The following is a 57,671-nucleotide window of genomic DNA, read 5'->3' as shown; positions in this document are numbered from 1 at the left end:
CGCCCTTCGCCACCCGGCAGCTCGCCGATCTCGGAGCCCGGGTCGTCAAGGTCGAGAGGATCGACGGCGGGGACTTCGCCCGTGGCTACGACACCGCCGCCGGGGGCCTGGCCTCGCACTTCGTGTGGTGCAACCGGGGCAAGGAGTCCGTCGCCCTCGACCTGAAGGACCCGCGCGGGCTCGACGTCGTGCGGCGGCTCGTCGCGGACGCGGACGTGTTCGTACAGAACCTCGCCCAGGGGGCGGCGGCCCGGCTGGGCCTGGACGCGGTGACTCTGTGCGCCGAGCATCCGCGGCTGATCGCCGTGGACATCTCGGGGTACGGGGCATCCGGGCCGTACGCCGATAAACGCGCGTACGACATGCTCGTGCAGTGCGAGGCGGGCCTCGTGTCGGTGACGGGGACGCCCGAGCAGCCGGTGAAGGCGGGCATCCCGGCCGCGGACATCGCGGCGGCCATGTACGCGTTCTCGGGCGTCCTCGCGGCGCTCGTGCGGCGCGGCACGACCGGACGCGGGGGCCCGGTGGAGGTGTCGATGCTGGACGCGCTCGCGGAGTGGATGGGGCATCCACTGCACCACGCGATGCACGGCGGGACACCACCGGTACGTACGGGCCTCGCCCATGCCGTCATCGTTCCCTACGACGTCTATTCGACGGCGGACGGCGGACGCGTGCTGTTGTCGGTGCAGAACGACCGGGAGTGGCGGCGGCTCGCCCAACAGGTTCTGGGGCACCCCGAGTTGGCGGACGATCCGGAGTTCGCGACGAACCCGGCCCGGGTGGCGAACCGGGAGCGCGTGGACCCGCTGGTGGCGAAGGCACTGGGCGTACTGGACGCCGACGAGGCGGTGGCCCGCCTGGAGGCCGCGGGCATCGCCTGCGCGCGTCTGCGGGACGTGCGGGAGGTGGCGGAGCATCCTCAGTTGGCGGCCAGGGACCGATGGCGCGAAGTGGGGTCACCGGTGGGACCGCTGCGCGCGCTGCTGCCCCCGATCACGCTGCCGGGCGGGGAGGAGGCGCGGATGGGGTCCGTCCCGCGGCTCGGCGAGCACACAGGGGTGGTGTTGCGGGCGCTGGGCATGGCGGACGCGGACGTCGCCGAGCTGCGGCGGGACGGAGTGGTGCGCTGAGCCCTGCGGCTCAGTGAAGGTGGTGACCCGCGCTCCGGCCGTGGTGGCCACCGGGCGCCGCTGCCCGCCGTGGGGATGACGGAATCGGAAGGGCAGCGCCGCGCCGGCTCACCGGAGCGCGGGTCGGGAAAGGCCGGTGCCGACAGCCGCTCAGCGGTCGCCGAACAGCGAACGGCGCAGCCGCCTGAGCGGCGCGAAGAGCGAGACCCGCCGCACGCGCGCACCCCTGGAGCCACTGTCGTGCGCGGTGTCACGCGCCGTGAGCTCACGCATCAGTGACGTCGCCTCGGCCGTCTCGCGCTGCGGTATGGCAGGGCCACCCAGCACCGCGAGATGGCGGTCGAGGCGCGAACTGGTCGCGCTGCTCCCGCACGTGATCGCAGGGACACGTGCCCTGCTGCGCACCGTTATCTGTTCCATGTCACTCCCCACCCGTACAAGTCCACCCGGCCCGGGCAGACTAACCCTATCGCCCCCTCATGGCGCTCGTGTATCTCGGACGCAGGATTCACCTTCCCCGTAAGGGGGTTGACGATTACTCTCCGAATCCAACCGTTTCCAGGGCGAGTTGAACAATCGGCTGGGTAGTGGGCTGCACTGACCCTCCGTGAGGTTCGACGGTCACTGCGAGTGACGTCGCGTTCGTATTCAGTCCGTCGGCGACGAGAGGCGTGTCGCCGTCGAAGAGGCCGAGGGAACGCGGTTTCTCGTTGGGGCGCATGAGCCACAGCTGATGGACGCGCCCGTCCGAGGGAGTGCCGAGTCCGCTCACGGTCACGACGGCGCGCCGCTCCGACGCGGAGGCCACGACTCCGATTCCGCGGCCTCGTGCGTCCCGGTCACTGGTCGCCCGCGCGTCGGGCGCCGCGAGAACGTGGGCGATCTCACGTGCCTGGGCGCGCTCCTGGTCCAGCTGGTCCCGCGCTTGCGTCGCCTGCACCGCGAACAGGGAGGCGACGACGAGGGCCGCGGCGGCCGTGGCGGTGGCGAGCGGGGCGAACAGCGGGCGGAGACGGGGGGTCCGCGCACGCGTGGGCTGATGGGCCGGCCGCGCACGGGGCAGGTCCCTGGCAGCCGGTTCCTGAGGGGTCGTCCGTACGGCGGTCAGCACCCGCTCCCGCAGCGCGGCCGGCGGGAGCGCCGCCGTGGACCAGGCGAGCCGCACCGCGTCCTCGGTCAGCGCCCGCACCTCTTCGGCGCAGCGCTCACAGCCCTTCAGATGGCGTTCGAACCGGCGCCGCTCGTCGCTCTCCAGGGCGTCGAGGGCGTAGGGGGCGGCGAGGGAGTGCAGATCGCGGCCCAGCAGTCGGTCGAGGACGCTCATGCGGCACCTCCCTCTCTTCCGTGGCGGTCATGGCCTGGCAGGCAGTCGGGGACCTTCATGCGACTCCTCCCAGGCATTCACGCAGGCGGGTGAGCCCGTCGCGCATACGGGTCTTGACGGTGCCGAGGGGCAGGGAGAGCCGCTCGGCGACTTCACGGTAGGTGTAGCCGTCGTAGTAGGCGAGGGTGACGGACTGTCGTTGCAGGGCGGTGAGCCGGTCGAGGCAGCGGCGGACCCACTCGCGTTCGAGCCCGGCCTCGACCTCCTCGGCGACCTGGTCGAAAGCGGGGCGGTGGTTGCGCTGCCCCTCGCGCTGCTCGCGCTCGGTGGCCGCGCGGGCGCTGCGCACCCGGTCGACGGCACGACGGTGCGCAAGGGTGAGGATCCAGGACAGGGCACTGCCGCGTCCGGGGTCGAACCGCGCCGCGGAGCGCCAGAGTTCGAGCAGCACCTCCTGCGACACCTCCTCCGACTGTGCGGGGTCCCGCACCACGCGGCGCACCAGTCCGAACACCGGCCCGGACACCAGTCCGTACAGCTCCTCGAACGCCTTCTGGTCGCCTCCGGCCACCAGCACCAGTAGTTCGTCAGCCTCCACCCGTCCCCCTCTCCGGCCCTGCACGGCCCGTCCTTTCCCCTACGTCTTCGCAGCGAACCCGTCTACGGATGGGTTACGGATCAGCGACCCGAAAACGCGAGTCCGCCGCCGACCAGTTCACGGGCCGCCGGCGGACGGTTCGCAGGCGATCGCCGAACAGGTTCGCAGGCCGTCGCCGAAGAAACGGCCCCGTCGATGAAACAAGTGGAGACAACCGCCGTAAACACGTTTGGGATTCGACCAATCCACCCCGGCGACCGCTCCGAATGGCGTGCGTCAGGCAAGTTGGACATGAGGACGGACGGCATGACACCTATCTCCAGGAGCGGCGTGGGACGCAGGACGCTCGCGACCCTCGTATGTGGTGCGCTGGCCGCCGGGGGGCTCGCAGCCGCCGGCGTGACCGCGCTGGTACCGGGGGCGGCCTCCGCCTCCAGCCACCGGGAGGCCCCGCTGATCTCGGGCACTCCCCAGTACGACAACACGGACGTGTACGCGTTCGTCAGCCCGGACAAGCCCGACACGACGACGATCGTGGCGAACTGGATTCCCTTCGAGGAGCCCGCCGGCGGCCCGAACTTCTACACGTTCGCCGACGACGCCCAGTACGACATCCACATCGACAACGACGGTGACGCGCAGGGCGAGTTGGTCTACCGCTACACCTTCAAGACGCACCGCAAGAACGGCGACACCTTCCTCTACAACACGGGCGCGGTCACCAGCCTCGACGACCCCGACCTGAACATCACGCAGACGTACGACATCGATCTGCTGCGCCTGCACAACCAGAAGCTGGTGTCGCACACCAAGGTCGCGGACGACGTTCCGGTCGCCCCGTCGAACGTCGGCAAGGCGTCGATGCCGGACTACGGCAAGCTGCGCGACCAGGCGGTGTACAAGCTCGCGGGCGGCTCGAAGACGTTCGCCGGCCAGGCGGACGACCCGTTCTTCCTCGACCTGCGCGTCTTCGACCTGCTGTACGGCGGGAACCTGACCGAGGTCGGGCGGGACACCCTCAAGGGCTACAACGTCAACTCCATAGCCCTGCAGGTCCCGAACGACATGATCCGCGAGTCGGCCGGCCAGCCGGTCGTCGGCATCTGGTCCACCACGCAGCGCAGGGACGCCCGCGGCAACTACACGCAGGTCTCCCGGCTCGGCATGCCGCTGGTCAACGAGGTCGTCAACCCGCAGAAGGACAAGGACAAGTTCAACGCGTCCGCGCCCTGGAACGACGGCCAGTTCCTGAAGAACGTGACCAACCCGGAGCTGCCGAAGCTCATCGAGGGCATCTACAAGATCAAGGCCCCGGCCGAGCCCCGCAACGACCTGGTCGACGTCTTCCTGAAGGGCGTGAAGGGCCTCAACCAGCCGCCCCACGTGCGTCCGGCGGAGGAGCTGCGCCTGAACACCTCGATCAAGCCTGCCATGCACCCCAAGCGGCTCGGTGTGCTCGACGGCGACAACGCGGGCTTCCCGAACGGACGCCGCCTCACCGACGACGTGATCGACGCTTCGCTCCAGGTCGTCGAAGGTGAACTGGTCGGTTCCAAGAACGACCTGGGCGACGCGGTCGACAAGAACGACAAGAAGTTCGAGAAGTACTTCCCGTACGTGGCCAAGCCGACCTCGGGTTCGCGCGGCGCGCTCGCCAAGGGCACGACCAGCGGTACCGACGTGCGCAGCCAGCTCGGCGACGCGCTGCAGCCCGCCGGGACGACCTCCGGCGGCGGGACCGACACCGTGCTGATCGCGGGCTCCGCCGCGGCGGGTGCCGCCGGCATCCTGCTCCTCGGCACCGGTCTCCTGTGGTGGCGCCGACGGATGTACAACCGGGCCTACTGACCCGGCTCACCGACTGGCGCGGCCCGCACGCAGTACATCCCCCACGGTGCGGGCCGCGCCGTCCCCACCCCCCACAACGACCGTTCCGCCAAGGACTTTGAGGAGAGGGCATGTCCCCGCGTACGAACGACAACGCGACGCCGGACGCCGAGAAGGCCACGCCCGACGAGAGCACCGTGGGGGCCACGCCCGCCGATGACACCGCGAGCGCCGTGTCCGTCGAGAACGGCGCGGAGACCGTGCCCGGCGAGAACGGCGCGGAGACCGTGGAGGTGCCCGACGAGCGGGTGGCCGCCGTGCGTCGGCTGTCGGATTCGCAGCGTCGCTGGCGGGCGGCTCAACTGGGCTTCTGCGCGGCCGCGTTGGCCGTCGCCATGACGGCCGGCGCCGTGGTGCTCGGGGCCCTGAAGGACGGCGGCACGACACCCGCCGTCGCGACCGTGTCCAACGGCGTGTCACCGCAGTTGCTCGCGAGCGGCGACCTCGACGCGAGCATCACCTCCCTCCAGGCCCATCTCCGCACGCAGCCCAAGGACTTCGGCGGCTGGTCGACGCTCGGCCTCGCCTATGTCGAGCAGGCCCGCACCAAGGGCGACCCCTCGCGCTATCCGCAGGCACAGGAGGCTCTCGACCGCTCCCTGAAGCTGCGCCCCGACTACGACCCCGCGCTCGCCGGACGGGCCGCCCTCGCCGCCGCCCGGCACGACTTCACCGGCGCCCTGAAGTACGCGGACCTCGCGCTGAAGCAGAACCCCTACAGCGAGCGCGCCCTCTCCTCCCGTATCGACGCGCTCGTCGAACTCGGCCGCTACGACGAGGCATCGAAAGCGGCGGACCTCGCCGACTCCCGGCGGCCGGGCGTCCCCGTCTTCACCCGCTACGCCTACGTCCACGAGCTGCGCGGCGACGTAAAGACCGCCCGCCGCGTCCTGCGCCAGGCGCTCGCCACGGCGACCAGCCGCGGCGATGTCTCGTACGTGGCGACCGCGCTCGGCCAACTGGCCTGGAGCCAGGGCGAGTACGACTCCGCCCTCACCTACTACGCACGCGCGCTCGCCGCCGACGACAGCTATCTCCCCGCCCTCGAAGGCCGGGCCCGCGCCCAGGCCGCGCAGGGAGACCGCGCGGCGGCGATCAAGGGGATGGAGCAGGTCGTCCAGCGCTACCCGCTTCCACAACCCCTCGTCGAACTGGGCGAGTTGTACGAAGCCCGCGGCAAGGCGGGCGACGCGCAGAAGGCCCGCGACCAGTACACGCTGGTGAACGCCTGGGTCGCTCTCGCCCGCGCCAACGGCGTCGACGCCGACCTCGACACCGCGCTGGCCGCGGCCGACCACGGCGACGACAAGGCCGCGCTGAAGGCGGCCCGCGCCGAATGGGCCCGCCGGCACACCGTGCACACCGCGGACGCGCTCGCCTGGGCCCTGCACGTGTCGGGCCACGACAAGGAGGCCCTGCCGTACGCCCGCAGGGCCACGGCGACGGGCTACCGCAACGCGTCCTTCCTCTACCACCGCGGCGTCATCGAGCAGGCCACCGGCCACACCGAGAAGGCCCGCACCACGCTGGCGGCGGCCCTGGACCTGAACCCCGGATTCTCACCGCTGGGTGCCCGCGAAGCCCGTACCGCACTGAAGGCCGCGCAGTGAGGGCGCCTCGGTTCCTCGCCGCCTGCGGAACGATCCTGACCGCGGCGTGCACGCTCGTCCTGGTCCCCTCCGGGCAGGCGAGCGCGCATCCGCTCGGCAACTTCACCGTCAACCGGTACGACGGACTCGTCGCCGCCCCCGGGCAGTTGCGCGTCGATCACGTCGAGGACCTGGCGGAGATTCCCGCCACCCAGGCCAAGCCGGACATCGACAAGCTCGGCATGGCCGACTGGGCCCGGCAGCGGTGCGAGAGCGCGGCCCACGGCAGCGAGGTCACCGTCGGCGGGCACACGGTGGCGCTCACCGTCGGCGCGAGCCACGCGCGCGTGCGGCCCGGGCAGGCGGGGCTCAGCACCCTGCGCGTCGAGTGCCGGCTGACCGCGCCCCTCCCCAAGAACGACACGGTCACCGTGGGCTTCCGCAGCGCGGGCGCCGACCGGGGCCCCGGCTGGCGCGAGATCATCGCCCGCGGCGACCGGATGACACTCGCCTCCTCGGACGTTCCGGCCAAGTCGGTGTCGGCCGAGCTGACCCGGTACCCCAAGGCGCTGCTCTCCTCGCCGGCCGACACCGCCACCGCTTCCCTGCGGATCCGCCCCGGCGGCCCCGCCCTCGTCGAGGAACGGCGCGACGCGCCCGCCGCCTCCGTACTGCCGCGCGGCGCCGACCGCTGGACCGAGGCCCTGAACAACCTGGTGGCCCGTCACGACCTCACCTTCGGCTTCGCCGCGCTGGCCCTGGTCATCGCCGTCGGGCTGGGTGCGATGCACGCGCTCGCGCCGGGCCACGGCAAGACCCTGATGGCCGCCACGGCTGCGGCGCGCGGGGGCCGGGCCCGGATGAAGGACGTACTGCCCCTGGCGGCCTCGGTGACGGTCACCCACACCCTCGGGGTCGTCGCACTCGGTCTGCTGGTCACGGCGGGCTCGGCGGTGGCCCCCTCCGTCATCGCCTGGCTGGGCGTGTCGAGCGGTGTCCTGGTGACCCTGGCGGGCATCACGCTCCTGCGACGGGCCTGGCGCAACCGGCACCCCGGGCACGGACACGACCACGCACATGACCACGCACATGACCAAGGGCGCGACCACGGGCACACGCACGAGCACGGACATCCGCACGACACGGGCCACCCGCACCACCATGCCCACGAGCCCGCTCACGACCAACCCCACGAGCACGGGCGGGGCCGGGTCCCGGCCCATGACCACGACGGTCACCACCACGGGCCGGGCCACACCCACGATCACGCGCACACGCCCGCCGACCCGCACACACACGATCACGGCCACGATCACGACCATGACCACAGCCATGACGACGAACTCGCCGAAGCACCGCACCGGCACGCCGACCACCCCGCACGCCCCCTGGTACTCGCCCACGCAACCGCGTCCGTGACGGCGAGCGCTCCCACCGCGACCGCACCCCAACTCCACGATCACGCCCACGCCCACCCGCACCCGCACGACCACGACCACGACCACCGTTCGGGCAGCACCCCCCACTCCCCCACCCTCGAACACTCCCACGGCGGCTTCACCCACACCCACGAGATCGCCCCCACGCTCCGCGGGACGATCCTGCTCGGCTTCGCCGGTGGGCTGGTCCCCAGTCCGTCGGCGGTCGTCGTGCTCGTGGGCGCCTCGGCCCTCGGACAGGCCTGGTTCGGCCTTCTTCTCGTTCTCGCGTACGGCGTCGGGCTCGCCCTGACGCTGACGGCGGCCGGGTTCGCCGTCGTCAAGCTCGGCGGCGGGATGACCCGGGCTCTGGCCCGGCGCCCGCGGTGGGCCGAGGGGCGCCTCGTGCTCCTGGTCCGCAGGATCGCGCCCCTGGGATCGGCGTTGATCGTCGTAGCCCTTGGGGCTGGATTGGTGCTCAAGGGGGCGGCATCCGTACTCGGCTGAGCTACTTTTGTGGAGAAAACGCGCGGATGCGAATGGGGGACGCACGTGTCCGAAGATCCGGGCAGTGAACGTGTGATCGCGGGGCGCTACCGGCTGCTCTCGCCCTTGGGCGAAGGCGGCATGGGAACGGTGTGGCGCGCCCGCGACGAAGTGCTGCAGCGCGAGGTCGCCGTGAAGGAGGTCCGCGCCCCGGCCGGGCTTCAGTCGTCCGAGATCGAGCGGATGTACGCGCGCCTGGAGCGGGAGGCGTGGGCGGCCGCCCGTATCTCCAACCGCAATGTGGTGACGGTGTACGACGTGGCCATGGAGGACGGCCGGCCCTGGATCGTGATGGAGCTGATCCGTGGCATCGCGCTCTCCGATCTGCTGGACGCCGAGGGGCCGTTGACGCCGCAGCGGGCCGCCCACATCGGCGCGGAGGTGCTCGCCGCGCTGCGGGCCGCGCACGAGGCGGGGGTGCTGCACCGGGACGTGAAACCGGGCAACGTCCTGATGTCGAACGACGGACGGGTCGTCCTGACGGACTTCGGCATCGCGACCGTCGAGGGCAGTTCCGCCCTGACCATGACGGGCGAGGTCATCGGATCGCCCGAATTCCTGGCCCCGGAGCGGGCGTTGGGCCGTACACCCGGTCCCGAGTCGGACCTGTGGTCGCTCGGGGTGCTGCTGTACGCGGCGGTCGAGGGCAACTCGCCCTTCCGGCAGAACACTCCGCTGAGCACGTTGCGGGCCATCGTCGACGAACCCCTGCCGGTACCCCGTCGCGCGGGTCCACTCGGCCCCGTCATCGAGGGGCTGCTGGCCAAGGACCCGGCCGAGCGGACGAGCGCCGAATCGGCCGAGCACCAGCTGCGCGTGGTCGCGGCGGGTGGCACGGCCCCCACGCGGCCCGTGGGCGCCGTGCCGGCGGGCTCCGACGCGCCGACGATCGGGGCGTTCAACCAGCCGTCACCCCCTTCGCCGACACCGCCGCAGGGGTTCGGCCCGCCTCCAACGACCGTGCCCTCGGCCGCGGCCACGACGGAGCCCGACCGCAATCGCCGCGCGGCCGTCGCCCTGATCGCGGGCCTGGTCGCGCTGGCGCTCGCGCTCGGCGGACTGACGTACGCCCTGCTGAACCGTGACAACGGAGGCGGCGCGAACAGCGGACAGGGGACCACCAGCAGCGGGGGTACGGGCGACACCACCGACGGCGGTGGGAACTCGGGCGGCAAGAAGAGCGACAGCGGCAGTGCCACCGCCGGTGCGACCGGCGGCAAAAGTCCCTCCAGCAGCGCTCCCGGGGGCGGAGGTTCGACGACCGCTGCGCCCGCGCAGTCGGTACACGTGACGGTCTCGGGTCACCACACGGATTACAACGGCGCCTGTCCGCCGCCCGGCACGGAGGCACCGTCGTTCACGGCGACCTTCACGGTGGGCCGCGTACCGGTGGATGTCGAGTACCGCTGGGTGACGAAGACCGGTGAGGTGACCGATCCGAGCTGGAAGACGCTCTCGTTCCCCGCGAACGGCGGCAGAACGCAGCAGAAGACGGTGGTGGCGACGACGTACGACGCGAGCGGGACGTTCGCCAACGAGATCGGCGTGGAGGTGCGCAGCCCGGTCCGGGTGACCTCCGACTCCGTCCCGTTCACGATCACCTGTGCGACGGAGACCCCGACGGACGGGGCCTCCGCATCAGCATCCCCTTGACGGGGCTGACGATGTCCCTCAGCAGGGCGGGCGTTCTCCCTCGATGGGACAGGTGCTTTCTCGAAGGGTTCCGGAGCGGGTGTCCGGGGGTCAGACGGCTCCGGTGAAGGCGGGCAGATAGCCGCCCGAGTGGCCGGCCGCGGTCGGGTGGTACGACTCGCCGATGTTCAGCCAGTTCAGGCTGTGCAGCCAGGCGTCACCGGAGCAGATCTCGTGGCCGGTGAAGGTGCCCCTGACGTCGGCGAAGGTGAAGCCGTGGGCTGCGGCCCGCTGGGCGATCGCGCTGTCGAGGTAGTCGGCCGCGCCGTTGATCGCGGACCGTTCGGTCTCCGAGAGTCCGGTCAGGCAGCTGCCGTTGAGCTTGTAGAAACGGGGGTAGCCGAGGACGACCACATGGGCGGCCGGAGCCTTCGCGCTGATCGCCGAGTAGACGGAGTTGAGCTTGCCGGGGAGCGTGGAGTCGACGTACGCCTTCGCCGTGGCGATGCGCGAGAGGCAGGTGCTCTCCGACTGCAGGACACAGGTCGTCATGACGTCGGAGAAGCCTGCGTCGTTGCCGCCGATGCTGATCGAGACGAGGCCCGTGGAGGAGCTGAGCGGGCCGAGCTGATTCGCCGTGACATCACCCGTACGAGCGCCCGAGCAAGCGGTGAAGTCGAACGACGAGGGTGAATGGGCGGCGCTCCACAGATAGGGGTACGCCTTCGTGCTGCGCTTGCAGTCGCCGCTGGAGCTGATGTAGCTCCCGGCGCCGACACCGGAGGAATAGGAGTCACCCAGGGCCACATAGCCGGTGGCCGCCGCGGTTTGCGCCTGCGCTGTCGCCGCCCCGGTGAGGGCGAGGCCGACGGCGAGGAGGAGTGAGGTCACGTATGCCGTAATTCGGGAACGTCTCATGGAACCTCCCTTTAGCAGGATCTCTGCCACAACTTTGGTAGCAGCTACGCGTGTTGACTGGAAGTGTCCATGCCAAGACTTTTGGGCATCCGTCACCGACTCCGCCCCTGTTCACCGCATATTTCGCTACATGTCCATGACAGTTGGATGACAGCGGATGACGGACCGTCAACTCCTCAGGGAGGGCTGCCTCACGCCACGAGGCGGCAACCAATCCCGCGAACACCCTCCGCGTCTTGACGCCCGCGGGCCGCTGCGCCACATTGAAGTCCGACATCCGGCACTTCGGGGGGCGAAGTCGCCCATGCAGGCCATACGCACGACCACATCTTCATCAGATTCCGCAAAGCGGTCGCGGCAGGGTCCGGGGAGGGACCTCCTGCCCCTGCTCGCGGGCGCCGCGACCGTGGTCGCGGGCGTGGGCGCGTTCCTGGCGCTCGCCGACGCGGACTCACCTCTGCGCGGCCCGTTCACCCTGTTCTTCCTGCTCGCGGCGCCGTCGGTCGCCATCGCGGCCGCGCTGCGCGGGCTGGAGCCGCTCGGCCGCGTCCTCGCGGCCGTCGCCGGCGCGGTCACCCTGAACATGCTGGTGGCACAGGGCATGCTCGCCGTGCACCGGTGGTCGGTCCCCGGCGGGATCGTGGCCGTGAGCGCGCTCAGTTCACTGATTCTCCTGCTGGTGTCGGCGCGGCGACGGCGCGGCCGCACGGCGGGCGGACGAACGCCCTGACGGGCGGGGCCATGAGGCCGGGGGGCCGGGGGCCGACGACACAAGAACTCCCCCGAGGGCACTGCACATCCGCGGTGCCCGAGGGGCGGGTGGTGACACCGGGCCGGAGTTGTTCGAGCCGGCCTGCGGGACCCTCAAGCGGATGGGGTAAATCCGTTCGAGGTGCTGCGTAACGGTCAAACCAACAAAAACGTGAGGCCACGTTCCAGGTCTTGCCATACAGACTCATTCGTCAATACCGTCGTACATCTCACCCGCATCGGTCCATCATCAGCGGCTCCAGGGGAGGGCTCAAGGACCGCGATGGTTCCCGGCGCGGGGCGCGGTTGGGGGGTGCCGTACTCGGTGACCAGACCTGTGCCGAGTCGTGCCGCGCGACCGGTTCCTCTTTTCGGAGCCGGCCAGCTTTGCCAGCTCACTCGGCATGCACGGAGATCCATTTCGGCATGACGTCAGTGAGAACCCCCCTTTCGAACCGGACAAAGAACCGGACCGCCCAGGGGCGGGCGGTCCACCGGACGAGAGGGACCAGACCCATGAGCTCAGTCCTGCGCCCAGCCATCACGGGCGATGATTCCTTAATGGCCGCCAAATACCGGCCGATCTCATCTCACCTGGCCATCGCGCCACCGGTGAGTGTCGTGATTCCCGCCATGAATGAGGCGGAGAATCTCCCCTACGTCTTCAAGACCCTTCCCTCGTGGATCCACGAAGTGGTCCTGGTCGACGGCAACTCCACCGACGACACCGTCGAAGTGGCCCGTGAGCTGTGGCCGGACGTCAAGGTCGTCGAGCAGCGCGGGAAGGGCAAGGGCGACGCCCTGATCACCGGGTTCGAGGCGTGCACCGGCGACATCATCGTGATGGTCGACGCGGACGGCTCGGCCGACGGCCACGAGATCGTGTCGTATGTGTCCGCACTGGTGTCCGGGGCGGACTTCGCCAAGGGTTCACGGTTCGCGAACGGCGGCGGCACGTCCGACATGACGCCGATCCGCAAGCTCGGCAACCGCGTGCTCTGCGCGACCGTCAACGCCAAGTTCGGCGCCCGCTACACCGATCTCTGCTACGGATACAACGCGTTCTGGCGGCACTGCCTCGACAAGATCGAACTCGACTGCACCGGCTTCGAGGTCGAGACCCTGATGAACATCCGGGTGGTCAAGGCGGGGCTCAAGGTGCAGGAGATACCCAGCCACGAGTACCTCCGCATCCACGGCGCGAGCAATCTGCGCGCCGTGCGGGACGGGTTGCGGGTACTCAAGGTGATCCTCAGGGAACGCTCCAACCGGCGCGCACTGCGCCGCAGGCCGCACGCCGCCCAGCTCGACTCCGGCCAGGGAGAGGTGTCTTGAGCACGCAGGACATCTCCGTGGTGATCTGCGTCTACACCGAGGACCGCTGGGAGGACATCCTCGCGGCGGTCTCCTCGGTGCGGGCGCAGTCCCTGCGCGCCTTGGAGACACTGCTGGTCGTGGACCACAACGCCGTTCTCCTGGAGCGGCTGAGCAGGGAATACAAGGAGACCGACGGAGTGCGGGTGCTCGCCAACGCGGGCCCCCGCGGTCTGTCCGCCGGCCGCAACACCGGGATCGCCGCCTCGCACGGGGAGGTCATCGCGTTCCTCGACGACGACGCCGTCGCCGAACACGACTGGCTGAAGCACTTCGCCGAGGGTTACACCGATCCGCGGGTGATGGCCGTCGGCGGCCGCACGATGCCGATCTGGGCGTCGGGCCGCCGACCGGCGTGGTTCCCCGAGGAGTTCGACTGGGTCGTGGGCTGCACGTACAAGGGACTGCGGCCGGGCCGCGTACGGGTCCGTAACGTCCTCGGCGGCAACGCGTCCTTCCGTCGAACGGCGTTCGACGCGGCGGGCGGCTTCGCCACCGGCATCGGCCGCGACGGCGACAGGCTCCCGCTGGGCTGCGAGGAGACGGAGCTGTGCATCCGCCTCACCCGTGCCCGGCCGGACGCCGTCCTGCTGATCGACGACCGCGCGGTCATCCACCACCGGGTGCCCGAGGCCCGCGAGCACTTCGGCTACTTCCGGACCCGCGCCTACGCCGAAGGCCTCTCCAAAGCCCTGGTCGCCCGAAGTGTCGGTGCCGACAAGGGACTTGAGTCGGAGCGCCGCTACACGACCCGGGTGCTGCCGGCCGGTGTGCTGCGCGGGCTGCGGGACGCCGCCCTGGCCCGTCCGGGCGGTGCGAGCCGTGCGGGCGCGATCGTCGCCGGGGTACTCACCGCGGCCGGGGGGTACGTACTCGGGAGCCTCCGGGCCCGCAGGAGCGGTGCCGCGTTCTCCGTGGTCTCCGTCTCGGCGATCGAGGGGGTTCCGGACGACGAGGGGGCGGCGGCATGAACGAACCGGTACCGATTCTGATGTACCACTCGATCGCACGGTCGCCCAACGACGCGACCCGGGCGCTGTCCGTCTCCCCCGAGGCGTTCGCCGAGCAGATGGCGCTGCTCGACGACCGCGGCTTCACGCCCGTCGACACCGCGCGGCTGGCATCGAGTTGGCGCTCGGGCGGCCCGCTGCCCGAGCGCCCCGTCCTGATCACCTTCGACGACGGCTACGCGGGCGTTCATCTGCACGGACTGCCCACACTCGCCAAATACGGCTTCGCGTCCACCCTGTTCGTCTCGACGGGCTGGATCAGGGGCGCGTACGACACCGGGGGCGGCCTCGACGCCATGCTCGACTGGGACCAGGTGCGCAGACTCTCGGGCGAACAGACCGAGATCGGCGGGCACAGTCACACCCATCCGCAGCTCGACCAGCTCGCGGACGACGCTCTCTGGTTCGAGCTGCTGCGCTGCAAGGAGATCATCGCCGACGAACTGGGGGCGCGCCCGGTCTCGTTCGCCTACCCGTACGGCTACTCCAGCCCACGGGTGCGCCGTACGGTGCGGGAGGCGGGGTTCGCCCAGTCGCTCGCCGTCGGCAACGGTCTGGCCCGCCGACGCCAGGGCCCCTACGCCCTGCGGCGCGTCACCGTGCGCCGCACGACCGGTATCGAGGAGTTCGAGCGGCTGGTCGAGGGCCGCGCGATCGCCCGCACCTTCGCCCGGGACCGCGCCCTCACCAAGGGGTACGCCATGGTCCGAAGAGCACGACAGGTCCGCCGGAAGGCCATCCGTTCCCGTGTCTGACACGACGACCACAACCAAGGCTTCCACGCCCACGACCGAGGCGCCCGGGCAGCGGCCGGGCCGCCGCCTCCGTCTGCCCGGCAGGGGTTCCAAGGGGGACGGCGGGGGCAGCCCGCTGTTCCGCAACGCCTACGCGCTGATGCTGAACACCGGGATCTCCGCGGTGCTCGGGCTCGGGTACTGGCTGATCGCCGCCCGCTACTACACCGACGCGGCGGTCGGCCAGGGCTCCGCCGCGATCGCCGCGATGAAGCTCCTCGCCGGCGTCACGGCGGTGACGCTGACGGGCGCGCTCGCCCGCTTCATCCCGGTCGCGGGGCGGGCCACCGGACGGCTCATCTTCCGTACCTACGCGGGCAGTTCGGTGGTCGTGGCGCTGGCCGCCGGGATCTTCCTGCTCACCCTGAACCTGTGGGGACCCTCGTACCGCTTCCTGCACGGCCCGCTCCACGGGCTCGGCTTCGTCGTCGCGGTCATCGCCTGGTCGCTGCTGACGCTGCAGGACGGCGTGCTCACCGGGCTGCGCAGCGCGCTGTGGGTGCCGGTGGGCAACACCGTGTTCTCCGCTGTGAAGCTGGTGCTGCTGATCAGCCTCGCCGCCGCGCTCCCCACCTCGGGCGTCTTCGCCTCCTGGGTCGCCGCGATCGCCCTGTCGGTGGTACCGCTCGGACTGCTGGTGTTCCGGCGGCTGGTCCCCCGGCATGTGAAGGCGACGAAGGACCACGCGGAGACGCCGTCGCTCAAGGAGATCGGCCGCTTCCTCGCCGGCGACTACACCGGCTCCCTGTTCTCGCTCGCCGTCGTCTATCTCGTCCCGGTGATCGTGGCCTCACAGGTCGGCTCCGCCGACAACGCGTACTTCTACATCACCACCACCATCGGCGGCACGGTCAACCTGCTCGCCATCAACATGGGCGCCTCGCTGACCGTCGAGGGATCGCATGAACCGGCACGGCTGGCCGCCAACACCCGGGCCGCCCTCAAGCGCATGGCCCGGATCATGCTGCCGGTGTGCGGACTGCTGTTCCTCGGCGCCCCGTTCATCCTGCACATCTTCGGCGACGGCTACGCGCACGCGGCCACACCGCTGCTGCGCTGGTTCGCCGTCGGCGCGCTGCTGCGGGTCGTCATGGAGACGTACTTCGCCGTCCTGCGCGCCCAGAGCCGCACCTCCGGACTCGCCTATCTCCAGGGCCTGTTGTGCCTGCTCGTGCTCGGCCTGACGGTGATCCTGCTGCCCCGTATGGGCCTGACCGGCGCGGGCGTCGCCGAGATCTCCAGCCTCGCGGTGATCGTGGCGATCGCCGCGCCCAAGCTGTTCAAGATCGTACGCACCGCCCCGCCCGCCGAGCGGCCCGAGGACGCGGCGCCGGACGGGGACCTCGCCGACCTGGGGCCGCGCGACGCCGCCGCCGCGGGGCCGCGCGAGCCGAAGCGCGGTCCCGCCTGGGCCCTCGACTCCGACACCCTCGCCCTCGGCCTGCACATCGACTTCGACCACCAGGAACGCAGGCCGGACGTACGTCCGGGGCCGGGCACTCCGCCGAGCGGGACACCAGCGGTGCGGCGTCCGGCCTGGGCGGCGCGGCGCCCGACGTCCGTGGGACTGCCGGTCGAGGCCCGCGAGCCGGGCTCGGAGGCCTCGCTGGGACCGTCGGAGACACCCGAGGTGGACGCCCCGTTCGAGGCGCGGACCCCCGAGAACACTCCGTCCGGGGCACGGAGCACGGCAGCCGGCCGCCCGCCCGCCGAGGCCGGGCCCGCCGCCGACGCCCGACCGGCCACCGACGACCGGCGGCCGCCGAGCGACCCGCCGCTGTCCCTGCGCGAGCGCGTCCTGCACCCGTCGAAACCCGGCGTAGTCCTCGGCTGCCTCCTCATCTCGGCGCTGCTCCTCTACTGGGTGCCCGCGCTGAGCCTCGACGACAGCTCCCTGGCCCGCATGGGCGGCCTCGGCCTGATCTCCGTACTCCCGCTGCCCACCCTCGTCGGCGCGGCCCTGCTGGTCACGGTCTTCGCCTCACTGCTCTGGATGAACAGCGAGCACCGGGGCCTGCTGCTGATCACCCTGCTCGCCACGGTCGTGTCCCTGCACGCGCTGCCGGCCGTCATCGAGACCGAGCCACGGTTCGCGACGGCCTGGCAGCACCTCGGGTTCCTGGACTACATCGACCGCACGGGGTCCGCCGTACCGGACCTGGACGCCCGCTGGAGCTGGCCCGGCTTCTTCGCCGCGGCCGCGTTCGTCGCGAAGGCCTGCGGGGTCACCGACCTCTCCGAGGTCATCCGCTGGTGGCCGCTCACCATCCAACTCCTCTATCTGGCACCGATGTTCCTGCTCGTCCGCTCGATGCGGGCGAGCTGGCGAGCCAAGTGGACGGGCATCTGGTTCTTCACCCTCTGCGGCTGGGTCGGCCAGGACTACTTCTCCCCGCAGGGCTTCACCTACCTGCTGTACCTGATGTTCGTGGCGATCCTGCTCGTGTGGTTCCGGGCGCCGCGCGTGCTGTGGGCGGCACGGCGGCCGGGCGAGGCCGAGGTCGAGCCGACGGACCGCCGGCAGCGGGCCGTGCTCCTCGTGATCCTGATCGGGCTGTTCGCGGCCACCGTCCCGGCGCACCAGCTCACCCCGTTCGTGATGCTGGGCGTCCTCGCGGTCCTCGTCCTCATCGGCCGCTCCGAACTGCGCGGTCTGCCCATCCTGTTCGCCGTCCTGGTCGCCGTCTGGGTCGGCTTCATGGCCGAGCCGTACTGGTCGGGCCACTTCGACGACCTGTTCGGCGGGGTCGGCGGCGTCGGCAGCAATGTGTCGACGTCGGTCTCCGGCCGTATCCAGGGCGGCAGTTCCACCCACAAGCTCGTGCTGTACACCCGGGTGCTGCTGGCCGGCGGTCTGATGGCCTTCGCCTGCTGGGGCTGGTGGCGGCGGCGCGAGCACAAGTACCGCGAGAGGTCACTGCTCGTCCTGACCTTCGTCCCGTTCCTCGGCTTCGGCATGCAGTCGTACGGCGGCGAAATGGCCCTGCGGGTCTTCATGTTCGCCGTCCCGGGCGCGGCCCTGCTCGCCGGACTCGCCCTCTTCCCGCGCACCGGAGTCACCGCGAAGGAACGCGACAAGGACCGGGTGAGCCTCGCCCCTATCGCCGCCCTGATGGCGGGCCTGCTCCTCATGGGCGGCTTCCTGGTGGCCCGTTGGGGCAACGAACCGTTCGAGCGGATCAGGCCGGGCGAGGTCACGGCCATGAACTACGTGTACGCGCACGACGATCCGACGGTCCGGCTGCTGTGGCTGAGCAACGACACCCTCGACAACGTGACACCCGCGATGCCGTGGGGCGCCAGGGACATGGAGAAGGTGCAGTACGTGCCCACCCTCGCGCCCGCCGACCCGGTCCTGGTGTCCGGGCTGGTCAAGGCGCTCAAGGACGCGGGCCCGAACTCGTATCTGATGATCAACCGCAGCCAGGTGGTCTACCTCCAGCTGGACGTGGGTTATTCGGCGACCTGGGAGTCGCGGCTGATCACCAACCTCGACGACCGGCAGGAGCTGAAGAAGGTCCTGGTCAACGACGACGTCACGATGTACACGCTGCGCAAGCAGCCCGAGGGCACCGTCCCACGGGCTGATCCCGGCCCGATCGGACCGCAGGTGACCTGGACGCCGTGGTCGGTCGTCGGCGGCCTCGCGGCCGTCGCCCTCATCGTGCTGCTGACGGCACGGGAGATCGTACGGGTCGCGGTGCGGCCCGGCGTACGGCAGTTGCAGTGGCTGCAGAGCAGCTTCTGGTTCTCGCTGCCCCTGCTGGCGGTCCTGCTGGCCTCACTGGTGCAGCGGTTCCTGACGATGAAGTGAGGGCGGAGCGGTGGGTACGCGGGGTGAGGTGGCTCGACCGGACTACCGGCTGAGCCACTTCACCTCGTACGCGCCCATCTCGAACCGCTTCCCGTCGACCTTCGCGCTGATCGACCGGTCCAGGGTGTTGACCACGAGGACGGTCCTGTCGGAGCCGAGGACACGCACGTTGGGCACGTCGTCCGCGGCGACGGGGATCTTCTCGTACGCCGTCCCCGGCGGGAACGCCTTGCCGAAGCGGGAGATCAGGTCGTACAGGGGGAGTTCCTTCCCCCCGCCGGCGGTGTCGGTCGGTGTCCACAGGCAGCCGGCGCAGCCGGAGCCCTTCTCCTTCTCCGGGTTCCAGTAGAAGCCCGAGGAGGCGCCGCCCCTGACCATCGCGATCATGCCGCTCGCCTGGACGGCGACCCGCCGGGTCTCGGACCAGCCCTTGCGCTCGTCGTTGCCGTCGGCCGGTTCCACGTAGTACTCGGCCCACCACAGCGGCAGTCCGCGGGTCCGCTCGCGCACCCACTTGCCGACGGCCGTGAGCTTGTCGGTGGCCGCGAACTCGTCGGGCAGCATGTCGTCGTCGTTGGTGTAGCTGGAGCCGTCCACGACCACGAAGTCGGCGCCCGCCTTGTGTTCGTTCCAGTAGTCGAAGGCGTCGAGGACCCGCTGGTCCATGGCGCCCCAGGTGCCCTTCACGGTCGGGGACGCGTCCTGTGTCTGACGTGGGTCGAAGCTGTCCATGACCAGGTAGGGGCCGCCCACCATGATGTCCTTGTCCACCTTCTTCAGCGCCTCGTAGACCAGGTTGTAGAGCTTGGTGTAACCCTCGTAGTCCCAACGGCCCTTGCTGTCGTTCCAGAAGCCCTTGAACTCGTTCCAGACGATGAAGTGCCGTATGTCCGGATAGCGCTTGGCGACGGTCGCGGCGAGCTCGGCGAAGTCCGCGAAGTGGGACGGTTCCGGGGCCGTCTCCAGGGACGACTGGCTCCAGTCGGTCTTGTCGGCGCCGGACTTGCCGCCCTTCATCCAGTCCGGGGAGCAGCACAGCGTGACGATCGGAGTGCCGCCCGACCTGCGGATGAAGTCGATGCGGCTGTCCATCTCGGAGAAGTCGTAACGCCCTTCGGACGGCTCGGGGTTGCCCGCCCCCCAGCCCATGATGTGCTGGTTCTGCGGCAGCGACACCTCGTTCTCGCCCAGCAGCCCCTCGACCCGCTCGGTGGCGGCGTCACTGCCCTCGTCGGCGCTGAACTGGGTGTGGGTGAAGCCCCAGCCCACCTCCGGCCGCGGCGTCTCGGGCGGAGTGACGGGTGTTCCGTGCACCTTGTCCCCGTCGCGGGTCGTGCCCGCGGTGCTCCCGCCGTCTCCCGGCAGGGTGTTGAGCAACGTCACCACCAGCGCGAGCACGGCCACGCCGACGCCGATCAACGCGGTGAGGCGCCATCGTCCCGCCCCCGAATTCCACCCATGACGTCCCATCATGGGCCACAGTAACCGGGGGCATCCGGCGTGGGACAGATCTCGTCGCACCACAGCCCTGTAACAGGACGGAGGGAGTACACCGGAAGGGCGGGACCTCACACGACACACCCGACGCACCGCGGAAACCGGGTGCACAGGGCGCCCGGGTGACAGATCATGGCGACATGTCTGCGAACCCACACGACGCTCTGCCGATCAGGCTCAACGTCGACGACAGCGACTCGCCGTCGGACGTCGTCGACGCGCTGTTCCTCGGTCGCTTCGCGACGGGCGAGCAGCCGCACTCGCACGCGGCGAACATCGACCGCGTACGGTCCGGGGCCACCCTGCTCCCGCCGGGCGCCCGGGTGCTGCGTTCCGCGCGCGACGACGACCGCAGCGCGACGCTCGCCGAGGGCGACGGCTGGACCCTGCTGGTGTCCCGCTGGAACCGGGGCGCCGACGTCACCGTGACCGCGACCAGCGTCGAGCTGGCCGAGAAGGTGCTGAAGCAGGCGACGGACGGCGCGGCGGACGAGCCGGAACCGCAGCCGGAGAACGTGACGATGGGCTTCTGGTACGTGTCGCCGCGCCGGGGCCCGCACCGCACGACCCGGCAGATCTCGGCGGGTACGTGGGAGGAGGTCCGCGCCAACTACACGGCACCGGTGGCGGACGCCATGGACCACCTGATGAAGACCACCCCGGAGGACATCGCGGGCCGGCTGCTGCTGCTCCACGGTCCGCCCGGCACCGGCAAGACCTCCGCCCTGCGCACGCTGGCCCGTTCCTGGCGCGACTGGTGCCAGGTGGACTGTGTGCTGGACCCCGAGCGCCTCTTCTCCGACGTCGGCTATCTGATGGACATCGCGATCGGCGAGGAGGACGGCACCGGGAAGGGCCGCTGGCGGCTCCTGCTCCTCGAGGACTGCGACGAACTGATCCGCGGCGAGGCCAAGCACACCGCGGGCCAGGCGCTCTCCCGGCTGCTCAACCTCACCGACGGACTGCTCGGCCAGGGCCGCAACGTCCTCGTGGGCGTCACGACCAACGAGGACCTGGAGCGCCTCCACCCCGCCGTCGTCCGCCCCGGCCGCTGTCTCGCCCGGATCGAGGTCGGACCGCTCACCCGCCGCGAGGCGGTGGGCTGGCTGGGCACCGAGGAGGGCGTCTCGCGCGAGGGCGCGACCCTCGCGGAGCTGTACGCGCTGCGCCGCGGGACGACTCCGACCTCGGTGCCGGACCAGCGCGAAGGGGCGGACGCGGGGCTGTATCTGTAGGTGCCGCGGGGCGGGCCGGAGTCGGGGGTCGGGGCTAGGAGCCGTCCTCGTAAGCCGCTCTCAGGGCGTCCCGTACGGCGTCCAGGGCGGCGTTCTCGGTCAGGCCGAGCCGTCGCGCCCGGTCGGCGTAGGCCTGCGCGGCCGTCGCGGCCTCGCGTGACGCGGCGTCTCCGGCCGCGGCCACGAACGTTCCGTTGCGGCCGCGCGTCTCGATCACCCCGTCCGACTCGAGGGCCCGGTAGGCCTTGGCGACGGTGTTGGCCGCGAGGCCGAGCGACTCGGCCAGCCCCCGTACCGTGGGCAGCTTGTAGCCGACCGGCAGCGCGCCGGACCGGGCCTGCTCGGAAATCTGGGCGCGCACCTGCTCGTACGGCGCGGCCCCCTCTGCGATGCGGATCTTCAGGGTCACGCGGCGATTCTCCCGTACCCGCGGAAAGCGATTCTCCCGTACCCGCCGGAAAATGAGGGGCATCCTGACGCGGCCCACGCGTAGCGTGCGATGCCATGACCGTGATCGTTCGCGAGCTGCGCCACGGGGACCCGGTGGATGCCGCGGGTTTCGCCCGTATCCGTCACCAGGCCCTCCCGTTCATGCTCTTCACCCCCGATTCCGTCGTCTACGACCTGGAGCAGGCCCATCCCGACTCCCATTACCAGCCCTTGCTGGCGGAGGAGGACGGCGAGCTGATCGGCACAGCGCAGGTGGGCCTCGTGCACGACAGCCCGGAGCCCGGCCAGGGATACGTCAATATCTATACGCACCCGGAGCGGACGGGGCGCGGCGCGGGTTCGCTGCTGGCGCGCTCCGCCGAGGAGCGGCTCGCCGCCCTGGGCGCGACCAGGCTGCACGCCTGGGTGCTGGACGCGCCCGCGTACCGCGCCTTCGCGGAGAAGCGGGGCTACCGCGCGGCGCGCTCGGCGCACTTCCTCCGCCTCGACCTGGCGAACGGCACCCTGCCACCGCTCCAACCCCCGCCGCCCGGCGTGGAGTTGCGCACCGGAGCGGACTTCGCCGACGACCCGCGGCCGCTGTTCGAGCTGGACGCGGAGACGCTCCTCGACGAACCGAGCGACGTCGACCGCGAGTTCACGGACTACGAGGCCTGGCTGACGGAGACCTGGCACCACCCCCTCCTCAGCCATGAGCTCACCTCCGTGGCGCTCGTCGACGGGCGCCCGGCGGCGTTCAGCGCGGCCCGCACCGACGGAGGCACCCGCTACGGCACCGTGATGACGGGCACCGGCCGCGCCTTCCGGGGACGCGGTCTCGCCAAACTCGCCAAGAACCACTCCCTGCACCGGGCCCGCTCGGCCGGGTACAAAAACGCGTTCACGGGCAACGACTCCGGCAACGGGCCGATGCTGGCGATCAACAAGTGGTTCGGTTACGAAATCTGCGCGACGGAGGTGAAGTATGTCCGTGACCTCGGCTGACACGCCCGGCTCGTTGGAGATCGTGCTCGTCAAGGCAGGCCGTACGAAGATCAGTTACCCGGCCGAGCTGCTCGCCGACGACGGCAACCGGGTGGTCGTGCGCGCACCCTGGGCGGGCGACACCGTCCGCGACTTCGGCTTCGTACGGTTCGAGCAGGGCGATGTCTTCACGGAGTACTACTGGCGGGACCGCTGGTACGCGGTGAAGGAGGTCCGGGACGCGGCTGGCGTGCGCAAGGGCTGGTACTGCGACATCACCCGCCCGGCGACCGTCTCCGGAGGCCGGCTGGTCGTCGAGGATCTCGACCTGGACCTGTGGCGCTCGGCCGACGGCACGGACGTACTGCGCCTGGACGAGGACGAGTTCGCGGAGAGCGGCCTGGCGGCCACCGACCCGGCGGCCGCGGCCGCCGCCGAGAAGGCGCTGGACGACCTCGAACACCTGGCCCGCGAGGGCGGCTTCGAAGCACTGCTGGCGTAGACGGAGGAGGGGGCTGACGGGTCGGACGGGGCGGACGGGTCCTCGGAAAACCTGGGCGGAGGCGAAGAGGCCGGCGACCCCGCCGGCGCCGGCGAACCGAGCGGCGACACGACGCACGATGGCACGACGGACGGCGGCACCGGTGACGAAACGAGTATCGCCGCCACCGGTGACGGCACAACGGGCGGCGGCACCTGCGACCGCACAGCGAACGGCGTCGGCCCGTGCCGCCGCCGGTTGAGCGAGTGGCGCCAGTCAGAAGGTGGCCACCACGGCGTACCGCTCGTCGTCGACGTCCCGCCCCCACAGCCGCGCGTCGCCCGAGAGTGGCTCCATGCGCAGGTCGGCGGCGTCGGACACCAGGGGCCGGAGCAGGGCGGTCAGCCGCTCGGCGGACATACCGACCGGACTCACGGTCCCCCACACGCCCTCGACGAGCACCAGCCGCCCGCCCGGGCGCAGAAGTCCGCGCCAGTGCCGCAGCACGCGCTCGGGATCGGGCAGCGCCCACAGGACATGGCGGCTGAGCAGGACGTCGAAGCGCTGCTCGCCGACGGGCGGTGCCACCGCGTCACCTCTGAGGAACACCGCGTCACGGCCTGCTAGCTTGGCGCGGGCCAGGTCGATCATGCGCGGCGAGAGGTCGACGCCGGTGACCCGGTGCCCCCGCTCGGACGCGATGAGTGACAGGCTGCCGGTGCCGCAGCCCACGTCGAGCACATCGCCGGGCCGCTCGGGCAGCCAGTCCCGCAGCCGGGCGGCCCAGGCCTCGCGGACCAGAGGGTCGCGCAGGCCGTGGTCGGGCTCCTCGTCGAAGGTCGCGGATTCCGCGTCCCAGTCGACACTCGCCCCGGGATTCATGCCACTGTTACTCACCATGCGCCCCAGGGTGACACCCGCCACTGACAGTCGACGGGTGACCGCCCCGACCATCGACAGGTGACCGCCGCCACAGACAGAACGCGACCGATGAGGAACTCTCCCCGAAAGGGTCTACCTCCGTACAACCGCGGAATCCGGTAGACGCAAGGAGGCAGCCATGCGCCGTGTGACCGTGCAGAAGCCCCTGAGGAAGTCGGACTCCCGCCGCGTACGGGACGAGCCCGACGAGCGCCCCGCCGAGCGCCCCGAGGTCCGAAAGGACATCGCGCGCACCTGGTGGCCGGACGGCTGAGCCGCCGCGCCGCTCCCGGCGCGGAAGAACACCGCCGGATCAACGGCCCGCGGTGGTCATCGCCGGATCAGCGACGTGCGCTGGTCACCGTCAGGTCCGCGACGTGCGCTGGTCACCGTCGGACCCACCGTCGGACCGACGCCTTGTGGTGGACACCGATCGGCCGCTCGCGGTGGACACGGTCAGGTCAGCAGCTTGCCGTGGACACGGTGGACACGTCAGGTCAGCCGCTTGCGGTAGTGGATCCGGTCGTACGGCCCGTCCGCGCGCCGCTCGATCACTTCGTACCCGTACCTCGGGTAGATCTTCTGGTTCTCCCACATCATCGCGTTCGTGTAGAGCCTGATCTCGTCCAGGCCGAGCGCACGAGCGTGTGCCTCCACGAAGCGCAGCAGCCGTCCCCCGATGCCCCGGCCATGGACCTCGGGGCGGACCGCGATGATGTCGAGGTACAGATGGTCCGGTTCCGCGCGCTCCTCGACGACCACGAGCCCCGTCACCGGCTCCCCCGTGACGAACACCCGCCCGGCGGCCACGTTCGCCGCGTGGTCCGCTTCCATGGGCACCGGAACGAGCCCGATGCGCTCGACGTAGGGCTGGAACGCGGCGTCGATCACGGCCTTCACGGCGGGCACGTCGGCGGCGACGGCCGCCCGCACTCCGAACTCCTCGGGCGTCTCCCCGAACTCCTCGGACGTCTCTGTCATGCCCGAACGCTATCTACCTGATCGCAGCCTCAGCACTCCCTTAACAGCGCCGTAAACACCCATAGGCCAGCAGAGCATGTTTTCGCGCAGGTCAGAGGTATGCCTTCGAGGGATCCCCTAGGTAATGGGAGCCAAACAGGGAGCCACGGTCGAAGAATCAGACGGTTTCCCGCGTCTCAGTCGATCTCGCCGTCCTCAGCCTCGTCTCCGAAGATGTGGTCCATGGCTTCCGCGCCCTCGGCGATGACGGGACGCAGTTGCTTGCGATAGACCCTCTCGGTCGTCCCGCTGCCGTTGTGCCCTACGAGACGTGAGATCACTTCGATCGGGATCCCATAGTCCGACAGGACAGACACAAAGCTCGTCCGCAGCTCGCGTGGAGTCCAAGCCTGCGGATCCTTGAAGCCGGCCTCCTTTAAGAGGGTCCTGAAGTTCCGGCGCACGTTCAGGGCACTGCGACGTTCACCCGCCACCGTCGGGAATACAAGCCGCTCGTCCGTCCACTCCTCGCCGGCCGCGAGGCAGGCGGCCCGCTCGCGGCACTGGTGAGCCTTCATGACGGCGACAGCTTGCTGCGGCATGGCCAGCGAGCGCCGGCTCTTCCGGGTCTTCGTGTCCCCGTGCTGACGCACCGAGCGCCAGACGTTCACGTGCGGCTTCTCGTTCCCTGAGCGCGTGAGGTGGATATGCGACCAGGTCAGGGGCCTCGCTTCCTCCGGCCGAACCCCTACGAGCAGCGAAAGCACCACGTACGCGTGGACCCAGCTGCCATCCTTGGCTCGAAGAACCGCCGCAGCCTGTTCCAGAGACAGCGACTTGCTCGGCCGCCCCGCTCGCCCCTCCGGTGCTCCCGGCCAAAGTCGCTACGCTGACCTGATGATCAAGGTGGCGCCACCACGCCACGACGAGCAGGAACTGCGGGGAACTTGCCAACTTGTGCGGTTGTTCATTCCTCGTTGCCAGCGCGGATCACGTTTTCTTCGCAATCTGCTGCGATATCCCATGCGCCTTCGGCGTTCTCGGTCAGATCGTTGTCCTCGATCACGCCTCCACCGCCCTCGTGAATATACACCGCCTCATATCCGTTTCCGTTGATTCGATTAGCGCGCAAAATAGGTTTGCCGCCGGTCTTTATCTCCACCCCTGTCAGAGTGTTGGCGCTTATGTCGTTGTCCTCCAGCGTGCCCGAACCGCTTTCGTAGATAAAGACGCCGCTTGCCTTGTTGTCATGGATCCGGTTGCGGCGCAGGGTGGGCTCGCCGCCGGTTTTTATCGCCACCCCTGCCAGGGTGCTGGTGCTGATGTCGTTGTCCTCCAGCGTGCCCGAACCGCTTTCGTAGATAAAGACGCCGCTTGTCTTGTTGTCATGGATCCGGTTGCGGCGCAGGGTGGGATCGCTGCCGGTTTTTATCTGCACCCCTGTCATGGTGTTGGCGCTGATGTCGTTGTCCTCCAGCGTGCCAAAACCGCCGTCATCGATATAGACGCCGACCTTGTTGTCATGGATCCGGTTGCGGCGCAGGGTGGGCTCGCCGCCGGTTTTTATCGCCACCCCTGTCAGAGTGTTGGCGCTGATGTCGTTGTCCTCCAGCGTGCCCGAACCGCTTTCGTAGATAAAGACGCCGCTTGCCTTGTTGTCATGGATCCGGTTGCGGCGCAGGGTGGGCTCGCCGCCGGTTTTTATCGCCACCCCTGTCATGGTGTTGGCGCTGATGTCGTTGTCCTCCAGCGTGCCAAAACCGCCGTCATATACGAAGACGCCGCCCTGTTTGCTGCCGTGGATTTGGTTGCGGCGCAGTCGTGGGTCAGCACCATCGTGGATGGCTACGCACGCGAGCCCCCGGCTGGTAATGTCGCAGCCTTCAAGTTCCAGCCGTCCCTGGGTGACGTCTACGCCGTACCAATTACCTCCGGCTTGGTGAAGTGTCAGGTTCTCGACCCGTCCGATGCTGGTCTGAAACATGAGCGCATCAGCATCAGACGAACGGATCTCGATATCGGCGACCGGACCATCACCGAGGATTTCCAACGGTTTGTCGACCAGCAGGCCCTCCATATACAGGCCTGGACGGACCAGAATTCGATCACCCGGTTTTGCTGCCTTGATAGCTGCGCCGACTGTAGTGAAATCCCCCCGATGATACGGATCAACAATGTGGGTCGGCGGGGTGGACTTGGTCGTAACCCTAACCGTTCCCCTCTTTTCGATCGACTCTGACGCTGCTCCTATAATCCTTGTGGGTCTGCCGGGATCCGGAGCGGAATCAAGCGGTCTCCAGAATGCATCCCGCATCCGCGACGCGAGTTGCGCGACGGTCTTGCGTACTGGTGGTGAGGTAAACGGTTCGAACCGCAATTCACGCCAGTCGGCATACTGCCGTGAGGCCAGCATTCGGGCCATTTCATCCTCTTCGCGAAGCTCAGGATCATCCAGCTCCGCTGCGCTGATGTAATACACGGGAAGGATCAAATCTTGGCGACTCAGGTCAGTTTCCCGTTTCAGGAACCGCGCCACCTCTGCCCTGCAAGCAGAACTGTGGAAAAAGCTAGGCGTAATGACGACTAGCAGCAATGTAGCCGCATCCAGAGCGTTATCGATGCGCTGCTGCCAATTCTCTCCCCACTGAATGTCATTACGATCCTGAAAGATCTCAAATTCCTGGTCGGTCTGCGCCCTGACTTCGCTAGCAAGACGTTCTCGGAACTGGGTGACGAGCCCGTCATCGTGCTGGTCATTGAAGCGGACGTAGCTCATGAACGCGGCAGGCCTACCCGACATTCCTTCTCATCCTCTCCGTGACAACGTGCCACGCAGCCAGCCAACTATCGATGAACCCTTCAGCGGGGACTGTTTGCACGGCTGCTGATGTTGGGCTGCTGAGATGCGATGCCAATCCAGCTGCCCATTTCCTCGCGCTCGATGGCTGTGACGTTGGCGGCGAGCACCGCGTCACGGGTTGCTACGTCGTCGTACGGCGCGGATCCAGTCCGGTACAGCCTGCGCTCGGCCTCCACTGCCTCACGCGCCCTGCTGAAGCGTAGGTAGTTCTCCTGCGAGTGGAAGATGGTTCGAGCACCCGTCATAACCACGACGATCGCCCCCAGGACTGCGGGAATCACGGTGTTACCGGGCCAGATTGCCGCACTCACCGGGATCGCGGCGGCTACCACCAGCGCCAACGTTTCGTTGACTTTGTATACCCTCCGGTTCCCGATTGCGGCACCGCGGTACCAGGTGTAGCTATCGTCCGCGAGCGACATGGCGTACGAAGGGGGGCATCGTCGAACTCTGAACCGCTCATTCGACCTCCAGCCGTCCCAGTGTCTGACATGAGGGAACCTCACAGGAAAGGGACGCGCACAGAACCTGCCAGAACAGGCCTCCTTCGATTTGGGGGGTTCACACCTCTGGCAATTCCTTCGGTCCCCGGCCGGACCAACCACCCAGCCAACGGTTCAGCCGTCTTGCGGTCCAACCCGGTTCCCACCGCCAGGCCATGGCAGCCACCACGCTACGCTGCTTTCCGCTTCTGCCCACTCTGCTTGGGGCCAGCGCATCGGCATCCCCCTGGTGTGGGCTCACTTTCCAGTGTGCGCCAACCGCAGAAGTCCGCAACTGCGCACTAGGTATTAGGGTTGTCAAGTATCAGTGCTGGCCAGAACGTTCCTATGACTTAAGGACGTTAGGCATCTGAATCCGCGACGCAAACCTGAGGCAGAGGAGAATGACGTGTCCTGTCGTCGATCTACCTGACGCGGCGCCAGGTAGCGAAGTCTAAGGTCAGAGGTCGCGCGTTCCGTCGTCTCTCCGAAGGCGGTACTCGCGCCAGCCGTGGACTATCCGTGGACTCATCCGGGCTTGGTCAGCCGCGCCCGAGCCCTGACCTACTGCGTTACCTTGCTGTCAAGTGGCCTCCGGAGCCGTGTCGTCATTCACGGCTAAGCTTTGCCGTTGGTTTTCGTGACAGGCACACAGTGACCATCTGCCTGCACTTATGGTTCCTCCGGACAACGGCTGAGGGGGACTGGTGCGATATAGCGCTCTGCCTTGGATGATCTTTGCTGCTGTGCTGCTGCTTGCCGGCTGCACGTCAGTCGATGACGTCTACTGGGATGCATTTTCCGTAGGCGAGGAAGTGTCCGGGACCTACGAGACTTCCGCGCGGCCAGCTGACTGTTCGGGCAAGGAGGGCGCTGAGGCCATCATGTATGGCGCCGGGTGGAACAGCCCTACACAGTTCTGGACCGACGACGAATGCGGAAGGCGGATGCCCGACACGTCGGAGCGGCAGGTGTGGCGAGAGGGCTGTCGAGACGGAGCCAACGACTCGCCGAACTATGAGCAGTACGGCCCCCGTCCCTTGCCGCCGGACGGTCGCAAGAAGGAGTCGTGCCAGAACCGTGCCAGATCGTGCGGGGAACCACGGGGAATGGCGGGGTCCAAGCCGTCGGCCAGGCAGGTTACAAAGCCGGTCCGCCGCAGGTCAGCCCGGCAACCACCGGTAGAGAACCCAAGCTTCCCAAGCTGAGGTACCGTCAGAGGTTCTGACGAGGACCGCTTTGCTTTCCAGGCAGTACGACTTGCGTTGGGCACACCAGCCCAAGACGGAGGCTCCATCCAAGTTGCCTCCGGGACGAGATCTCTGTCCGCACGTTGAGCGGTACTGAAACAGGTCGTCAGCGATCGACGCGACCTGCACCCAGGTTGGGGCCTGAGCCGGGCCGTCTGTGGGCCGTCGGAGGCTGGCCCGCAGTGACCACCAACGACCGTGGACGGCCGGTAAAACGCAGGTCACCGGCGCCGTGGCGCGGATCGTTCGAGGGTCGTCCGGCGTCGCACAAGTTCCTGCGCAACAAGCGCCAGGAGTGGGAAGAGTCCCGCTCCAAGGTGACCGCCTCCAAGCTGCGGAGGGCCCTGCCCCTGCTGTAGACGCGGAGTGGCGCGGGAACGGCTTCTAGAGCTGGCGGTCGTTGGGAGCCATACGGGGAGCCAACCGAAGCGTCCGACGACGGACGAGCGCGGACCGCTGCGGACAGCGGCAGCACTCGGCAGCAGGTGATACCGGCCTCCCCAATCCCCCTTCCTGAGCCCCCCGTTAGCTCTGCCTTAACAGCGCCATAAGGATCTCCATCACCCGCCTCCAGCAGGCGATTCAACGGTTTTCAGGGGCTAGTTTTCTGATCGCCCCCCACGGGATCCCCGCACGGAACGCCATGCGGCACTCGCCCCACGCACCAGAACCGTTCGAGGAGTTGCCCCATGTCCGCAGGCCGCAAGGCCGTCGGCGTCGCCGCCCTCGGCATCGCCCCGCTCGCCCTGTCCGCGCTGGCCGCCGCGCCGGCCTCGGCACACGGCTCGATGGGGGACCCGGTGAGCCGGGTGGCCCAGTGCTACGCGGAGGGTCCGGAGAACCCCAGGTCGGACGCCTGCAAGGCGGCTGTCGCGGCGGGCGGCACCCAGGCGCTCTATGACTGGAACGGCATCCGCATCGGTGACGCGAACGGCCGGCACGAGGCGCTGATACCGGACGGCAAGCTGTGCAGCGCGGGCAACGCCGAGTTCAAGGGTCTCGACCTGGCGCGCTCCGACTGGCCCGCGACGAGCGTGGGCAGCGGCTCGTACACCTTCAAGTACCGGGTGACCGCACCGCACAAGGGCACGTTCAAGGTCTACATCACGAAGGCCGGTTACGACCCGTCCCAGCCGCTGGCCTGGGACGACCTGGACCTGACGCACCCGGTCGCGACGGTCACCGACCCGGCCGCCTCGGGCGGCTTCTACACCTTCTCCGGGACCCTCCCGGAGCGCTCCGGCAAGCAGCTCCTGTACGCGGTCTGGCAGCGTTCGGACAGCCCGGAGGCCTTCTACTCCTGCTCCGACGTCGCGTTCGGCGGAAGCGGTGGCACCGCCGCGGGCGGCGGCAAGGACGCGGGCGGCGGCAAGGGCTCGGGCGGCACCTCTCCCGCGCCGAGCGCCTCCGCGCCCTCCGACGAGCAGATCGAGGACGGCAGCGACAAGTCGACCGTGGAGCACCACGGCCACGGTGACAACGACGCCGGCACCTCGGCGGAGCCGACCCCGAACACGGACGCCGCCGGGGGCGCCGAGTCCGCCGATGGCACCGAGACCGGCGACGGCACCGAGACCGCTCCGGGCGCCGCGGAGAACCAGCCGGAGGCCGCCGGTTCCTCCGAGAGCCTCGCCGAGACCGGCGGTGACTCCTCCACCTCGTACATCGCGATCGGCGGCGCCGCCGCTCTGGCGCTCGGTGCCGCGGCGCTGTTCGCCTCGGTGCGCCGACGCGCGGCGTCCGACGGCCGGCACGGCCGCTAGAACGCCGGACGACTCCGGGGGCTGACCGGCGGCTCAGGCCGGACAGCCCCCGGCGGCGTGCTCAGCCGTCCGCGTCCGGAACGTGTACCGGACGCGGACGGACGAACGATCACACCGGCATGCCAGGTCGGGCGTGGGCGGACGAGCACTCCGCCGGCCCGGTCAGCTGAACACGGACGCGCAGGTGGTGGCGGAGGCGTGTGCCGGGTCGAGGGCGTTCGCGACCTCGTGGTACGCGATCCGGTCGAAGAGCCCGATGGCCACGTGCTCGGAGAGGTCGAGCCCGCACAGGTTCTGCAACAGGACGTTGTGGACGTCGGATCCGCTCAGGAACCCGGAGTTGTACGGCGTGACCACCTCGTCGTACTTGGTGGCGATGACCGTGTAGTGGACGCCGGCGACGGTGTCGCCGCCCGCGTTGAGCTTGGTCAGGAACGCGGAGCCGGTGACCTGGTCCGCGAGTCCCGGAGTCGCAGTCGACAGCAGGTCCTCGGCTCCCGGGAAGTACGGCAGCAGATTGGCGAGGCCGTTGAGATTCGTGCCGTGGTTGTCGGGAGCGATACCGACGAGGGCGTTCACCTTGGCGGCTCCGCCGAGGAACTTGAGGTAGTAGCGGGGCATCATGCCGCCCTGCGAGTGACCCACCACGTCGGCCTTGGCGGCGCCGGTCGCCGCGAGCACCTTGTCGACGAAGACCTTGAGCTGTTCGGCCGACTTGTCGATGGGTCCGAGGCCGTTGAAGAAGGGGACGCCGGGCAGTTGCCCGTAGTCGAGGGAGAAGACGCAGTACCCGCGGCTGGTCAGGTAGGGCGCGAGGGCCAGCCAGTTGTCGACGGAGTTCCCGAAGGTGCCGTGGACGAGGACGACGGGGCGGGGATGGGTGGCGGACGGCTTGCACGCGTAGTTGTTCCAGCCACTGCTGGGGGCGGAATCAGCTTGTGCTGTGGCGGCGGGGACGACCGCGACAGCGGTGGTCAGGAGTAGCGCGGCCAGGGGTCTGAGCACTCGCTTCCAGGGCAGCATCGAGTGATCTCCTTGCGGCTCAAGGGAGTTGTGGGGGTGTACGCCCTGTGATCCGGATCACGAGGATGCTGTTCACTCGTCAAGTTACGGGCGAGTAGCACTCGTGTGAAGTTACGCGTCAGTAAAAACTTCCAGTGATAACCGGAGCAACCGTCACGGTCGGTCGACCGTCACCAGGCGGGCCTGATCGGACCGTAGGGCGCGATGCTCAGCAAACGCGTATACAACGCGCGCATCTCGGCCTCTCCCAGCACTTCGGCCCAGGCCCGCACGGCATCCGCGGCGGCCTCTTCCGCCGCACGGGTGCACGCCCACCCCAGCTCGGTGAGCACGACGAGCCTGGCCCGCGCGTCGTCGGGATGCGGCCGCCGCTCGACATACCCCTTGCGGACGAGTTCCTCGACGAGCTGACTGGCGGCCTGCTTGGTGACCCCGAGATGGGCGGCGAGGTCGGTGACCGTCGCCCCGTCCGGCGCGATCCGAGTGAAGGCGAAGCCGTGCGCGGGCCGCAGCCCCTCGAATCCCCGGGCGACCACGCCGTCGTGGATACGTTGCGTCAGCTCACCGGCGGTGGCGAGCAGGGCGGCTGACAGGGCCATGGCCTCGGAGTTCTGCACGCATGCATTGAAACACCCTTGACGAATTGGTCAACCTGCTTGACCATGTTGCTTGAATCTTTAGTCAATCTACTTGACCAAATATCGCCAGTATCGCCGATCCAGGAGGCACCCGTGCCCGTCGTCCGCTCGTCCGAAGCCGTCGTCCACGAGATCCACGGCGGTCGTTTCGTCTCGTACGCCGCACCACGCAGCGGCAGCAAGGAGCTGTGCGCCTGGCGCACGGAGATTCCCGCGGGACACCAGGCTCCCGTGCACACCGTCAACCGCGAGGAGATCTTCCATCTCCTCTCCGGCGAGCTGCTGGTCACGCTCGACGGTCACACCGAGCGGATCGCCGCGGGCGACACCGTGATCATCAACCCGGGCGCGACCGTCGGCATCGAGAACCCGACCCAGGAGCCCGCGGTCTCCTGGGTCACCACCTCCATCGGCCTCCGGGCGGAACTGGCCGACGGCTCGGTCCTCACGCCGCCCTGGGCCAACTAGGGGCCGCCGTTCGGATCACGCGGCAGACGCGGGGCCGATCTCCGTACGGAGGGGCGGGGCGGGAAAGCGGTCCCGCCCCGCCATACGGACCTCACGCGGCCAGCGTCCCCGGCCCGATCACATGCGGGCCGAACTTCGCCCGCGCCCGGTCCGCGACCTCCTCGATGCGGCGGACCTTCTCGTCCACCGGGTCGAAGGTGAGCTGGTGGGAGGCGCGCGCGGCGGAGGTCAGACCCTCGGCGCGCAGGGCGATCGAACGGACCCGGGCGCGCTGGAGGCCGAGCGCCTCGTACATGCGGTACGCGGTGCCGGTCAGCGTCGAGGAGTGGGCGGTCGGTTCCTTGAGGGTGCGGCTGCGGGTGGTCGCGGAGCGGTCGGCGTAGCGCATGGTGAGGGTCAGCGTGCGGCAGACCTTCTCCAGGGCGCGCAGCCGGGTGCCGAGTTCCTCAGTGGCGGAGAGCAGGGCGTGGCGATGCCGGGAGGGGTCCAACTCATCGTGCTGGAAGGGGCGTTCGGTGGCGAGAGATCGCGAGGTGGCGTTCGGTACGACCCGGCTCCGGTCGATGCCGGACGCCTTCTCGTGCAGTTCGCGGCCGGCCCGGGCGCCGGTGAGGCGCTGCAGCGTGGACAGGGGTGCGGCCGCGACCTTGCCGATGGTGTCGAGACCGTACTCGCACAGGGTGCGGGTGGTGGCGCCGCCGACGCCGGGCAGCGCGGCGACGGGCCGGTCGGCGAGAAACTCCGTTACGGCGTCCGGTTCTTCGGACACGACGCGGGCCACCCCGGGTACGGCGTCCCGCAGCGCCATCCGCGCGAGCATCGGTCCGGGCCCGGCGCCGATCACGCAGTCGATCCCGTGCAGGGCGAGCGCCCGCACCCGGATCAGCGAGGCGAACTCGACGGTACCGCGCCCGAAGTAGCGCTCGGCCCCCCGGAGATCGAGCAGCGCTCCGTCGGGTGGCAGCGCCTCGACGACGGGCGTGAACTCCTCCAGAACGCCGAGGAGTTGAGGCAGGGCGGCCTCACGCATCGGAGGCAGCTGGAAACGTACGCAGAGGATGGTCATCCCGCACTCCCCGGACTCTGGTGCCACAACTTCTTTCCTCCCGCGGGTCCTTCACCCGCGGGGCGCAGATCGGCCCAGGGGTGCATCTCGTACCCCGTGGGCATCCGGATCGTCCGGCCCCCGGCCGGATCACCGTCGACCGGCTTCCCCGGCCGCCGCGGCCCCCCCGACCTCGACCTCGACCCCGGACCCGGACCCGGACCCGGACCCTCCGGATTTTCCGGCCCCTCGGGCCTCTCCGGCTCCCCCGGCTTCTCCCGCGCGGGCTCCGCCAGTCGTGCCGCCACCACGTCGAGGCCGCCCTCGGCGCGCAGCTCGACCAGTTCGGCGAGGTTCCAGGCCGCCGCGCCCACCACGCTGAGGCTGCGCGGGCCGCGGCGCTGCACCACTCCGCGCACGAGCAGGAGCCAGGAGTGGAAGACGGTGTGGGCGCAGGCGTCGTGGGAGTCGTCGAAGAAGGCGAGGTCGACCAGGCCCGTCCCGTCGTCCAGCGTGCTGAAGATGACCCGCTTGCCGGAGCGGATCGGCGGGGTCTGGGTGGCCGCCTTGGCACCGGCGACCAGGACCGTCTCACCGTGCCGCGCCTCGCGCAGCCGGCGCGCCGTGACCACGCCCAGCTCCCCCAGGAACGCGCGGTGGTCGTCCATCAGATTGCGTGAGGCGTCCATCGAGAGCACACCCAGCTCGGCGCTCAGCCGCTCCGCCGAGGACAGGTCGGGCAGCCCGGCGGAGGCGGTGTTCCGCCCGCCGGACAGCGGGAGTTGGCCTCCGCCGGCGCCCCGGGAGCCGCGGTGCAGTTCGGTCAGGTGCAGTTGCAGATCACGGCGGTTGGCGCCGAACGCGTCCAGCGCGCCGACCTGCGCGAGCCGCTGGGCGAGCGGCCTGCTCGGCCGGGCCCGCTCCCAGAAGTCGAGCAGCGAGGCGTACGGCTGTCCGTCCGCGATCCGCGCGGCCTCCGCCTCACTGATGCCGTGCACGTCGGAGAGCGCCAACCGGACGCCCCAGCGACCGACGAAGCCGGCGGAGTCGACGGAACGGGTGGAGTCGGCCGAGCCGTCAATCGGCAGAGATTCAGACACCAGTTCGATACGGTGGGCGACCGCCGACCGGTTCACGTCCAACGGCAGGATCGGCACCCCGCGCCGCCGCGCGTCCGCCAGCAGCAGCCGCTTCGGATACATCCCGGGGTCGTGCGTGAGCAACCCGGCGTAGAAGGCGGCCGGGTGATGGGCCTTCAGCCACGCCGACTGGTACGTCGGGACGGCGAAGGCGACGGCGTGCGCCTTGCAGAAGCCGTACGAACCGAAGGCCTCGATGATCTCCCAGGTGCGCGCGACGGTCTCGGCGTCGTATCCCTTCGCCGCCGCGTGCTGCGCGAACCAGAACCGGATCCGCCCCTGCGACTCGGGGTCGGAGAGCCCGCGTCGCACCCGGTCCGCCTCGTCGCGCCCGCAGCCGGTCATGATGTCGACGATGTCGATGATCTGCTCGTGGAAGACGACGACTCCGTACGTCTCCTTCAGCGGCCCCTCCAGGTCCGGGTGCGGATAGCGGATCGATGCCCGGCCGTGCCGCGCCTCGATGAACGGCCGCACCATGTCGGCGGCGACCGGCCCCGGCCGGAAGAGCGAGATGTCGACGACGAGGTCGTGGAAGGTCGCGGGCTGCAGGCGTCCGACCAGGTCCCGCTGGCCCGGCGACTCGATCTGGAAGCAGCCCAGCGTCTCGGTCGACTGGATGAGCCGGTACGTCGCCGGGTCACCCGGCGCCACCGCGTCGACGTCCGGCCGGTCCCCCGTGGCCCGCTCCACCTCGGCCACCGCGTGCGCCATCGCGGACTGCATCCGCACGCCCAGTACGTCGAGCTTGAGCAGCCCGAGGTCCTCGACGTCCTCCTTGTCGAACTGCGACATGGGAAAGCCCTCGCCGCTGGTCGGCATGACCGGCGTACGGGCGAGCAGGGAGGCGTCGGAGAGGAGCACCCCGCACGGGTGCATGGCGATGCCGCGCGGGAGGGCGTCGAGGGATTCGACCAGGTCCCACAGCTTGCCGTATCTGTCCTTCTCCCCGGCCAGTGCGCGCAGTTCGGGGAGTTCGTCCATGGCCGCGCGGGCGTCGCGGGCGCGGATGTGCGGGAAGGCCTTGGCGATCCGGTCGATCTCTGCCGGGTCCAGGGAGAGGGCGGCGCCGACATCGCGGATGGCGTGCCGGACCCGGTAGGTCTCGGGCATGGAGACGGTCGCGACCCGCTCGGTGCCGAACCGGCCGATGATCGCGCGGTAGACCTCCAGACGGCGCGCGGACTCCACGTCGATGTCGATGTCGGGCAGCACCGGGCGGCGCTTGGACAGAAAGCGTTCCATCAGCAGCCGGTGCTCGACGGGGTCGGCGTGCGCGATACCGAGGAGGTGGTTGACCAGAGAGCCGGCCCCGGAGCCGCGCGCCGCGACCCGGATGCCCATCTTCCGTACGTCGTCCACTACTTGAGCGACCGTCAGGAAGTAGGAGGCGAAGTTGTGGTGGGCGATGATGTCCAGCTCGTGATGCATCCGTTCCCAGTACGCGCGCCGGCCGGCATAGCCGCGCAGCACCATGCCCGCCGCCGCCCGGGAGGCCAGGACGCGCTGGGCGGTGCGGCGGTCCGCGCCGACGAGACGCGGTTCGGGAAAGTGCACGCCGCCGATGCCGAGGTCGTCCTCGGGGTCGACGAGGCAGGCGGCGGCGGTGGCCCGCGTCTGTTCGAGCAGCCGGTGCGCGGTGTCACGGCGGTAGCCCGCCGCCTCGACGATCCGTTCGGCGGCGCCCAGCATGGCGGCCTCGTCCTTGAGCCAGGCCTCGCCGGAGTCCAGCTCGCGCCGGGGGTCGACGGGGACGAGCCGGCGGGCGGCGTCCAGGATGTCGGCGACCGGGCCGAGGCCCGCGTCGGCGTACCGGACGGCGTTGCTGAGCACCGGACGCACGCGCTGCTCGGCGGCGAAGCCGATGGTGCGGGCGGCGAGGCGCAGGGAGCCGGGACCGGTGCCCTGCCGGCCGTGCCAGACGGCTTCGAGACGCAGGGCGTCGCCGTAGATCTCCCGCCAGGGCGCGAGCAGCCCGGCCGCGCGGTCGGGGCGGCCCGCGGCGAGTGCGCGGCCGACGTCGGAGGCGGGGCCGAGCAGCACGGTCAGGCCTTCGGCGTGGTTGTCCGGCCAGGGCAGCAGCGGCGGGCCGCCCTCCCTGCCGCCCGCATGCGTCGCCGTGACGATTCTGCAGAGGTCGGCCCAGCCGGTCGCGCCGTCCCGGGCGAGGAAGGTCGCACGGGGTGTCGACTCGTCGATGAAGGCACCGCCACGCACCGGAGTGCGGCGCCGCTCCCCCCGTACGGGCTCCCCGACCGCCAGCTCCACGCCGAACAGCGGACGGATGCCCGCCTTCGCGCAGGCCTTGGCGAATCGCACCGAGCCCGCGAGGGTGTCCCGGTCGGTGAGCGCGAGGGCGTCCATGCCCCGCTCGGAGGCACGCTCGGCGAGGCGCTCCGGGTGCGAGGCCCCGTACCGCAGGGAGAACCCGGAGGCGGTGTGCAGATGCGTGAATCCCGGCACGCACACCTCCCGACCTGTGAGTCTCGACAGACTCTCGAACACTTGTTCCCAGCTACCTCACCCCCACCATAGACCAATTATCGAACTCTTGTGCGACATCCGTTCGGACCCGTCCCACCTGCGCAAACACCCGACGGCCCGGGTGGCGGGAAGCACGGTGAGGCTCCTCGCGGCCGTGTTCCCCAGCAGGTGGCGTACAGGTCCCCGCGGCAGGGAGAACGAAGGAGCCCCGCCCCCGCGACGTGCGCGGGGGCGGGGCTCCGCCGGACCGGGGAGGCCGTCAGCCGATCTGGGCGCCGAAGGCCGAGAGCGCCTCGGGCACCGGCTGGAAGAAGGTCTCGCCGCCCGCGGTACAGTCGCCGCTGCCGCCGGAGGTGAGACCGATCGCGGTGTCGCCGGAGAAGAGCGAGCCGCCGCTGTCGCCGGGCTCGGCGCAGACGTCGGTCTGGATGAGGCCGTTGACGACGTCGCCGTTGCCGTAGTTCACGGTGGCGTCCAGGCCGGTGACCGTGCCGTCGTGCACCTGGGTCGTGGAGCCGCTGCGGGTCACCTTCATGCCGACGGTGGCGTCGCCCGCCTTGCTGATGGGCTGCGAGGAGCCGTTGTAGAGGTCGACCTCGCTCGGGTGGTCCACGCTCGCCGTGTACTTGACCAGGCCGAAGTCGTTGTCCGGGAAGCTGGACTGCTCGTTCGTGCCGATCTGGTTGCCGCTGGAGTCCGACCAGGTGGAGATCGCCTCGGTGCAGTGCCCGGCGGTGATGAAGTACGGCTGCCCGTCCTTGACCACGTTGAAGCCGAGCGAACAGCGCCCACCGGAACCACTGATGGCGTCACCACCGGCGATGAAGGGCTTGAACTCCCCCTTCGTGCGCTGGAGTTCGGCCTTGGCGCCAAGACCGTCGACGACCTTGCCGAGCTTGGCCCACTCGGTCTTGGAGACCGTGCGGTCGGCGGTGACGACGACCTTGTTGGTCTCCGGGTCGGTCGCCCAGGACGTGCCGGGGATGGCTGCGTCCTTCTTGAGCGTGCTGCGGGCGCTCGTCAGCTCGGCGAGGGAGTTCTCCACGATTCTGGCCCTGGCGCCGGCCGCCGTGACGGCCTTGGCCGCGGTCTCGTCGAGCACGTTGACGACGAGGTGCCGGGACTTCGCGTCGTAGTACGTTCCCGCCGCGTCGGCGCCCAGGTCCTCGCCGAGCGTCGAGGCGAGTTTTCCGGCCGCCGTGATGGAGAGAGTGTGCGGCGCGATGCTCTTCGGAGCCTCGCTCGCGTTCGCAGTCTGGAAGGTGACTCCGGCGGCGACCAGTGCGGCGATGCCCGCACCCGTCATGACGGCACGTCGCCGGGGAATGTGTCGGTGCTTCAACTCACGTCCTCCTGTGGGGGGTCGGCCAGGGAGGTCGTGGGGACCTCCAGGACCGGAAGGCGTATGGACATGGACCCTGAGCACGGAAAAAAGTCCGTCCCGTCGGGTCCATGCCAGTTGTTCCTCGCCCACTATTCCGAGACGCACAGGGAACACACAAGGTCGACTTCAGGACGCGTGTACGACAACGGCCGTACCCCTCCTACGCCTTGACCGTGCGTGGTCACGCCCCGTCGATCCCCACCGCAAACACTGTCCGCTGGGCATGTCATTGCAGCCTGCGAGGTCTAGTCCTGTCTTGTTGTCGACCCTTCACGGGCTCGGTCCAAGGAGGCTTCCCCGAGAGGTGGTTGCTCCTGCACCGATTGCTCGGGCTGTCGAGGGGTGAGCGGCGACGCCTGCGCGGACGTCGGAACGCCGGACTCTCGCGGGCCCGACGGACCACTCGCGCGCGGCCGACCGCCGGAACACGGCGGCCTGTTGAGGATCAGCTGCCTGTTGAGTTCGGCTCGGCCGGCCGCTGAGGCACGGTCATCTCCTGATGACCGTCCGGCTACCGAGGATCGGCCGACTCCTGATCGGCCGACTCCTGGGGGTCGGGCGCCTGCCGGGGCTCGGACACTTGCCCAGGCTCAGCGGTCTGTTGAAGCTCAACCGGTTGCTGAGGCACAGCAGCCTGTTGAGGCTCGGGCGCCTGCACGGGCGCGGTCGGCTGCTGGGGCTCGGGTGCCTGCACGGGCGCGGTCGGCTGCTGGGCCCGCTCCAGGAAGCGCAGCAGCTCCACCGGGAAGGGCAGGACGAGCGTGGAGTTCTTCTCGGCCGCGACGGCCACCACCGTCTGCAGCAGGCGCAGTTGGAGCGCCGCCGGCTGTTCCGACATCACCTCGGCGGCCTGCGCCAGCTTCTTGGACGCCTGCAACTCCGCGTCCGCGTTGATGACCCGGGCCCTGCGCTCACGGTCGGCCTCGGCCTGCCGGGCCATGGACCGCTTCATCGTCTCCGGCAGCGACACGTCCTTGATCTCGACCCGGTCGATCTGCACACCCCAGCCGATCGCCGGGCTGTCGATCATCAACTCCAGCCCCTGGTTGAGCTTTTCACGGCTGGACAGCAGGTCGTCCAGATCGCTCTTGCCGATGATCGACCGGAGCGAGGTCTGTGCCATCTGGGAGACCGCGAAGCGGTAGTCCTCGACCTGGATGACCGCGTCGGCCGCGTCCACCACCTTGAAGTAGACGACCGCGTCCACCCGGACCGTCACATTGTCCCGGGTGATGCCCTCCTGCGCGGGCACCGGCATCGTGACGATCTGCATGTTGACCTTGCGCAGCCGGTCGACGAAGGGCACCACCATCGTGAACCCGGGGCCGCGCACCTCGGAGCGCAGCTTGCCGAGCCGCAGCACCACGCCCCGTTCGTACTGTTTGACGACACGGGCCGCGGTCATCGTGTAGACCAGCCCCACGGACACGACGGAGACTCCCGCCGCCACCAGTTCTTCGACCATCACGGCCCCCCAGGGTCCGACGTGGGCGCATCGGGCGTGTACAGCGTGCGCTTCGAAGGTAACTCCGTTGCCGGAACAAGGGCGAGCCCCCGCACGCCAGTTGCGTGCGGGGGCTCGCCAGCTTGCCTGCTGCGGGTCCGGTCGCGCGGAATCCTGTGGGGGGTGCCGGCCTCGTGCGTCGACGAGTCGACGAACGGCCGGTCCGTCGCGCGACCGGCCGGTCAGCCGACGCTCACGCCGTAGTAGCTCAGCGCCTCGGTGACCGGCTGGAAGAAGGTCGTACCGCCGGAGGTGCAGTTGCCGCTGCCGCCGGAGGTCAGACCGTAGGCCACGCTGCCGCCGTACAGCGGACCGCCGCTGTCTCCGCCCTCGGCGCAGACCGTGGTCTGGATCATGCCGTAGACGACGTCACCACTGCCGTAGTTGACGGTGGCGTTCAGGGCGGTGACCCGGCCGCTGTGCGTACCGGTGGTCGAGCCGCGCCGGTAGACCGTCGTGCCCACGCTGGGCGTGGCCGCGCTGCTGATCGTCTGGCTGCCGACCGCACTCGGGTGCGCGACCGAGGTGTTGGTGTAGCGGACCAGCGCGAAGTCGTTGGTCGGGAAGCTGTAGCTGACGTTCGTACCCAGCCTCGTGGTCTGGCCCGAGTTGGAGTACCAGGTGGAGGCGACCTCACCGCAGTGGCCGGCGGTCAGGAAGTAGTAGGTGCTCCCGCTGTGCACGTTGAAGCCGAGCGAACAGCGGTAACCGCCGCCGTAGATGGCGTCGCCGCCGGTGATCAGCTTCTTGAAGGTGCCCGGGGTGTGCTTGATGGTGAGCGCGGCAGCGTTACCGCCCGCTTCCTGCCTGATCTTCGCGATCTCCGCCTTCGAGACCGTGCTGTCGACGGTGACGACCACGCGGTTCGTCTTGGCGTCGACCGCCCAAGCGGTGCCCGCGACATCGGACTTGAGAACCGACTGCTTGACACTGCTCAGCTGGGTGGCGCTGAAAGTCTGGGCGTCGGACGCGTTCGCGCTGGGGATCGCGAACGCTGCCGCGGCGACGAGTCCGGTGGTCACGGCGATCAGCCGACTCCGTCTCGCTATGCCACTGCGGGGGGTGGTGCGCTTGATCCTCACGTTTCATTCCTCCGAAGGGAAGTAAGGGGCCCTCAGGTCGTGGGGTTGGGGCCCGTGAGGCGCAGCCCGGAGCCGCCCGTCCGGATTCCGGACAAGTCGTGCTCCTGACAAGCGCTGAGGGGGAGTATTCGGCGGCACGGCCGACAGGCGCAAGGGCGCCTTTCGGCCGTGCAGCGTTCAACTTGCGTACGCCCCAAGGAGGTTGATCATCGGACCACTGGAGGCTTCAGATTCCCCCCACGTCTTCGGGCGTCCCGGAGGCCTCAGCCCAATCGGCGCTCCCCCGCCGCGACGGCCACGCCCAGCGTATTTCCGGGCGGCGGGAACGGGCAGACGAAATGGTCGGCGAACGCACAGGGCGGAAGCACGGCCCTGTTGAAGTCCACCGTCGTGCGCCCCTCGGCATCGGGTGCCTCCGGGCGCAGGAACCGGAAGCGGTAACTGCTGTCCCCGCTGGTGGTGTCGGCGAAGACGGCCCACAGCGAGCCGTCGCTCTCGACCGACACCTGGAGGGTGAGGTCCTGTCCGTCCAGAGTGAAGGCGAGGACACCGCCGAGCGCGAGCCCCCGGGCGACTCCGTCGGCGTTCTCGACACGCACGGTGCGCCCCTCGCCGTACGGGGTGAAGTGTCCGGGCACCGACCAGAGCTCGTCGTACGGGGTCGCCTCGATGCCCGCGAAGGCCTGCCGGGTGGGTGCGGCGGGATCGTAGTCGCGTACGCCCCAGATCCCCTCGCGCACCAGGACGACAAGCCGCCGCTCCCCGAGCCCGACCCGGGCTCCACCGGCCGGCCCGTAGTCGGCATCCAGCACGATGTCGCCGGTGAAGGGCTCGCCGTCGACGGTGAGCCCGTCCTCGGCGGCCGCCGTCAGGGCCAATCCGTCGCCCTTGACGGCCCAGTGCCCGGGGATGTCCGGAAGTCGCCCTTCCGGATAGTCCTCGATCCAGTGGGTTCCGGTGAGCGCGAGCGGGCCGTGCGGCGCGGACACCGTCGCGACGCGGTGCTCCTGCCAGTGCTTCCAGTCCTCGGGTGCGTCCGTCGTCATGTGATCAACCCTTCCATACGGGCTCGGCCAAGCCGAGGTGCGAGCGCATCGTGGTGCCGGTGTATTCGGTGCGGAACGCGCCGCGCTCCTGGAGCAGCGGCACCACCCGGTCCACGAACGTGTCCAGTCCGCCGGGCGTCGCCGGCGGTACGAGGACGAAACCGTCGGCGGCATCGGCTCGTACCAACGCGTCGAATTCGGCGGCGACCGCCTCCGGCGTGCCGACGAACCACCGCGGTCCGTGTGCCTCGATGACGGTCCGCCGGCCGCCGGACAGGCCCTCCTCGCGCGCGAGGGCCCGCCGCTTCTCCGCGACGGTCAGGACGTCGGCCGTCCTCGTCCGGCCCCGCGTCGGGGCCGGGTCCGGATCGATGCCGATGCCGATGTCGATGCCGGGAAGCGGCTCGCCCGGGTCGTAGGAGGAGAGGCCGACGCCCCGGACCCGCTCCCGGGCGCCGACCGCGCTCCGCGGCGCGTCCTGCGGCGCCTTCCGCTGTCGGCGGATCTCGACGGCCCGCTCCCGCGCCTCGGCGTCGGTGTCGCCGAGTACGAAGGTGACCACGGGCATGATCCTCAGTTCCTCGGGCGAGCGGCCGTACGCCGCGAGCCGCCCCTTCACATCGGCGTAGAACGCCCGCCCCGCCTCCAGCGCGCTCTCCCGGGAGCCGTGTCCTCCCGAGGGACAGTCCCCAGCGCCCCAGTCGGCGAGGACCACGTCGGCCGCGCGGGCCGCGAACTCCCGTCCCTCGGACGAGTCCCCGGCGTGGATGACCACGGGGTGCCCCTGCGGCGGGCGGGGCACGGTGAACTCGCCCGCGATGTCGAAGTGCAGACCGCGGTGCGCGAACGGGCGGGATGCGCCGTCGGGTGTCCAGGAGTCCCACAACTCCCGTGTCACCTCGACGAATTCGGCGGCGCGCGGGTAGCGGTTCGCCGGGTCCGGACGGCGGCGGAAGTTCTCCGTGGTGGGGGTGTCCGGCGACGTCTCCACGTTCCAGGCGGCCCGGCCTTCACTCAGATGGTCCAGCGTGGCGAGCCTGCGGGCGAGTTCGTACGGCTCGTTGGAGATCGCGTCGACGGTGGCGGCGAGCCCGAGCCGCTCGGTGACGGCGGCGAGCGCGTTGAGGACCGTGATCGCCTCGGGGCGGCCCAGGGCGTCCGGGTCACGGACGCTCCCCCGGTGTTCACGCGACCGCGGTCCCCCGGCGAGGAGGAGGAAGTCGAAGAGACCGCGCTCGGCGGTGCGCGCCAGTCGCTCGAAGGAGGCGAAGTCGATCGGGGCCCCGGAGCGGGGGCCGGTCCGGACGGTGGTGTCGCCGACGCCCGGGCAGCGGACGGCGAGATGCATCCGTCTGCGTACGGTCATCACGCTCCCCCCGCCACGGCGTACCGGTTGGCGGGCCGGGCGAGCCCCAGATGCTCCCTGAGGGTGCTGCCCGGATAGAAGGTGCGGAACAGTCCGCGGTGCTGGAGCAGCGCGACCGTCGCGTTGACGATCCGCTCCAGGTCGCGGCGCGGCTCGACGGGTGTGAGGTGGAAGCCGTCGACAGCGTCCGCCCGGTGCCAGGCGGCGATCAGTTCGGCGAGGCCGACGGGCCCGCCGCGGTACAGCGGGCCCCGCGCGGTCTGCCGGGGCCCGCCTCCGCCGTGGCCGGGCTCGGCCGCGCGCTCGCCGTCACCGAGGTCGACGCCGAGTCCGGCGAGCACGCGCAGATCGTCGGGGTCGCGCCCGAACGCGGCTGCCGCGTCCCGCAGTTCGGCGCGCACGGTACGGGCCTGGGCCGGGCCCGCGGTCCGTACCAGCGCCACATCCGCGTACCGGGCCGCGGTCCGCCGGGCAGGCCCCTCGGTCGCGTCGACCACCCGGACGGGGTGACCCTGCGGGGGCCGCGGCACGGTCGAGGGGCCCTTCACGGAGAAGGTGGCGCCCTCGAAGTCGACCTGGTGCAGCTTGTTCCGGTCGATGACGCGGCCCGTGGCCCCGTCGCACAGCTCGGCGCCGTCCTCCCGGCTGTCCCAGAGCCGCGCGGCCGCGTCGGCGACCTCTCCGGCCTCCTGCCACAGGGCCTCGACGGTCGGCAGGGACGTCACCTGGCCCGGCGGAGACGGGAGTTCGGGACCACGGTGGCCGAACAGCCGGGCCTCGGTCTCGGTCCTCGACACCTCGATCTGCCAGCCGGCCCGGCCACGGCTGACCCAGTCGAGGGTCGCGACGGCCGCCTGGACGTGGAAGGGCTCGGTGTGCGTTGTGGTGACGGTCGGCACCAGACCGATCCGGCCGGTGACGGGCGCGACCCGGGAGAGCACGGCGAGCGCGTCGAGTCCCGGACGCGCGAAGGTGTCCCCGAGCGTGACGAAGTCGAGGGCGCCGCGCTCCGCGAGCTGAGCCGACTCCACGAAGGAGGCGGCGTCATGGGCCGCCCGCCGGTCGAGGGCGGCGGCCAGGTGCAGGAGCGCCCGGCCGTGCGGTGCGGTCATCGGGTAGGGCCTTTCGGGGTGGGGGTCGGTGGGGGCAGTGGGGTCGGTGGGGGCAGTGGGGTCGGTGGGGGCAGTGGGGTCGGGAGACCGGCGGGGGCCTCCGGTCGGCTGTGACGGCGGTGGCTTCGGTGAACTCGGCTCTCTTCACGGGCGGTTGACGCTGTTCACCGTCGCGGAGAAGCACGGGACCGGGTTCAGAGGACCTTCGAGAGGAAGGCCCGGGTGCGCTCGTGTCCCGGCCGGTCGAGTACGTCGCCGGGGGTGCCCTGCTCGACGATGCGGCCGTCGTCCATGAAGACAACGGTGTCGGCGACCTCGCGGGCGAACCCGATCTCATGGGTGACGACGATCATCGTGGTGCCCTGGTGGGCCAAGTCCTTGATGACGTCGAGGACTTCACCGACCAGTTCGGGGTCGAGCGCCGAGGTCGGCTCGTCGAAGAGCAGCAGCTTCGGCTCCAGGGCGAGGGCGCGGGCGATGGCCACCCGCTGCTGCTGTCCCCCCGAGAGCTGCTTCGGGTAGGCGTCGGCCTTGTCGGCGAGCCCGACCCGGTCGAGCAGCCCGCGCGCGGTCTCGGCGGCGTCCTTGCGGGGGCGCTTCAGCGCGGAGACCGGGGCCTCGACGATGTTCTCCACCACCGTGAGGTGCGGGAAGAGGTTGAAGCTCTGGAAGACGAAGCCGATCCGGGTGCGCTGCCTGAGGATCTCGCGTTCGGGCAGTTCGTACAGCTTGTCGCCGGAGCGCCGGTAGCCGACGAGCGCACCGTCGACGCTGATCCTGCCCCGGTCGACCTTCTCCAGATGGTTGATGGTCCGCAGCAGCGTCGACTTGCCGGATCCGGAGGGGCCGAGGATCACGGTGACCTCTCCGGTCCGCACCGCGAGGTCGACGCCTTTGAGCACCTCCAGCGAACCGAAACGCTTGTGGACGGACTTGATGTCGACCATGACCGGTGGACCGGCCGTGGAGATGCTCATCGGGTGATCCCTTCGCGAAGTGTCGTTCTGCGGGGTGCCGGAGGGGCGTCAGGCCGCGACGCGACAGGACAGCGCCCGCAGGAAGGTGAGCGCGGCACGCGCCGTCGCGTCGTTCTGGCGGAAGGCCGGGCCGCCGGTGCGCGGCCGGGTGAAGGCGCCCGAGCCCCGGGCGTCGGTGTGCGGACCGAGCGCGAAACGCCGGGGGTGCGGGGTGCCGGACCGCTCCAGGACCCGTCCGTCGGCGGGGTCGACGGCGAGCAGGCCCTCGGGCGTCGCGGCGGCCCCGTCCGCGTACAGCTCGCGCAGCAGTGCGTCCCGCGTGCGCTCGACGGTGGGGTGCGGCAGCCGCGCCTCGACGAGCGCCCGGGCCTCGACAGTCGCGCCGGGCACGGTGACGCTGCCCGCCCGGAAGACCCCGCCCTCGGCGGCGACGGTCATGTCCGCGCCCAGGAATCTCAGGATTCCGGCCCGTGACAGGGCGAGCATCCGACGCAGCCGGGGGCCGGGCGGCCCCGACGCCACGCAACTGAAGAAGCCGTGCCACCACGGGCCGATGTCACCGAGCCGGACCAACTGCCCGTAGACGGAGAGCAGCCCGAGGAAGACGGCCAGGTCCGGACTGCGGGACGGGTCATGACGTCTCCTCAGATCGTCCTCGATGTACGTCCGCAGTCCGTCCTGGAGATCGTCGTACGAGGTGTGGCGCACCCCGTCGAGTGGACGGTCGAGCACGGTGAGGTCGAGGTGGTCGGCGGGGTCGGGCACGGCGGACGCGACCAGGGCCCGGATCTCGGCACCGGCACCGGCACCGGCACCGGCACCGGCACCGGCGTACTTCTCCTCGAAGTCCCTCCAGGCCATCCGGGTGCGCTCGGGGTGCGCCGTGAACAGACGGTGGTAGTGCGCGAACCCCAACTCCTTCTCGATCAGCGGCCACACGTCCCGCCGGAAGTCGATACCTCCGCCGCGGCGCGCGAGCAGCGCGTCGACCTCGGCGGGCCCGAAGAACCGTGGCAGCGGGGGGCGTTCGCCCTCCCAGCCGTAGCCGATCTTGGAGTGGTAGGGGACCCCGCGCCGGGAGCCGACGTACAGGATCGGCTCCCGCCCGGACGGCCGGTAGGTGTCGCCCTCGAACCGCCCGCCGCGCCCCTCGGTGAGCAGCACCATCAGGTCGACGAAGGCGAGCCCGAAGCCGCGGACCAGGACGGGTTCACCCGGCGCGAGGGCCGACAGGTCGCTGTCGGCGGTGAAGTCCGGCGGCAGATGGACCAGCCCGTGCTCGCGCGCGTACGTGGCCAACGTGCCCTGCTCAGCGTCGAGTTCGGCGTCGAGGTGGCCGATGGTCAGCACGACGAGGTCGGCGAGGAGCGGGCGGGAGCGGCCCTCCAGCCACACCTGCTGCCGGCCCTCGCGCGGTCCGCTCACCCGGTGGGCGCGGCACGCGTGACGGTGCACCCGGATGCCCGGCGGCAGGGCTTCCACGGCACGCTCGTACACCCATCGGAGGTAGGCGCCCTGCCGGGGCCGGTCCGCGAACGTGCGCCCGTCGAGGCCCGCCCACGCGTCGAGCGTGGGTCCTTCGAGCACCGGCCCGGCCATGTCGACCGTCTCGTCGGTGAACATCGTGACGTCCTGCGCCTCGGAGTTCATCCACAGCAGCGGTGACTGCTCCTCACGCCAGAGGCGTCCGGCACCCGGTGGATACGGGTCCACGACATGGATGTCGAGCCCCGAACCGTCGTACAGCTCGGGCGCGTTGGCCGCGATCCGCTCCAGGAGGCCGGTCCCCCGCGGCCCGGCCCCGACGATCACCAGGGAGGCGCGTCCGGCGCTCATCGGGTGCGCTCCGAACCGCGTGCGTAGCGCTTCTCGACGAAGTGCTGGCCGACGCCGAGGACCGAGGTGATGATCACGTACCAGAGGGTGGCCACCATCAGGAGCGGCATGACCTGGTAGGTACGGTGATAGACGAGCTGCACCGAGTAGAGCAGGTCCTGCACGGCGATGACGCTGACGATGGAGGTGCCCTTGAGGGTGCCGATCAGCATGTTCCCGGCCGGCGGCACGATCGAGCGCATCGCCTGCGGCAGCACGATCCGCCACCAGCGGCGCCATCGGCTCAGACCCAGCGCATGCGCGGCCTCGATCTGCCCGCGGTCGACGGAGAGGATGCCGCCGCGCACCACCTCGGCGGCATAGGCGGCTTCGTGCAGGGTGAGGCCGACGACGGCGACGGTCACGGGGCCGAGCAGATCGACCGTGCGGACACCGAGGATCTGCGGGTACAGGGCACCGATGTTGAACCAGAACAGCAGCTGGACCAGGATCGGCATCGACCTGAAGAGCCAGACGTACCCCCAACTCACCGCCCTGAGAACGGGGTTGGTGGACAGCCGGAACGCGGCGAGCAGGGTGCCGAGCGCGAAGCCGAGCGCCATCACGACCGCGGTCAGCCAGAGGGTGAGCCACAGTCCGCGCAGCACGGAGGCGGAGGTGAAGTAGTCGCCGACGACGTCCCACTGGAACGCGTCATTGCGGACTATGGAGTTGAGGGCGAGCCCGAGCAGGACCAGCACGGCGACGGCGGTGGCCCACAGGCCGGGACGGCGCCGCGGAACGATGTGCGGGGATGCCGCTTCGTCCGGTGCGGCGGCGATTTCGATGAGGGTGTCGGAGGACATGCGAAGGCTCCGTGATGCGTCGAGTCGAACACGGGTGCCTTCACACAGGCCACGCTGGGCGCCCGAGGACGCCGTACGGCCGAGCCCCTCAGCAGGGCCGTGGCACGAGAGTACGGGGGCGTTTCCCCTCGATGTCAAGGCTGTCCATAATGTGAGCCTTACGTCTCAGGTCAGTTGACGCACCAACGGATGCCTGTTCCACTTGGCCCATGCATTCGCAGCAGTGGCTGGTCAAGCGCTCCCACATCGACTTCGGTCGCGTGTGGTCCTCTTCCTGTTGAGCTGACCCCCTGCGCGCCCGTCAAAGACGGGCGCCCTCCGCGTTTCTCCTCTGTTTCGCCTCTTCCCCACGCCTTCACACGCGCACCCCTCCCCTCTCATTCCCTCCCTTTGCGCTTCTTTCCTCCCTGCCTCAGGAGATCGCCCACCATGCGTACGTTCTCGCGTACCCGAAACAGGCAATTTGCGTCATTTGTGCTCCTTACCTCCGCGACCCTGCTGGTCACCGCCTGCGGCTCGGGCACGGACAGTGGCGCCGGCGGAAGTACCGCACAGGCCGCGGCGCGAGCCGACAAGATTCCCGCCACGGACGTCGTTTCGCCGATCCGTAAGGATGCCCGCGCCGCCGAACTGCTGCCGGCCGGCACCCGTTCGCTCACCGTGGCGATCAGCGTGTCCGGTTCACCGCCGGGTACCTCCTACCTGGCGGACGGCAAGACGCTGACCGGGCAGGACGTCGACTTCGCCGACGCCGTGGCCAAGACCCTCGGCATCGAGCTGAAGCACGAGTCCGCGAGCTTCGAGGCGATCCTGCCGGCCCTCGACAGCGGCAAGTACGACGTCGGGGCCAGCAACTTCGGTGTCACGGACGAACGCCGCAGGACCATCGACTTCGTCACGTACATCAACGACGGCCAGGGCTTCGCCACCCGCGCGGACAGCAAGCTCTCGAAGATCACCGAACTCCGGCAGCTGTGCGGGCTGAACGTCGCGACCGCGGCCGGGACGACGTTCGAGGCGACTCTGGAGGCGAACAAGAAGGTCTGCCCCGAGGCCGGCGAGAAGGCGTACAAGGTGCAGACGTACAGCGAGCAGGGCGCCATCTGGTCCTCGCTGCAACAGGGCCGCAGCGATGTCGTGATGAGCACCATCAACGGTCTGCGCTACGCCGTCACCCACCAGCAAGGAGTCAGGTTCCTCAACGAGTTCCACCGCCTCGACGTGGGCTTCGCCTTCAAGAAGGGCAGCACGCTGGCGCCCGCCTTCCGCGCCGCCGTGAACAAGCTCATCGCCGACGGAACGTACGAGAAGATCCTCGCCAAGTGGGGCACGAAGGGCTCGGCCATCTCGACGTCGCGGATCTCCCCGCCGGAGCTGAAGGATTGAGCGCATTCCCCCGCTCGGAGCATCCCGTACCGGAGTGCTCCGAGCACCGGCGTCCCGTGCCGGGGCGCCCCGTCACCGCGCGCGGTCAGGACCTGCGGTCACAGCCCGCAGTCACAACACGAGCAGCACTCACAGCACTCGCAGCACTTGCACGCCTCGCAGCAACCGCAGTCGCAGTCACAGTTGTGCAGGCACCCTTCGCGCTTCTTGCGCGACCACGGCCCCTCGTACTCCTCGGCGCAGCACACCTTGCAGGTGCAGCACAGCCCGATGGCGGCGGCACAGCCGGCCCAGAATCCGCGCTTGCCGGGGTTCGGCGGCTGGACGGAGGGCCCACCGCCGAAGGGGTTGCCGCCTCCGACGTACGGATTTCCGCCGTGCTGAGGCGGCGGCCCGAAGGAGCCCTCGGGCCCGAGGAGGACCGCCGAACCGAGCGAACCGAGCGAATCGCGGGAGCCGTGGAAGTCATCCGGTCCGTGCGACCCGTGCGAAGTGGGCGAGCCGTGCGATCCGTCCGCCGCGTGTCCGCAGCCCGACGTCCCGAACGCGCGGTCCACCGAGCGGCCCAGTTCGTGGGCGAGCAGCACATGCGCCAGCCGGCTGTCGGTGAACTCGGCCTCCCGCAGGGCGAGCCGTATACCGTGCAGGGCGTCGTCGGCGAGCCGGCGGGCCTCGGTGAGCGAGGTCCCGGTGGCCGTGAGCGGGTTCCAGGCACCCGACGCGGCGTCAGTTTCCCTGTCCTCCACGGCGTCCAGCAGATGCGCGAGCCGCCCGAAGAGCCGGCCGGCCTCGGCCAGCGACTCGGCGTTGCCCGGGCGCCCCGCGAGGACGGCGGTGTGCGCGAAGGCCGCGGCGGTGGCGGTCTCGGTGGGTTCGGTGACCGTCAGCAACGGCGTTCCGGGCCCGGCGAGCGCCTCGATCCCGATCTGCCGGTCCACCGCGTCGACGAGCACGGCCGTGTCGAACCCGACGTCCGACCCCGTACGCGCCCCGGCCCTGCCCCAGCTCGCGGCCACCCGGCGCGCGGCGACCGCGACCGGCCTGCGCGCGAGGAGGCCGTCCCCGTCGGCGACGTGGTCGCGGACCTTCGCCGAGGCGAGCACCAGCGAGACGGCGGCGGCGAGCCGCGCTCCCTCGCCCTGCGCGACGGAGGCGGTCCGCATACCGCGCAGCGGACAGGGCCCCGCGGTGCGCCGCCATCCCGTCGAGCGCTCGGCCTGAGCCTCCGTCAAAACCGATATCAGCAGACCGTCATAGTTGGTGACGACCCGTGCGAACTGGCCGTGGTCCCCGCGCAGCGCGAGGCACAACCCACACAAATGCGCCATCCACTGCGTCTTGAGCCCTTCACCGAGCCGGTGACTGCATGGCCTCACGATTCCGAACACGACACTCCCCCGTGACACGTACGACGTTGAGCTGCGGCATCGTAGCGACCGTCCCGTTCACCCGTACGCACCGCCCGTCACCCGATCGCCGCGAGAAATCATATTTCACTCTCAGTCAGCAGCCGTACCCCGTACGACCCTTGGGGGACGCGGGCTCTCGACGGATTCGCTGTGCACCAGTACCGTCACGAAACCCCCGCGCGGCGTCTATCCACTTGGCGCGACATCCGCATCATGGACGACCATGGGGATGCGGAAGCACGAAAGACCGCTGTGAGAGGAGGCGTCCATGGGATCGGTGCGCAAGGCGAGTGCCTGGCTTGGCCTCGTCGACGACAACGATGACGAGCGTTACTACGACGACGATTACGCCGAGGGTCAGGACTCCGGCGATGCCTGGGTCACCGACCCGCGCGTGAAGGTTGCTTCCGAGACGGCGGAGGAGAAGGGCCGCCGGATCGGCACGGTCACCCCGGACAGTTTCCGGGACGCACGCGGGATCGGCGAACTCTTCCGGGACGGCGTCCCGGTCATCATCAACCTCACGTCCATGGAGGCCGCCGACGCCAAGCGCGTGGTGGACTTCGCGGCCGGCCTGACCTTCGGCCTGCGCGGCACCATCGAGCGGGTCGCGACCCGGGTCTTCCTGCTGACCCCGGCCAACACGGAGATCGTCAGCGGCGAGGCCGCGAGCCGTCGCCCGGACGGTTTCTTCAACCAGAGCTGAGGCAGGGCCGCTCACCGGCCCTGCCTTCCCGGGGCTTCACGAGCGGGGCCTTCACCTGAAGGCATCGAGCCCGGTGAGCGCCTTGCCCAGCACGAGCTGATGCATCTCGACGGTGCCCTCGTAGGTGAGCACCGACTCCAGGTTCGTGGCGTGCCGCATCACGGGGTACTCGAGCGAGATCCCGTTGGCGCCGAGAATCGTGCGCGAGGTACGGCAGATCTCGATGGCCTCTCGTACGTTGTTGAGCTTGCCGAAGCTGACCTGTTCGGGACGGAGCCGTCCCGCGTCCATGCGGCGACCCAGGTGGTGGGCGAGCAGGATCCCCTTGTGCAGTTCGACGGCCATGTCGGCGAGTTTGGCCTGGGTGAGCTGGAAGCCGCCGATCGGTCGCCCGAACTGCTCCCGTGTCTTCGCGTACGCCACGGCGGACTCGAAGCTGGATCGTGCGGCGCCCATCGCGCCCCACACGATCCCGTACCTCGCGTGCGAGAGGCAGACGAGCGGACCCTTGAGGCCGACGACGTCGGGCAGGACGGCGTCGGCCGGCAGCCGTACGTCGTCGAGGACCAGCTCACTGGTCACGCTCGCCCGCAGTGACCACTTGTGCTTGATCTCGGGGGCGGAGAACCCGGGCAGGTCGGTGGGCACGACGAATCCGCGGATGCCGTCGTCGGTCTGCGCCCAGACGACGGCGACTCCGGCGACGGAACCGTTGGTGATCCACATCTTGCGCCCGTTGAGGACCCAGTCCCCGCCGTCGCGCTTGGCGTACGTGCGCATGGAGCCGGGGTCGGAGCCGTGGTCGGGCTCGGTCAGTCCGAAGCACCCGATGATCTCGCCGGAGGCCATGCGCGGCAGCCAGGTCCGCTTCTGCTCCTCGCTGCCGAACCGGTGGATGGCGTACATCGCGAGGGAGCCCTGGACCGAGACGAGCGAACGGATCCCGGAGTCGGCCGCTTCGAGCTCCAGACAGGCGAGGCCGTACTGCACGGCGCTGGCTCCGGCGCACCCGTATCCCTGGAGCGACATGCCGAGGGCGCCGATTCCGCCCAGCTCACGTGCGAGTTCCCGGATTCCGGGCAGCTCGCCCTTCTCGTACCAGTCGGCGATGTACGGCAGCACCCGGTCCGCGGCCCAGGTCCGCACGGTGTCGCGGATGGCCAGGTCCTCCGCGTCGAGGAGGTCGTCGATCCCGAGCGGATCGGCGGGGTCGAAGGGCGGGAGCTTCGAGGACGCGGACATACTTCAGCCTCCGGCAAGGTGAAAACTAGCACCGCTAGTCAAAAGTCTCGACCCGACGTTACGACGCAGTGTCCCGCAAGTCCAGGCACCTTCTCGCGACGGCCCGACGGGGAGACCTAGGCGGTGACGCGGGTCTCGGCGACGTCCCGGGGTGCCGGGATCCCGGCCGGGCCCGTCGCGGGTGCCCCGCAGTCCATGACCCGCGGCAGCCGCAGCGCCAGCACGGCGCCGAGCAGCAGCAGCCCCGCGCTCACCAGCAGGGTCACGTGCAGTCCGTGCACGAAGGAGTCCCGGGCGGCGTGCCGCAGGGCGCCACCGGACGTTCCTCCGAGTCGATCGGCGACCTCGTACGCCTCACCCAGCGAGTGCCCCGCCGCCGTCGAATCGGCCGCCGGTACGCCCGGGACGGACGACAGCCCGGGCGCGTACGCCGCGTTCATCACACTCCCCAGCAGGGCGATCCCTATCCCCGCGCCCAGCTGGTACGAGGTCTCGCCGATCGCCGCGGCGCCGCCCGCCTGGGCCTGCGGAGCCTCGCTCAGCATCGACTCGTACGCCCCGAAGAGCGTGGTCTCCAGGCCGAAGCCGAGCAGCACGAAGCCGAAGAGCAGCAGCCCGGTGTTGTCGTTCGCGCCCATCGCGGTGAGCGTGACCACGGCGGCCGCGGTGAGAGAGAACCCGAAGCAGACCATCGCGCGCGGCCCGAACCGCCGCAGCAGTTTCGCCCCCGCGAGCCCGGCGGCCATCGCCGCGACGGTGAGCGGCAGCAGCCGCAGCCCGGTCTGGAGCGGTGACAGGCCGAGCACGAGTTGCAGGTACTGCGCGGCGATCAGTTCGAGCCCGACCAGGGCGAGCATGGCCAGGACGATGCATCCCACCGACGTGCTGAAGGCGGGACGCGCGAACATGCGCAGATCGACCAGCGGGTGCGCGCGCCGCCGCTGCCGCCGCACGAAGCCGGCCATCATCACACCGCCGATGAGCAGCGGCCCGAGGGTGAAGGGGCTGAAGGGCGCCTCGCCGCCGCCGAGGCGCTTCACGCCGAGGACGAGTCCGAACAGGCCGGCGGCGGCCATGAGCGCCCCCACCACGTCCCAGGGACCGTCGCGGTCACCGCGGGACTCGGGCAGCAGCAGCCGTCCGACCGGCAGGCTGACGATCATCAGCGGGATGTTGATGAGGAAGACCGATCCCCACCAGAAGTGTTCGAGGAGGAAACCGCCGAGCAGGGGACCGATCGCCGCGCCGACGGCGGCGACCGCGCTCCAGATGCCGATCGCGAGCGCCCGCTCGCGCCGGTCGGGGAAGACCTGGCGCAGGATCGACAGCGTGGCGGGCATGATCATCGCGCCGCCGACCCCGAGGAGGGCGCGGGCGCCTATCAGGACCTGGGCGTTGTCGGCGAGGGCCGCGACGCCGGAGGCGACGCCGAAGAGGGCGTAGCCGAGGAGGAGGACACGCCTGCGGCCGACGCGGTCACCGAGCGTGCCGAAGAGGATGAGGAGCGAGGCGCAGACAAGCGGATAGACGTCGACGATCCAGAGCAGTTCTATCGCGCCGGGCCTCAGGTCCTCGGTGACGGCGGGCACCGCGACATGGAGCACGGTGGCGTCGAGGGCGACCAGCAGCAGGCTGACGCACAGAACGACGAGGACGACCCAGCGGTTGGCACCGGCCCCGGTCTCCCGACGGCATCGCGCAGCGGCCGTGGTCGTCCCGGACATGTACGTACCTCCAGAGGTTCCCTCGCGATCGGCGGATCCGCAGGGTGGGGACTCCCTGGGGCTGCGGCCCGAAGAGCGGAATCCCGGGCCCACGCAACAAAGGCGAGTGAGCCGTCAGCGTACGCGAGTTCTCGCCGATGACGCGTGGCGGACCTCTCACGTTCTCCTGGCCGGGCGTGTGGCGTACGCCACGCTCCCCACGCCCCTTCACGCAGCGCGCGGCCGGTCCGGTTCCGGGGTCCGCCGATAATCGAGCCCGTGACCGATCTCGAGACGCCTGTCGCGACGCCGCCCCGCGCGAGCCCCCTGCGCCGCGCCGCACCCGCCCTCCTGGGGTACGCGGCCGTGCGCGCCCTGGGCCTCGTCGCCCTCGCCGTGTGGAGCGCGGCGAACGGCAAGAGCGCCCACACGCTGCTGTCGGCACGCTGGGACTCGCTCTGGTACACCCGGGTCGCCGAGCTCGGCTACAGCTACGAGGTCCGCCTCCCGAACGGTGACGTGCACGCGAACCTCGCGTTCTTCCCGCTGCTGCCGTGGCTGGAGCGACTCGTGTCGGCGGTGACGCCACTGTCGTACGCGGACGCGGGCCTGCTGGTCACCGCGGTGGCCTCGCTCGCCGCGGCGTGGGGGATCTTCGCGGTGGCCGGCCACGTCCACGGCCGCCGGGCCGGGGTGTGCGCCGTGCTGGTGTGGGCCGTGCTCCCCGTCGGCATCGTGCAGTCGATGGCGTACAGCGAGTCACTGTTCACGGCGCTGGCCGCGTGGTCGCTGTACGCGGTGCTGACCGGCCGCTGGCTGACGGCGGGCCTGCTCGCGGCGCTCGCCGGGCTGACCCGGCCGGTGGGGGTCGCGGTGGTCGCCGCCCTGTGGGTGGCGGCGATTACCTCGTTCGTGGGAGAACACCGGCGGGACGGAAGCACACCTTGGAGGGACGGCGCACGCGCGTGGCGGCGCGCCCTCGCCATGATCATCGCGCCGCTCGGCGCCGCCGGTTACGTGCTGTGGGTGGGTCATCGCACGGGCAAGGGCCCGCTCGGCTATCTCGACGTCCAGGCGGGCTGGCGCAACGGCTTCGACGGCGGTTACGCCTTCGCCCGCTTCGTGGCCGAAAAGTTCACGTCCTTCCCGTCCGCCCTGGCCGGGGTCGCGCTGATCGTCGGGGTCGCGCTGATCATGTGGCTGTACGTGACGTGCGTACGGCAGGGACAGCCGCCGGCGCTCCTGGTCTACACGGGGGTCGTCGTCGCGCTCGCCCTGTGCGCGTCGAGCTACTTCGGCTCGAAGCCACGCCTCCTGCTGCCCGCCTTCCCCCTCCTGCTGCCTCTCGCGACGGCCCTGGCGCGGCTGCGTACATCCAGGTCAGTGCTGGTTCTGGGGAGCGTCGCGGTGGCCTCGGCGGTCTACGGGGCCTTCTGGCTGAACGGCTCGGGACCTCCCTGACCGGCCCGGCGACACCCGCGCCCGGGGCCGGTGAGCGGCCGGAGAATTCCACACCATCATTCGGTGAACGAATATATAAGTGCCATAAAACCGAAGCCGCGAGAGATCATTGGAATTGAAGGCTCCGCGCGCCGAGGATTAGAGATTCATTGGAAATGAACATGAT

Annotated in this window: 46 protein-coding genes and 1 pseudogene (1 of these 47 only partly in view); 20 read left to right on the top strand and 27 right to left on the bottom strand. The window is 70.1% G+C overall.

Going from position 1 to position 57,671, the window contains the following annotated elements; genetic code table 11:
- Positions 1 to 1,133, top strand: partial view of a CaiB/BaiF CoA-transferase family protein gene (locus ABZX90_RS30045; protein ID WP_355209920.1) — the 3' portion only. It extends 76 nt beyond the left edge of the window; only the last 1,133 of its 1,209 coding nucleotides appear in the window; its start codon lies beyond the left edge, outside the window; the stop codon is at positions 1,131 to 1,133.
- Positions 1,134 to 1,283: 150 nt separating this feature from the next.
- Here the strand turns inward: ABZX90_RS30045 and ABZX90_RS30040 are convergent, their stop codons facing one another.
- From ABZX90_RS30040 to ABZX90_RS30030, 3 genes are all read right to left on the bottom strand, one after another.
- Positions 1,284 to 1,553, bottom strand: coding sequence for a hypothetical protein (locus ABZX90_RS30040; RefSeq protein WP_351129772.1), 270 nt, complete (start codon positions 1,551 to 1,553; stop codon positions 1,284 to 1,286).
- A 115-nt stretch (positions 1,554 to 1,668) separates the two neighbouring features.
- Positions 1,669 to 2,457 carry an anti-sigma factor gene (locus ABZX90_RS30035; protein WP_351129774.1) on the bottom strand — a complete coding sequence of 263 codons (789 nt, stop codon included), beginning with the start codon at positions 2,455 to 2,457 and terminating at the stop codon, positions 1,669 to 1,671.
- Positions 2,458 to 2,512: 55 nt separating this feature from the next.
- A complete protein-coding gene (locus ABZX90_RS30030) occupies positions 2,513 to 3,055 on the bottom strand; it encodes a sigma-70 family RNA polymerase sigma factor (protein ID WP_351129777.1) in 543 nt (180 codons plus the stop codon).
- 306 nt (positions 3,056 to 3,361) lie between these two features.
- Between ABZX90_RS30030 and ABZX90_RS30025 the strand changes: the two genes are divergently transcribed.
- From ABZX90_RS30025 to ABZX90_RS30010, 4 genes are all read left to right on the top strand, one after another.
- Positions 3,362 to 4,903, top strand: a complete 1,542-nt coding sequence (locus ABZX90_RS30025; RefSeq protein WP_351129780.1) for a DUF4331 domain-containing protein — start codon at positions 3,362 to 3,364, stop codon at positions 4,901 to 4,903.
- 110 nt (positions 4,904 to 5,013) lie between these two features.
- Positions 5,014 to 6,552, top strand: coding sequence for a tetratricopeptide repeat protein (locus ABZX90_RS30020; protein ID WP_355209916.1), 1,539 nt, complete (start codon positions 5,014 to 5,016; stop codon positions 6,550 to 6,552).
- On the top strand, positions 6,549 to 8,456 hold the full coding sequence (locus tag ABZX90_RS30015; RefSeq protein ID WP_355209913.1) for a nickel transporter: 1,908 nt from the start codon (positions 6,549 to 6,551) through the stop codon (positions 8,454 to 8,456). The genes ABZX90_RS30020 and ABZX90_RS30015 overlap by 4 nt, the downstream gene beginning before the upstream one ends.
- Before the next feature lie 45 nt (positions 8,457 to 8,501).
- Positions 8,502 to 10,148, top strand: coding sequence for a serine/threonine-protein kinase (locus ABZX90_RS30010; RefSeq protein ID WP_355209910.1), 1,647 nt, complete (start codon positions 8,502 to 8,504; stop codon positions 10,146 to 10,148).
- Between the two features lie 90 nt (positions 10,149 to 10,238).
- Here the strand turns inward: ABZX90_RS30010 and ABZX90_RS30005 are convergent, their stop codons facing one another.
- Positions 10,239 to 11,045 (bottom strand): SGNH/GDSL hydrolase family protein, encoded by an 807-nt coding sequence (locus ABZX90_RS30005; protein WP_351129790.1) that lies wholly within the window; start codon positions 11,043 to 11,045, stop codon positions 10,239 to 10,241.
- Positions 11,046 to 11,349: 304 nt separating this feature from the next.
- Here ABZX90_RS30005 and ABZX90_RS30000 point away from each other — a divergent pair, with 304 nt between their 5' ends.
- The 5 genes from ABZX90_RS30000 (at position 11,350) to ABZX90_RS29980 (ending at position 18,787) form a co-directional block, all read left to right on the top strand.
- Positions 11,350 to 11,775, top strand: coding sequence for a hypothetical protein (locus ABZX90_RS30000; RefSeq protein WP_355209906.1), 426 nt, complete (start codon positions 11,350 to 11,352; stop codon positions 11,773 to 11,775).
- Positions 11,776 to 12,311: 536 nt separating this feature from the next.
- On the top strand, positions 12,312 to 13,130 hold the full coding sequence (locus tag ABZX90_RS29995; RefSeq protein ID WP_355209904.1) for a glycosyltransferase family 2 protein: 819 nt from the start codon (positions 12,312 to 12,314) through the stop codon (positions 13,128 to 13,130).
- The gene (locus ABZX90_RS29990) at positions 13,127 to 14,140 is read left to right on the top strand and encodes a glycosyltransferase family 2 protein (RefSeq protein WP_355209901.1); all 1,014 of its coding nucleotides are present in this window, start codon (positions 13,127 to 13,129) and stop codon (positions 14,138 to 14,140) included. The genes ABZX90_RS29995 and ABZX90_RS29990 overlap by 4 nt, the downstream gene beginning before the upstream one ends.
- Entirely contained in the window at positions 14,137 to 14,934 is a 798-nt protein-coding gene (locus ABZX90_RS29985) for a polysaccharide deacetylase family protein (protein WP_355209898.1), read from the top strand. The genes ABZX90_RS29990 and ABZX90_RS29985 overlap by 4 nt, the downstream gene beginning before the upstream one ends.
- Positions 14,927 to 18,787 (top strand): lipopolysaccharide biosynthesis protein, encoded by a 3,861-nt coding sequence (locus ABZX90_RS29980; RefSeq protein ID WP_355209895.1) that lies wholly within the window; start codon positions 14,927 to 14,929, stop codon positions 18,785 to 18,787. Before ABZX90_RS29985 ends, ABZX90_RS29980 begins: the two co-directional genes overlap by 8 nt.
- 42 nt (positions 18,788 to 18,829) lie before the next feature.
- Here ABZX90_RS29980 and ABZX90_RS29975 read toward each other — a convergent pair whose 3' ends face one another.
- Positions 18,830 to 20,257, bottom strand: coding sequence for a xylan 1,4-beta-xylosidase (locus ABZX90_RS29975; protein WP_355209892.1), 1,428 nt, complete (start codon positions 20,255 to 20,257; stop codon positions 18,830 to 18,832).
- 149 nt (positions 20,258 to 20,406) lie between these two features.
- Here ABZX90_RS29975 and ABZX90_RS29970 point away from each other — a divergent pair, with 149 nt between their 5' ends.
- Positions 20,407 to 21,519 carry a DUF5925 domain-containing protein gene (locus tag ABZX90_RS29970; protein ID WP_351129806.1) on the top strand — a complete coding sequence of 371 codons (1,113 nt, stop codon included), beginning with the start codon at positions 20,407 to 20,409 and terminating at the stop codon, positions 21,517 to 21,519.
- Positions 21,520 to 21,553: 34 nt separating this feature from the next.
- Here ABZX90_RS29970 and ABZX90_RS29965 read toward each other — a convergent pair whose 3' ends face one another.
- On the bottom strand, positions 21,554 to 21,928 hold the full coding sequence (locus ABZX90_RS29965) for a GntR family transcriptional regulator (RefSeq protein ID WP_351129808.1): 375 nt from the start codon (positions 21,926 to 21,928) through the stop codon (positions 21,554 to 21,556).
- 95 nt (positions 21,929 to 22,023) lie between these two features.
- On the opposite strand from ABZX90_RS29965, the gene ABZX90_RS29960 reads away from it, so the two are divergent.
- Positions 22,024 to 22,953: a GNAT family N-acetyltransferase gene (locus ABZX90_RS29960; RefSeq protein ID WP_355209889.1), complete on the top strand. Its 930-nt coding sequence runs from the start codon at positions 22,024 to 22,026 to the stop codon at positions 22,951 to 22,953.
- The gene (locus ABZX90_RS29955; RefSeq protein ID WP_355209886.1) at positions 22,934 to 23,434 is read left to right on the top strand and encodes a DUF402 domain-containing protein; all 501 of its coding nucleotides are present in this window, start codon (positions 22,934 to 22,936) and stop codon (positions 23,432 to 23,434) included. The genes ABZX90_RS29960 and ABZX90_RS29955 overlap by 20 nt, the downstream gene beginning before the upstream one ends.
- 255 nt (positions 23,435 to 23,689) lie before the next feature.
- On the opposite strand, the gene ABZX90_RS29950 is transcribed toward ABZX90_RS29955, so the two are convergent.
- Positions 23,690 to 24,313, bottom strand: a complete 624-nt coding sequence (locus ABZX90_RS29950) for a class I SAM-dependent methyltransferase (protein WP_355209883.1) — start codon at positions 24,311 to 24,313, stop codon at positions 23,690 to 23,692.
- Positions 24,314 to 24,473: 160 nt separating this feature from the next.
- Between ABZX90_RS29950 and ABZX90_RS29945 the strand changes: the two genes are divergently transcribed.
- Positions 24,474 to 24,608 (top strand): hypothetical protein, encoded by a 135-nt coding sequence (locus tag ABZX90_RS29945; RefSeq protein ID WP_263974428.1) that lies wholly within the window; start codon positions 24,474 to 24,476, stop codon positions 24,606 to 24,608.
- Between the two features lie 218 nt (positions 24,609 to 24,826).
- Here ABZX90_RS29945 and ABZX90_RS29940 read toward each other — a convergent pair whose 3' ends face one another.
- The 4 genes from ABZX90_RS29940 to ABZX90_RS29925 form a co-directional block, all read right to left on the bottom strand.
- A complete protein-coding gene (locus ABZX90_RS29940; protein ID WP_355209879.1) occupies positions 24,827 to 25,315 on the bottom strand; it encodes a GNAT family N-acetyltransferase in 489 nt (162 codons plus the stop codon).
- Positions 25,316 to 25,491: 176 nt separating this feature from the next.
- Positions 25,492 to 26,121, bottom strand: a complete 630-nt coding sequence (locus tag ABZX90_RS29935) for a site-specific integrase (protein ID WP_355209966.1) — start codon at positions 26,119 to 26,121, stop codon at positions 25,492 to 25,494.
- A 140-nt stretch (positions 26,122 to 26,261) separates the two neighbouring features.
- Positions 26,262 to 28,070: a right-handed parallel beta-helix repeat-containing protein gene (locus ABZX90_RS29930; protein ID WP_355209876.1), complete on the bottom strand. Its 1,809-nt coding sequence runs from the start codon at positions 28,068 to 28,070 to the stop codon at positions 26,262 to 26,264.
- An 83-nt stretch (positions 28,071 to 28,153) separates the two neighbouring features.
- Positions 28,154 to 28,576: a DUF4231 domain-containing protein gene (locus ABZX90_RS29925; protein ID WP_355209873.1), complete on the bottom strand. Its 423-nt coding sequence runs from the start codon at positions 28,574 to 28,576 to the stop codon at positions 28,154 to 28,156.
- A 1,582-nt stretch (positions 28,577 to 30,158) separates the two neighbouring features.
- Between ABZX90_RS29925 and ABZX90_RS29920 the strand changes: the two are divergent.
- Positions 30,159 to 30,245, top strand: a pseudogene (locus tag ABZX90_RS29920) (glutamine synthetase); the annotation flags it as partial.
- A 330-nt stretch (positions 30,246 to 30,575) separates the two neighbouring features.
- Positions 30,576 to 31,649, top strand: coding sequence for a lytic polysaccharide monooxygenase (locus tag ABZX90_RS29915; RefSeq protein WP_355209870.1), 1,074 nt, complete (start codon positions 30,576 to 30,578; stop codon positions 31,647 to 31,649).
- A gap of 162 nt (positions 31,650 to 31,811) precedes the next feature.
- Here the strand turns inward: ABZX90_RS29915 and ABZX90_RS29910 are convergent, their stop codons facing one another.
- Both ABZX90_RS29910 and ABZX90_RS29905 read right to left on the bottom strand, forming a co-directional pair.
- Positions 31,812 to 32,672, bottom strand: a complete 861-nt coding sequence (locus ABZX90_RS29910) for an alpha/beta fold hydrolase (protein ID WP_351129822.1) — start codon at positions 32,670 to 32,672, stop codon at positions 31,812 to 31,814.
- Between the two features lie 170 nt (positions 32,673 to 32,842).
- The gene (locus ABZX90_RS29905; RefSeq protein WP_351129824.1) at positions 32,843 to 33,289 is read right to left on the bottom strand and encodes a MarR family winged helix-turn-helix transcriptional regulator; all 447 of its coding nucleotides are present in this window, start codon (positions 33,287 to 33,289) and stop codon (positions 32,843 to 32,845) included.
- A gap of 114 nt (positions 33,290 to 33,403) precedes the next feature.
- Between ABZX90_RS29905 and ABZX90_RS29900 the strand changes: the two genes are divergently transcribed.
- Positions 33,404 to 33,778 carry a cupin domain-containing protein gene (locus ABZX90_RS29900; RefSeq protein ID WP_351129826.1) on the top strand — a complete coding sequence of 125 codons (375 nt, stop codon included), beginning with the start codon at positions 33,404 to 33,406 and terminating at the stop codon, positions 33,776 to 33,778.
- Between the two features lie 91 nt (positions 33,779 to 33,869).
- Here the strand turns inward: ABZX90_RS29900 and ABZX90_RS29895 are convergent, their stop codons facing one another.
- The 11 genes from ABZX90_RS29895 to ABZX90_RS29845 all read right to left on the bottom strand — a co-directional run bounded on the left by ABZX90_RS29895 (position 33,870) and on the right by ABZX90_RS29845 (position 49,598).
- Complete coding sequence (locus tag ABZX90_RS29895; protein ID WP_355209865.1) at positions 33,870 to 34,844, bottom strand: hypothetical protein; 975 nt, start codon at positions 34,842 to 34,844, stop codon at positions 33,870 to 33,872.
- On the bottom strand, positions 34,841 to 38,425 hold the full coding sequence (gene dnaE / locus ABZX90_RS29890; protein WP_355209862.1) for a DNA polymerase III subunit alpha: 3,585 nt from the start codon (positions 38,423 to 38,425) through the stop codon (positions 34,841 to 34,843). The genes ABZX90_RS29895 and dnaE overlap by 4 nt, the downstream gene beginning before the upstream one ends.
- A 280-nt stretch (positions 38,426 to 38,705) precedes the next feature.
- On the bottom strand, positions 38,706 to 39,788 hold the full coding sequence (locus ABZX90_RS29885) for a S1 family peptidase (protein WP_355209859.1): 1,083 nt from the start codon (positions 39,786 to 39,788) through the stop codon (positions 38,706 to 38,708).
- 553 nt (positions 39,789 to 40,341) lie between these two features.
- A complete protein-coding gene (locus ABZX90_RS29880; protein WP_351129888.1) occupies positions 40,342 to 41,295 on the bottom strand; it encodes an SPFH domain-containing protein in 954 nt (317 codons plus the stop codon).
- A 221-nt stretch (positions 41,296 to 41,516) separates the two neighbouring features.
- Complete coding sequence (locus tag ABZX90_RS29875; protein ID WP_351129832.1) at positions 41,517 to 42,416, bottom strand: S1 family peptidase; 900 nt, start codon at positions 42,414 to 42,416, stop codon at positions 41,517 to 41,519.
- A gap of 263 nt (positions 42,417 to 42,679) precedes the next feature.
- On the bottom strand, positions 42,680 to 43,462 hold the full coding sequence (locus ABZX90_RS29870; protein WP_355209856.1) for a DUF1684 domain-containing protein: 783 nt from the start codon (positions 43,460 to 43,462) through the stop codon (positions 42,680 to 42,682).
- Positions 43,463 to 43,466: 4 nt separating this feature from the next.
- On the bottom strand, positions 43,467 to 44,828 hold the full coding sequence (locus ABZX90_RS29865; RefSeq protein WP_355209853.1) for an NtaA/DmoA family FMN-dependent monooxygenase: 1,362 nt from the start codon (positions 44,826 to 44,828) through the stop codon (positions 43,467 to 43,469).
- On the bottom strand, positions 44,828 to 45,940 hold the full coding sequence (locus ABZX90_RS29860; protein ID WP_355209850.1) for an LLM class flavin-dependent oxidoreductase: 1,113 nt from the start codon (positions 45,938 to 45,940) through the stop codon (positions 44,828 to 44,830). Before ABZX90_RS29860 ends, ABZX90_RS29865 begins: the two co-directional genes overlap by 1 nt.
- 194 nt (positions 45,941 to 46,134) lie before the next feature.
- Entirely contained in the window at positions 46,135 to 46,917 is a 783-nt protein-coding gene (locus ABZX90_RS29855; protein WP_355209847.1) for an amino acid ABC transporter ATP-binding protein, read from the bottom strand.
- Positions 46,918 to 46,965: 48 nt separating this feature from the next.
- Positions 46,966 to 48,753: an FAD/NAD(P)-binding protein gene (locus ABZX90_RS29850; protein ID WP_355209844.1), complete on the bottom strand. Its 1,788-nt coding sequence runs from the start codon at positions 48,751 to 48,753 to the stop codon at positions 46,966 to 46,968.
- A complete protein-coding gene (locus ABZX90_RS29845; RefSeq protein WP_355209841.1) occupies positions 48,750 to 49,598 on the bottom strand; it encodes an amino acid ABC transporter permease in 849 nt (282 codons plus the stop codon). The genes ABZX90_RS29850 and ABZX90_RS29845 overlap by 4 nt, the downstream gene beginning before the upstream one ends.
- 429 nt (positions 49,599 to 50,027) lie before the next feature.
- Between ABZX90_RS29845 and ABZX90_RS29840 the strand changes: the two genes are divergently transcribed.
- Positions 50,028 to 50,984, top strand: a complete 957-nt coding sequence (locus ABZX90_RS29840; protein ID WP_355209838.1) for an ABC transporter substrate-binding protein — start codon at positions 50,028 to 50,030, stop codon at positions 50,982 to 50,984.
- 98 nt (positions 50,985 to 51,082) lie between these two features.
- Here the strand turns inward: ABZX90_RS29840 and ABZX90_RS29835 are convergent, their stop codons facing one another.
- Positions 51,083 to 52,372 carry a DUF5685 family protein gene (locus ABZX90_RS29835; protein ID WP_355209835.1) on the bottom strand — a complete coding sequence of 430 codons (1,290 nt, stop codon included), beginning with the start codon at positions 52,370 to 52,372 and terminating at the stop codon, positions 51,083 to 51,085.
- Between the two features lie 289 nt (positions 52,373 to 52,661).
- On the opposite strand from ABZX90_RS29835, the gene sepF reads away from it, so the two are divergent.
- Positions 52,662 to 53,099, top strand: a complete 438-nt coding sequence (gene sepF, locus ABZX90_RS29830; protein WP_351129854.1) for a cell division protein SepF — start codon at positions 52,662 to 52,664, stop codon at positions 53,097 to 53,099.
- A 51-nt stretch (positions 53,100 to 53,150) separates the two neighbouring features.
- Here the strand turns inward: sepF and ABZX90_RS29825 are convergent, their stop codons facing one another.
- Together ABZX90_RS29825 and ABZX90_RS29820 are read right to left on the bottom strand one after the other, a co-directional pair.
- On the bottom strand, positions 53,151 to 54,341 hold the full coding sequence (locus ABZX90_RS29825; protein WP_351129856.1) for an acyl-CoA dehydrogenase family protein: 1,191 nt from the start codon (positions 54,339 to 54,341) through the stop codon (positions 53,151 to 53,153).
- 116 nt (positions 54,342 to 54,457) lie between these two features.
- The gene (locus ABZX90_RS29820; protein WP_351129859.1) at positions 54,458 to 56,065 is read right to left on the bottom strand and encodes an MFS transporter; all 1,608 of its coding nucleotides are present in this window, start codon (positions 56,063 to 56,065) and stop codon (positions 54,458 to 54,460) included.
- 258 nt (positions 56,066 to 56,323) lie between these two features.
- Here ABZX90_RS29820 and ABZX90_RS29815 point away from each other — a divergent pair, with 258 nt between their 5' ends.
- Entirely contained in the window at positions 56,324 to 57,505 is a 1,182-nt protein-coding gene (locus ABZX90_RS29815; protein WP_355209830.1) for a glycosyltransferase family 39 protein, read from the top strand.
- Positions 57,506 to 57,671: the final 166 nt, after the last annotated feature.

Source organism: Streptomyces sp. NPDC002935 (assembly GCF_040611295.1).
Classification (GTDB): Bacteria; Actinomycetota; Actinomycetes; order Streptomycetales; family Streptomycetaceae; genus Streptomyces.
This window is presented reverse-complemented; position numbering and strand designations above follow the sequence as displayed.

Coding starts and splice junctions, on each gene's coding strand:
- ABZX90_RS30040 (WP_351129772.1), bottom strand. CDS start 1,553: ATGGAACAGATAACGGTGCGCAGCAGGGCACGTGTCCCTGCGATCACG.
- ABZX90_RS30035 (WP_351129774.1), bottom strand. CDS start 2,457: ATGAGCGTCCTCGACCGACTGCTGGGCCGCGATCTGCACTCCCTCGCC.
- ABZX90_RS30025 (WP_351129780.1), top strand. CDS start 3,362: ATGACACCTATCTCCAGGAGCGGCGTGGGACGCAGGACGCTCGCGACC.
- ABZX90_RS30020 (WP_355209916.1), top strand. CDS start 5,014: ATGTCCCCGCGTACGAACGACAACGCGACGCCGGACGCCGAGAAGGCC.
- ABZX90_RS30005 (WP_351129790.1), bottom strand. CDS start 11,045: ATGAGACGTTCCCGAATTACGGCATACGTGACCTCACTCCTCCTCGCC.
- ABZX90_RS30000 (WP_355209906.1), top strand. CDS start 11,350: ATGCAGGCCATACGCACGACCACATCTTCATCAGATTCCGCAAAGCGG.
- ABZX90_RS29995 (WP_355209904.1), top strand. CDS start 12,312: ATGAGCTCAGTCCTGCGCCCAGCCATCACGGGCGATGATTCCTTAATG.
- ABZX90_RS29985 (WP_355209898.1), top strand. CDS start 14,137: ATGAACGAACCGGTACCGATTCTGATGTACCACTCGATCGCACGGTCG.
- ABZX90_RS29975 (WP_355209892.1), bottom strand. CDS start 20,257: ATGGGACGTCATGGGTGGAATTCGGGGGCGGGACGATGGCGCCTCACC.
- ABZX90_RS29960 (WP_355209889.1), top strand. CDS start 22,024: ATGACCGTGATCGTTCGCGAGCTGCGCCACGGGGACCCGGTGGATGCC.
- ABZX90_RS29955 (WP_355209886.1), top strand. CDS start 22,934: ATGTCCGTGACCTCGGCTGACACGCCCGGCTCGTTGGAGATCGTGCTC.
- ABZX90_RS29950 (WP_355209883.1), bottom strand. CDS start 24,313: ATGGTGAGTAACAGTGGCATGAATCCCGGGGCGAGTGTCGACTGGGAC.
- ABZX90_RS29945 (WP_263974428.1), top strand. CDS start 24,474: ATGCGCCGTGTGACCGTGCAGAAGCCCCTGAGGAAGTCGGACTCCCGC.
- ABZX90_RS29940 (WP_355209879.1), bottom strand. CDS start 25,315: ATGACAGAGACGTCCGAGGAGTTCGGGGAGACGCCCGAGGAGTTCGGA.
- ABZX90_RS29930 (WP_355209876.1), bottom strand. CDS start 28,070: ATGAGCTACGTCCGCTTCAATGACCAGCACGATGACGGGCTCGTCACC.
- ABZX90_RS29925 (WP_355209873.1), bottom strand. CDS start 28,576: ATGTCGCTCGCGGACGATAGCTACACCTGGTACCGCGGTGCCGCAATC.
- ABZX90_RS29915 (WP_355209870.1), top strand. CDS start 30,576: ATGTCCGCAGGCCGCAAGGCCGTCGGCGTCGCCGCCCTCGGCATCGCC.
- ABZX90_RS29910 (WP_351129822.1), bottom strand. CDS start 32,672: ATGCTGCCCTGGAAGCGAGTGCTCAGACCCCTGGCCGCGCTACTCCTG.
- ABZX90_RS29895 (WP_355209865.1), bottom strand. CDS start 34,844: ATGACCATCCTCTGCGTACGTTTCCAGCTGCCTCCGATGCGTGAGGCC.
- ABZX90_RS29880 (WP_351129888.1), bottom strand. CDS start 41,295: ATGGTCGAAGAACTGGTGGCGGCGGGAGTCTCCGTCGTGTCCGTGGGG.
- ABZX90_RS29870 (WP_355209856.1), bottom strand. CDS start 43,462: ATGACGACGGACGCACCCGAGGACTGGAAGCACTGGCAGGAGCACCGC.
- ABZX90_RS29865 (WP_355209853.1), bottom strand. CDS start 44,828: ATGACCGTACGCAGACGGATGCATCTCGCCGTCCGCTGCCCGGGCGTC.
- ABZX90_RS29860 (WP_355209850.1), bottom strand. CDS start 45,940: ATGACCGCACCGCACGGCCGGGCGCTCCTGCACCTGGCCGCCGCCCTC.
- ABZX90_RS29855 (WP_355209847.1), bottom strand. CDS start 46,917: ATGAGCATCTCCACGGCCGGTCCACCGGTCATGGTCGACATCAAGTCC.
- ABZX90_RS29850 (WP_355209844.1), bottom strand. CDS start 48,753: ATGAGCGCCGGACGCGCCTCCCTGGTGATCGTCGGGGCCGGGCCGCGG.
- ABZX90_RS29845 (WP_355209841.1), bottom strand. CDS start 49,598: ATGTCCTCCGACACCCTCATCGAAATCGCCGCCGCACCGGACGAAGCG.
- ABZX90_RS29840 (WP_355209838.1), top strand. CDS start 50,028: ATGCGTACGTTCTCGCGTACCCGAAACAGGCAATTTGCGTCATTTGTG.
- sepF (WP_351129854.1), top strand. CDS start 52,662: ATGGGATCGGTGCGCAAGGCGAGTGCCTGGCTTGGCCTCGTCGACGAC.
- ABZX90_RS29825 (WP_351129856.1), bottom strand. CDS start 54,341: ATGTCCGCGTCCTCGAAGCTCCCGCCCTTCGACCCCGCCGATCCGCTC.
- ABZX90_RS29820 (WP_351129859.1), bottom strand. CDS start 56,065: ATGTCCGGGACGACCACGGCCGCTGCGCGATGCCGTCGGGAGACCGGG.